Source organism: Paenilisteria riparia FSL S10-1204, assembly GCF_000525995.1.
GTDB classification, from domain to species: domain Bacteria; phylum Bacillota; class Bacilli; order Lactobacillales; family Listeriaceae; genus Listeria_A; species Listeria_A riparia.
In genome coordinates this window covers 115,344-173,014 of record NZ_AODL01000002.1, presented here as the reverse complement: position 1 = coordinate 173,014, position 57,671 = coordinate 115,344, and the positions used below count along the sequence as shown (strand labels likewise).

50 protein-coding genes and 4 pseudogenes (1 of these 54 only partly in view) are annotated in these 57,671 nt (G+C 42.0%); 15 read left to right on the top strand and 39 right to left on the bottom strand.

Annotation, left to right across the window (positions count from 1 at the left end; translation table 11 throughout):
* Window positions 1-115 precede the first annotated feature (115 nt).
* Together PRIP_RS01010 and PRIP_RS01005 are read right to left on the bottom strand one after the other, a co-directional pair.
* Window positions 116-1,894, bottom strand: coding sequence for a right-handed parallel beta-helix repeat-containing protein (locus PRIP_RS01010; RefSeq protein WP_036098982.1), 1,779 nt, complete (start codon window positions 1,892-1,894; stop codon window positions 116-118).
* 2 nt (window positions 1,895-1,896) lie between these two features.
* The gene (locus tag PRIP_RS01005) at window positions 1,897-2,670 is read right to left on the bottom strand and encodes an inositol monophosphatase family protein (RefSeq protein WP_036098981.1); all 774 of its coding nucleotides are present in this window, start codon (window positions 2,668-2,670) and stop codon (window positions 1,897-1,899) included.
* Window positions 2,671-2,804: 134 nt separating this feature from the next.
* Between PRIP_RS01005 and PRIP_RS01000 the strand changes: the two genes are divergently transcribed.
* The 3 genes from PRIP_RS01000 (at window position 2,805) to PRIP_RS00990 (ending at window position 5,475) form a co-directional block, all read left to right on the top strand.
* A complete protein-coding gene (locus PRIP_RS01000) occupies window positions 2,805-3,422 on the top strand; it encodes a YktB family protein (RefSeq protein ID WP_149023727.1) in 618 nt (205 codons plus the stop codon).
* Window positions 3,423-3,618: 196 nt separating this feature from the next.
* Window positions 3,619-4,563 (top strand): magnesium transporter CorA family protein, encoded by a 945-nt coding sequence (locus PRIP_RS00995; protein ID WP_036098979.1) that lies wholly within the window; start codon window positions 3,619-3,621, stop codon window positions 4,561-4,563.
* Between the two features lie 81 nt (window positions 4,564-4,644).
* Complete coding sequence (locus PRIP_RS00990) at window positions 4,645-5,475, top strand: hypothetical protein (protein ID WP_052008655.1); 831 nt, start codon at window positions 4,645-4,647, stop codon at window positions 5,473-5,475.
* 98 nt (window positions 5,476-5,573) lie between these two features.
* Here PRIP_RS00990 and PRIP_RS00985 read toward each other — a convergent pair whose 3' ends face one another.
* The 9 genes and pseudogenes from PRIP_RS00985 to pdhA all read right to left on the bottom strand — a co-directional run bounded on the left by PRIP_RS00985 (window position 5,574) and on the right by pdhA (window position 14,552).
* A complete protein-coding gene (locus PRIP_RS00985; protein WP_036098978.1) occupies window positions 5,574-7,133 on the bottom strand; it encodes a putative mucin/carbohydrate-binding domain-containing protein in 1,560 nt (519 codons plus the stop codon).
* A 279-nt stretch (window positions 7,134-7,412) separates the two neighbouring features.
* A complete protein-coding gene (locus PRIP_RS00980; protein WP_036098977.1) occupies window positions 7,413-7,946 on the bottom strand; it encodes a DsbA family protein in 534 nt (177 codons plus the stop codon).
* A 13-nt stretch (window positions 7,947-7,959) separates the two neighbouring features.
* A complete protein-coding gene (locus tag PRIP_RS00975) occupies window positions 7,960-8,232 on the bottom strand; it encodes a UPF0223 family protein (protein WP_036086617.1) in 273 nt (90 codons plus the stop codon).
* A gap of 119 nt (window positions 8,233-8,351) precedes the next feature.
* Window positions 8,352-8,669, bottom strand: a complete 318-nt coding sequence (locus PRIP_RS00970) for a hypothetical protein (protein WP_036098976.1) — start codon at window positions 8,667-8,669, stop codon at window positions 8,352-8,354.
* An 81-nt stretch (window positions 8,670-8,750) separates the two neighbouring features.
* The gene (locus tag PRIP_RS00965; protein ID WP_036098975.1) at window positions 8,751-9,071 is read right to left on the bottom strand and encodes a hypothetical protein; all 321 of its coding nucleotides are present in this window, start codon (window positions 9,069-9,071) and stop codon (window positions 8,751-8,753) included.
* Window positions 9,072-9,187: 116 nt separating this feature from the next.
* Window positions 9,188-10,591 (bottom strand): dihydrolipoyl dehydrogenase, encoded by a 1,404-nt coding sequence (gene lpdA / locus PRIP_RS00960; RefSeq protein WP_036086615.1) that lies wholly within the window; start codon window positions 10,589-10,591, stop codon window positions 9,188-9,190.
* Window positions 10,592-10,595: 4 nt separating this feature from the next.
* On the bottom strand, window positions 10,596-12,236 hold the full coding sequence (locus PRIP_RS00955) for a dihydrolipoyllysine-residue acetyltransferase (protein ID WP_036098974.1): 1,641 nt from the start codon (window positions 12,234-12,236) through the stop codon (window positions 10,596-10,598).
* Window positions 12,237-12,457: 221 nt separating this feature from the next.
* Window positions 12,458-13,434, bottom strand: a pseudogene (locus PRIP_RS00950) (alpha-ketoacid dehydrogenase subunit beta).
* A 2-nt stretch (window positions 13,435-13,436) separates the two neighbouring features.
* Window positions 13,437-14,552, bottom strand: a complete 1,116-nt coding sequence (gene pdhA / locus PRIP_RS00945) for a pyruvate dehydrogenase (acetyl-transferring) E1 component subunit alpha (protein ID WP_036098973.1) — start codon at window positions 14,550-14,552, stop codon at window positions 13,437-13,439.
* A gap of 726 nt (window positions 14,553-15,278) precedes the next feature.
* On the opposite strand from pdhA, the gene def reads away from it, so the two are divergent.
* A complete protein-coding gene (gene def, locus PRIP_RS00940) occupies window positions 15,279-15,830 on the top strand; it encodes a peptide deformylase (RefSeq protein WP_036098972.1) in 552 nt (183 codons plus the stop codon).
* Between the two features lie 96 nt (window positions 15,831-15,926).
* Here def and pgmB read toward each other — a convergent pair whose 3' ends face one another.
* The 4 genes from pgmB to PRIP_RS00920 all read right to left on the bottom strand — a co-directional run bounded on the left by pgmB (window position 15,927) and on the right by PRIP_RS00920 (window position 19,698).
* Window positions 15,927-16,586, bottom strand: coding sequence for a beta-phosphoglucomutase (pgmB, locus tag PRIP_RS00935; protein WP_036098971.1), 660 nt, complete (start codon window positions 16,584-16,586; stop codon window positions 15,927-15,929).
* 19 nt (window positions 16,587-16,605) lie between these two features.
* Window positions 16,606-17,430, bottom strand: a complete 825-nt coding sequence (locus PRIP_RS00930; RefSeq protein ID WP_036098970.1) for a carbohydrate ABC transporter permease — start codon at window positions 17,428-17,430, stop codon at window positions 16,606-16,608.
* On the bottom strand, window positions 17,427-18,350 hold the full coding sequence (locus PRIP_RS00925) for a carbohydrate ABC transporter permease (RefSeq protein WP_036099084.1): 924 nt from the start codon (window positions 18,348-18,350) through the stop codon (window positions 17,427-17,429). Before PRIP_RS00925 ends, PRIP_RS00930 begins: the two co-directional genes overlap by 4 nt.
* Window positions 18,351-18,420: 70 nt before the next feature.
* Window positions 18,421-19,698: an ABC transporter substrate-binding protein gene (locus PRIP_RS00920; protein ID WP_036098969.1), complete on the bottom strand. Its 1,278-nt coding sequence runs from the start codon at window positions 19,696-19,698 to the stop codon at window positions 18,421-18,423.
* A 183-nt stretch (window positions 19,699-19,881) separates the two neighbouring features.
* Between PRIP_RS00920 and PRIP_RS00915 the strand changes: the two genes are divergently transcribed.
* Window positions 19,882-20,901: a LacI family DNA-binding transcriptional regulator gene (locus tag PRIP_RS00915; protein ID WP_036098968.1), complete on the top strand. Its 1,020-nt coding sequence runs from the start codon at window positions 19,882-19,884 to the stop codon at window positions 20,899-20,901.
* A gap of 167 nt (window positions 20,902-21,068) precedes the next feature.
* Here the strand turns inward: PRIP_RS00915 and PRIP_RS00910 are convergent, their stop codons facing one another.
* Window positions 21,069-21,800: a DUF1189 family protein gene (locus tag PRIP_RS00910; RefSeq protein ID WP_159101504.1), complete on the bottom strand. Its 732-nt coding sequence runs from the start codon at window positions 21,798-21,800 to the stop codon at window positions 21,069-21,071.
* Window positions 21,801-22,021: 221 nt separating this feature from the next.
* On the opposite strand from PRIP_RS00910, the gene PRIP_RS00905 reads away from it, so the two are divergent.
* Both PRIP_RS00905 and PRIP_RS00900 read left to right on the top strand, forming a co-directional pair.
* Window positions 22,022-24,352: a glycoside hydrolase family 65 protein gene (locus PRIP_RS00905; protein ID WP_036098966.1), complete on the top strand. Its 2,331-nt coding sequence runs from the start codon at window positions 22,022-22,024 to the stop codon at window positions 24,350-24,352.
* A 52-nt stretch (window positions 24,353-24,404) separates the two neighbouring features.
* The gene (locus tag PRIP_RS00900) at window positions 24,405-26,642 is read left to right on the top strand and encodes a glycoside hydrolase family 65 protein (protein ID WP_036098965.1); all 2,238 of its coding nucleotides are present in this window, start codon (window positions 24,405-24,407) and stop codon (window positions 26,640-26,642) included.
* 339 nt (window positions 26,643-26,981) lie between these two features.
* Here the strand turns inward: PRIP_RS00900 and PRIP_RS00895 are convergent, their stop codons facing one another.
* From PRIP_RS00895 to PRIP_RS00885, 3 genes are all read right to left on the bottom strand, one after another.
* Window positions 26,982-28,151, bottom strand: coding sequence for a spr1629 family repressor/antitoxin (locus tag PRIP_RS00895; protein WP_036098964.1), 1,170 nt, complete (start codon window positions 28,149-28,151; stop codon window positions 26,982-26,984).
* A 27-nt stretch (window positions 28,152-28,178) separates the two neighbouring features.
* Window positions 28,179-28,898, bottom strand: a complete 720-nt coding sequence (locus PRIP_RS00890) for a spr1630 family ClpXP-sensitive toxin (RefSeq protein WP_036098963.1) — start codon at window positions 28,896-28,898, stop codon at window positions 28,179-28,181.
* 107 nt (window positions 28,899-29,005) lie between these two features.
* Window positions 29,006-29,401, bottom strand: a complete 396-nt coding sequence (locus PRIP_RS00885) for a DUF805 domain-containing protein (protein ID WP_036098962.1) — start codon at window positions 29,399-29,401, stop codon at window positions 29,006-29,008.
* A 144-nt stretch (window positions 29,402-29,545) separates the two neighbouring features.
* Here PRIP_RS00885 and PRIP_RS00880 point away from each other — a divergent pair, with 144 nt between their 5' ends.
* Both PRIP_RS00880 and PRIP_RS00875 read left to right on the top strand, forming a co-directional pair.
* Window positions 29,546-30,544: a ThiF family adenylyltransferase gene (locus PRIP_RS00880; protein ID WP_036099083.1), complete on the top strand. Its 999-nt coding sequence runs from the start codon at window positions 29,546-29,548 to the stop codon at window positions 30,542-30,544.
* Between the two features lie 14 nt (window positions 30,545-30,558).
* Entirely contained in the window at window positions 30,559-31,044 is a 486-nt protein-coding gene (locus tag PRIP_RS00875; RefSeq protein WP_036086598.1) for a MogA/MoaB family molybdenum cofactor biosynthesis protein, read from the top strand.
* 67 nt (window positions 31,045-31,111) lie between these two features.
* Here PRIP_RS00875 and moaA read toward each other — a convergent pair whose 3' ends face one another.
* The 13 genes and pseudogenes from moaA to PRIP_RS00815 all read right to left on the bottom strand — a co-directional run bounded on the left by moaA (window position 31,112) and on the right by PRIP_RS00815 (window position 43,885).
* Window positions 31,112-32,113, bottom strand: a complete 1,002-nt coding sequence (moaA, locus tag PRIP_RS00870) for a GTP 3',8-cyclase MoaA (protein ID WP_036098961.1) — start codon at window positions 32,111-32,113, stop codon at window positions 31,112-31,114.
* Window positions 32,114-32,131: 18 nt separating this feature from the next.
* Window positions 32,132-32,616: pseudogene (gene moaC, locus PRIP_RS00865) on the bottom strand (cyclic pyranopterin monophosphate synthase MoaC).
* A 15-nt stretch (window positions 32,617-32,631) separates the two neighbouring features.
* Window positions 32,632-32,874, bottom strand: a complete 243-nt coding sequence (moaD, locus tag PRIP_RS00860) for a molybdopterin converting factor subunit 1 (RefSeq protein ID WP_036086595.1) — start codon at window positions 32,872-32,874, stop codon at window positions 32,632-32,634.
* A complete protein-coding gene (locus tag PRIP_RS00855; RefSeq protein WP_036099082.1) occupies window positions 32,861-33,283 on the bottom strand; it encodes a molybdenum cofactor biosynthesis protein MoaE in 423 nt (140 codons plus the stop codon). The genes moaD and PRIP_RS00855 overlap by 14 nt, the downstream gene beginning before the upstream one ends.
* Window positions 33,280-33,765 (bottom strand): molybdopterin-guanine dinucleotide biosynthesis protein B, encoded by a 486-nt coding sequence (gene mobB, locus PRIP_RS00850; protein WP_036098960.1) that lies wholly within the window; start codon window positions 33,763-33,765, stop codon window positions 33,280-33,282. The genes PRIP_RS00855 and mobB overlap by 4 nt, the downstream gene beginning before the upstream one ends.
* The gene (locus tag PRIP_RS00845) at window positions 33,744-34,964 is read right to left on the bottom strand and encodes a molybdopterin molybdotransferase MoeA (protein WP_036098959.1); all 1,221 of its coding nucleotides are present in this window, start codon (window positions 34,962-34,964) and stop codon (window positions 33,744-33,746) included. Before PRIP_RS00845 ends, mobB begins: the two co-directional genes overlap by 22 nt.
* Before the next feature lie 87 nt (window positions 34,965-35,051).
* Window positions 35,052-35,810 carry a molybdate ABC transporter substrate-binding protein gene (gene modA / locus PRIP_RS00840; protein WP_036098958.1) on the bottom strand — a complete coding sequence of 253 codons (759 nt, stop codon included), beginning with the start codon at window positions 35,808-35,810 and terminating at the stop codon, window positions 35,052-35,054.
* A gap of 363 nt (window positions 35,811-36,173) precedes the next feature.
* Window positions 36,174-37,349 carry a nitrate/nitrite transporter gene (locus PRIP_RS00835; RefSeq protein ID WP_036098957.1) on the bottom strand — a complete coding sequence of 392 codons (1,176 nt, stop codon included), beginning with the start codon at window positions 37,347-37,349 and terminating at the stop codon, window positions 36,174-36,176.
* A gap of 54 nt (window positions 37,350-37,403) precedes the next feature.
* Entirely contained in the window at window positions 37,404-38,072 is a 669-nt protein-coding gene (narI, locus tag PRIP_RS00830; RefSeq protein WP_036098956.1) for a respiratory nitrate reductase subunit gamma, read from the bottom strand.
* Window positions 38,062-38,472, bottom strand: coding sequence for a nitrate reductase molybdenum cofactor assembly chaperone (gene narJ, locus PRIP_RS00825; protein ID WP_077912865.1), 411 nt, complete (start codon window positions 38,470-38,472; stop codon window positions 38,062-38,064). Before narJ ends, narI begins: the two co-directional genes overlap by 11 nt.
* Window positions 38,460-38,633 carry a hypothetical protein gene (locus PRIP_RS17075; RefSeq protein ID WP_159101503.1) on the bottom strand — a complete coding sequence of 58 codons (174 nt, stop codon included), beginning with the start codon at window positions 38,631-38,633 and terminating at the stop codon, window positions 38,460-38,462. The genes narJ and PRIP_RS17075 overlap by 13 nt, the downstream gene beginning before the upstream one ends.
* Window positions 38,626-40,221: a nitrate reductase subunit beta gene (gene narH, locus PRIP_RS00820; RefSeq protein WP_036098955.1), complete on the bottom strand. Its 1,596-nt coding sequence runs from the start codon at window positions 40,219-40,221 to the stop codon at window positions 38,626-38,628. Before narH ends, PRIP_RS17075 begins: the two co-directional genes overlap by 8 nt.
* Entirely contained in the window at window positions 40,211-43,885 is a 3,675-nt protein-coding gene (locus PRIP_RS00815; protein WP_036099080.1) for a nitrate reductase subunit alpha, read from the bottom strand. The genes narH and PRIP_RS00815 overlap by 11 nt, the downstream gene beginning before the upstream one ends.
* Window positions 43,886-44,082: 197 nt before the next feature.
* On the opposite strand from PRIP_RS00815, the gene PRIP_RS00810 reads away from it, so the two are divergent.
* From PRIP_RS00810 to PRIP_RS18340, 4 genes and pseudogenes are all read left to right on the top strand, one after another.
* Window positions 44,083-44,754, top strand: coding sequence for a molybdate ABC transporter permease subunit (locus PRIP_RS00810; RefSeq protein ID WP_036098954.1), 672 nt, complete (start codon window positions 44,083-44,085; stop codon window positions 44,752-44,754).
* Between the two features lie 3 nt (window positions 44,755-44,757).
* Entirely contained in the window at window positions 44,758-45,408 is a 651-nt protein-coding gene (locus PRIP_RS00805; protein ID WP_036098953.1) for an ATP-binding cassette domain-containing protein, read from the top strand.
* A pseudogene (locus PRIP_RS18345) lies at window positions 45,386-45,694 on the top strand (NTP transferase domain-containing protein); the annotation flags it as partial. The gene PRIP_RS00805 and the pseudogene PRIP_RS18345, both read left to right, overlap by 23 nt.
* Before the next feature lie 279 nt (window positions 45,695-45,973).
* Window positions 45,974-46,767: pseudogene (locus PRIP_RS18340) on the top strand (DUF817 domain-containing protein).
* A gap of 342 nt (window positions 46,768-47,109) precedes the next feature.
* Here PRIP_RS18340 and PRIP_RS00795 read toward each other — a convergent pair.
* From PRIP_RS00795 to PRIP_RS00785, 4 genes are all read right to left on the bottom strand, one after another.
* Window positions 47,110-47,454: a PqqD family protein gene (locus tag PRIP_RS00795; protein ID WP_036098952.1), complete on the bottom strand. Its 345-nt coding sequence runs from the start codon at window positions 47,452-47,454 to the stop codon at window positions 47,110-47,112.
* 17 nt (window positions 47,455-47,471) lie between these two features.
* Window positions 47,472-49,370, bottom strand: coding sequence for an OPT family oligopeptide transporter (locus PRIP_RS00790; protein ID WP_036098951.1), 1,899 nt, complete (start codon window positions 49,368-49,370; stop codon window positions 47,472-47,474).
* A 312-nt stretch (window positions 49,371-49,682) separates the two neighbouring features.
* A complete protein-coding gene (locus PRIP_RS16590; RefSeq protein WP_077912864.1) occupies window positions 49,683-49,790 on the bottom strand; it encodes a putative holin-like toxin in 108 nt (35 codons plus the stop codon).
* Between the two features lie 200 nt (window positions 49,791-49,990).
* Window positions 49,991-50,761 (bottom strand): Cof-type HAD-IIB family hydrolase, encoded by a 771-nt coding sequence (locus PRIP_RS00785; RefSeq protein ID WP_036098950.1) that lies wholly within the window; start codon window positions 50,759-50,761, stop codon window positions 49,991-49,993.
* 546 nt (window positions 50,762-51,307) lie between these two features.
* Between PRIP_RS00785 and PRIP_RS00780 the strand changes: the two genes are divergently transcribed.
* Together PRIP_RS00780 and rnjA are read left to right on the top strand one after the other, a co-directional pair.
* Window positions 51,308-51,517, top strand: a complete 210-nt coding sequence (locus PRIP_RS00780) for a DNA-dependent RNA polymerase subunit epsilon (RefSeq protein WP_036086579.1) — start codon at window positions 51,308-51,310, stop codon at window positions 51,515-51,517.
* A 6-nt stretch (window positions 51,518-51,523) separates the two neighbouring features.
* Window positions 51,524-53,191: a ribonuclease J1 gene (rnjA, locus tag PRIP_RS00775; protein ID WP_036098949.1), complete on the top strand. Its 1,668-nt coding sequence runs from the start codon at window positions 51,524-51,526 to the stop codon at window positions 53,189-53,191.
* Between the two features lie 66 nt (window positions 53,192-53,257).
* Here the strand turns inward: rnjA and PRIP_RS00770 are convergent, their stop codons facing one another.
* The 3 genes from PRIP_RS00770 to PRIP_RS00760 form a co-directional block, all read right to left on the bottom strand.
* Complete coding sequence (locus PRIP_RS00770) at window positions 53,258-54,334, bottom strand: GntR family transcriptional regulator (RefSeq protein ID WP_036098948.1); 1,077 nt, start codon at window positions 54,332-54,334, stop codon at window positions 53,258-53,260.
* 91 nt (window positions 54,335-54,425) lie between these two features.
* On the bottom strand, window positions 54,426-56,732 hold the full coding sequence (locus PRIP_RS00765) for a bifunctional metallophosphatase/5'-nucleotidase (RefSeq protein WP_036098947.1): 2,307 nt from the start codon (window positions 56,730-56,732) through the stop codon (window positions 54,426-54,428).
* Window positions 56,733-56,924: 192 nt separating this feature from the next.
* Window positions 56,925-57,671, bottom strand: the final stretch of a protein-coding gene (locus PRIP_RS00760) for an alpha-mannosidase (protein ID WP_036098946.1). Its footprint extends 2,361 nt past the window's final position; only the last 747 of its 3,108 coding nucleotides appear in the window; its start codon lies off the right edge, out of view; it ends in the stop codon at window positions 56,925-56,927.

The window sequence follows — 57,671 nt, the reverse complement described above, 5'->3', positions numbered from 1 at the left end:
TTTCAACTCTCCAATTATAGCACATTTACTTTGGTTTAGCACGATTTTTATTCTAGAAGGAGCATTTTTTTACATTAAGCGCCGAATTGCTAATCATTGTAAATGATTTTTGAAGTTATTTAGGTTCAACAACTGACATTTCGCCAAAGTTCAACATATTATTAGATGTGCTCACTGGATTTTGATAAATTTGAAAAATATTTTTGCTTGGATATGACCCATCTAATATATTATTTATAAAGCTCGTGCCCATATCCGTTAGAGGCTCCAATAAATAATCATTTGTGCTATTGCCATTATTGTGCGATCCTCGAATTCCAAGGCTGGCTGATACCTCGTTTGATGGTGCCTCTTTCATGTCAGTAACCGTATTGTTTTCTAATATCGTTTTTTTATTAGAGCTCATCAAGACTAATCCATTAAACAGCGTATGGTCGACTCGATTAAATAGCACTTGAGCTCCATAGGTAACATGAATACTTATACCACCATGTATATTTTTTATTGTCTGAATATCGCTTACTTCATTATTTTTAATCGTCAATGTTTTTAAAAAACCCATATTCTCTTTAGTTAGGTCATTAAATTGAGTTCCAGTCGCAACAATTCCACGCTCAGATGAAATTGCCTTTGGTTTATAGCATTGTACATCTGTGGCTTGATTAATCTTATTTTCTGAAATTAAGATGTTCTCTGGTGGGTACGCTGAAATAGTTGCCCCCTCATAATCCATGCCACCTACAACAATTGGAAAACGAACACCCATCACATGATTCCCAATGAATTTAATATTTTTACCTGAGTGAGTATCTAATGCTTCCCAGCTCGCAATATTCATGATGACATTATTCTTTATAGTCACATTTGTGCTCGGATAATAACCATTCGTGTACGAGGCTTGTTTCCAAAGTGCCTCTCCATCAGCAGTATCTTCAAAACGACTGCGATCGTCATCTGCCAGTTGATTAGCATCCGTTGTACCTTTGTACCAGCTAACAGCAATTCCGTATGCTTGCTTTCCATCTAATCCAACATCACTTATCAATGTATTATGGATTTTCACATAATCCACCGAGTAACCAATGATTCCTCCATAACCAATGCTCTCAATACTATTACTTTTTTCTTCTTGGTCACTATTTATTTCTCCTATAGTTACATCTTTCACAAAATCCATATAAATACCTGATCCACCAAAATTACGAATAGTCATATCTTCAACCGAGATATCGTGCTTTCGTTGCACATCTTTATAGTAGCCGTCTCCTGCTTTTTTGCTTTGTGGAAACGGGGATAGAAAAATAGCTTTTTGGCTTTCTACTAGTCGATTTGAACTTGCATGCCATCCGCCATCTAAAATTAGGCGTCTAATTGTTGTGTTTCTCACATCAGTACCGCTATCCGCTGTTATAAGCGCTTGTGTATTCAATACGTGAGCTTCGCCTGCAACATTTAGCTCCGGTACTGCTAAAGTCGTTAAGTTATTCCCATTATCATCTCGGCTTCCCTCTAGCGTAATGCCACTTGGTACATTTAGTGTTTGATTAAGCTGGTAAGTGCCCTCTGGTAATTGTACACGCGTATAATTATACCTCACCGCAATATTTAAGCTCCCAGTGATGGAGTTTGAAATACTAGCAGGATCAAAATTTGAAATTGCTGTAGTTTTTGCTTCCAGCTTATCACCTGTATAATATTTGATATAAGCGATTTCTGCTGCTTTTGTATCCAAAGATCCATACCATATTATTCCCATCATAATAACTAAAATAGTTATCAGTCCATACCCTTTTTTATACATTTTCATCATTCCATACTCCCCATAATTTTTAAATTTTATTGGCAAACAATAAGAATTGTAAAACATACCAATGAAAAATGCAATCGTTCTCATCTTCAAATCTCAAAACGTAGAATCTCCCTGTGGACGCTAGGACTCGCAACGAATGAATCACCTTTTTCGGTAATTACCATTTCTGATCCACTTACGCGTGTCACGATGGCGCCAACTTCCTCAGCAATTATTTTTCCAGCACCGATGTCCCAAGGTGCTAGATTAGCACTCACATAGGCATCCGCACGACCTGTTGCCACCGCCATGTACTCAAGTGTTGCCGCGCCATATAAACGCAGCCCGCGAGCTTTTTGAATTACTGAAAGCATTTGTGGAAACTTGCGTATCGCAGTAGTGTTAATAATCACAAGCGAATCTTCTAATTTATTATCCTCTGCCAGCTTAGGTATTTCAACATCATTCACAAAAGCACCTTCACCACGCTTGGCATAATAGAACTCACCTCCAACGATATCGTATATATAGGCCAACTCCCCGACACCCTCCTGATAAATACCGAGCGAAATTGCAAAATTCCGTTTCTGCTCAACGAAATTTACCGTGCCATCAATTGGGTCTAATATCCAAACTATGCCCTCTAAACTGGTTATTTCTTCGCCATACCCCTCCTCACCAAGCAAGCGATGGTCTGGGAAATAAGTGGCAATTTTTTCCGCAAAATATTGTTCTGTTGCTTTATCAACATTCGTCACTAAATCATTCCTATCTGATTTTGCCTCCACTTCAACTGTTGATTGTTCAAGCGCCATGAAAATTCGATTTCCGGCTTCCTCCAGCCATTCCCGCGCTAGTTGATCGATTTTCTCCAGTATCATCTTTGTACCACTCCTTCGTTTTGTTTCTCATTTTTCCTAGCTTATCATAATTTCAAGCTAAATACAGCCTCTAAGACTCTTTTTTACGTTATAATGAAATAAACGTCTATTTTTTATGAAAGCGAGGAATCACAATGAGTTTTACGAAAAAAGATTTTAAAGCCATGCAAACACCGGGGTTGGAGGAACGGATGGAGGCTATTCAAACCCAGATTCAACCGAAATTCAGCCAAATTGGTGAAGGGCTTGCGACTTATTTAAGCGCCAAAACAGACGACGAGATGTTTCTGCATATTGCTAGACACGCGCGCCGCTCTGTAAATCCGCCTGATAGCACCTGGCTTGCCGTTGCGAATAACAAACGCGGCTACAAAAAACACCCGCACTTCCAAGTTGGGATTTGGGATGAATATGTGTTTATCTGGCTTGCCTTCATATATGAAACCGAAAACCGCCAAATTGTTGTCCACAACTTCCTAGAAAATCTGGATACACTCAAAAATTTACCAGCCAACTTCTCCATCTCACTAGATCATACAGAAAAACCTACAAGCCTTGTACAAAACACCGATTTGACGAAAGCGTTAGAACGTTTCCGCGATGTTAAAAAAGGCGAGTTTTTAGTTGGTCGTATTTTCCAACCTGGTGACGCGGCATTGAAGAACAAAACGGCTTTTACCAAGACATTGGAAGAAACTGTTGATTTATTGTTACCTCTTTATCAGATGAGTTTTGAAATGCAAAAAATTTAAGCGAATGGCATATACAAAAAGGGGAAATCTCTGTATAATAGAGGGGTTGTGATTATTTGAAAAAAGGAGTTGAGCACCATGAAAACGAATATAGCACCGAACGAACCTGATCCGCATCAGATAATAAAGGATTCTATTCATGGCGTGCATCAGTATCCCATGCATACGTTAGAATCCTAGAAAGGGAGGAATAAATATGCATCAAATATTCAAATCAAATGACGTTGGCAAATTAGAAGAATTAGAACATCCAGAACGCAATTGCTGGATTAACATCGTGGCGCCGTCGTCCGAAGAGATTAACCAAATTGCCGAACAATATACTATTCCATTAGAATTTTTAGAAGATCCACTTGATAAAGATGAAAGTGCCCGGATTGAGCGCGACGACGATACCGAAGCTGTCTTGATTATTTGTGACTTTCCGATTGTCGATGAGGACGATATTCATTACGCTTCATTTGAAACCATTCCACTCGGGATGATTATGACGAAAGATTACTTTATCACGATTTGCACGATTGACTCATCGATTATCCAATCATTCATTAAAAATCGCATTAAAGGCTTCTTTACCCATATGAAAACGCGTTTCGCCTTGCAGATTTTATACATGATTTCCACGCAATTCCTCCGTCACTTGAAACGGATGAGTCGCCAAACCGATGACATTGAAAAAGAACTACATGAATCAATGAAAAATAAGCAGCTATATGATTTGATGGGGATTGAGAAAAGCTTGGTTTACTTCTTAACCGCCCTGAAATCAAATAAATTGGTGCTAGATAAGATGATGCGCCAACATATCGTGAAAATGTATGAAGAAGACCAAGATTTGCTAGAAGACGTTATTATCGAGAATCGCCAAGGTATCGAGATGGCGGAAGTTCATTCGAATATTCTGAGTGGGATGATGGATGCTTATGCGTCGATTATTTCGAACAACATGAATATCGTGATGAAATTCCTGACCTCATTTACAATCATTTTAACGATTCCAACGATGGTTTTCAGTTTTTATGGGATGAACGTGCGGTTGCCACTTTCGGATATACCGATTGCTTGGGTACTCGTCATCTGCATTTCCTTTGGTATCGCGGGACTACTCGGCTTTGTTTTTTGGAGACGCAAATTCTTTTAAATATGACAAAATCACCTTCTTGGCTGGAGGTGGTTTTTTTATACTAAAATCGGGAAAACCCTATCAAAGAGGTGAATTGTAATGAACAAGAAAGTGGTAATACTTCCAGTTCTTCTAGGCATGCTGACGCTTGCAGGTTGCGGCGGTTCATACTCCTCAGATAGTTCTAGTGGCCACGGAAACTCGTATGGAAGCAATAATAATAACTACGGTAAAACAATGGATGATACCACGAATAAAGACACGAAAAGCAGTGCCAACACAACGACACTGTCCCAAAAAGATGTTTTCGCTACAGTAAAATCAAAATTGACTACTGATGCCATCGTTATGCTCCCCAAAAACATCCCGTTGTCTTCTAAAAAAGATTACCTAAGCGCTAGAACAACATCTTCTCCCGATAACTATCAAGTGGTATTTTATGAAACAAAACAACCAATTTCGGTAAACAGCGAGGACTTGAAAAATGCAGAAAAAGCTACCCCACTTGTGACTGTTTCCGGAAAGAAATATGCGACCGAACAAGAAGCAGCGGATGCGACAGGTCACATGGATAACGTGAACACAGGTATTAACGGCGTTGACTTAGGCTCTGGTATTACAGGATATTCAGAGGCAGGGGCTGGCTCTACTTTTCTCAGTTGGGCGGAAGGTCGTTGGAGCTTGAGTGTACGCAATACGACGAGCGGTGACCAGCAAGATTCGATTGATTTAGCAAAAAAAGTAGTCGCCAAACTAGAAAAAGAGACGCTTCCTGCACCGCATCAAGTTGGTGGTGTGAAGCTAGAGGCCGTGCCAAATAGAGCAGATGGAAATAGGATTAGCTGGCAAGACGGAGCGACTACTTATATGGTAACGCAGTTTGCTGATCCATTGGATGGCATTTCTGTTGCGACGAGTTTTACGGATTGATAAATAAACATACGGAGATAAGTAGAGGCTGGAACACAAGGGATTTTGAATATGCCCAAATGTTCCAGCCTCGTTCTTTGAAATTATTTTGTGCCGTGTTATTTACTTGTGATTAAACGCAATCCTGTCGAAGTAACTTGATATGTGACCGTTTCTTTAACTAGTAGTTTTGACCCTACTGATACATCTTGAATAACTAAACGACTTGCTGCTTCTCGGTGCATAATTGTTATCAAGGAACCTGATTCTATTGGCAATGTCTCATTTAACTCAGTATTCGCAACATTACCAAGAAAGTCTTTCGCAAAGATAACATTCCCTGTCGCATCCTCAATCTTAATAGTTGCATAAGAATCTTGGAAATACACATGCGGTTCCTCATCACTCACCCAAAGTTTCACTTGTCCCTTTACCAAATCCAAATCCATGCTTGCGAATTTATTATCGCCTAAACCATACAAGGAGAAATCGTATTGATCGCCATAATATTTTAGTTGATTCTCTGTTGGTTTTGGAATATCTTCTTTTTTAACGTTTTGTAAGCCTGTAGCAGTGATTTTAAAATGATTCTCTATTTGCGATGGGATTGTTTCGTTGGATTCTGTGTTTTTCATTTTTAAGCGGGTATTTGCTTCTCTATGCATCACCGAAATGTAATAGCCTGGTTCCACAGCGAAAGTCTTATTGAGTTCTGCAGGATTACTGATGTTACCAATATAATCTTGTGCGTAAATAACATTCCCAAGTTCATCTTTTAATTGCATTGTCGCGTAGGCATCTGCAAAGTAATCATGCGGTTCCTCACCACTCACCCAAAGTTTCGCTTGTCCCTTTACCAAATCCAAATCCATGCTTGCGAATTTATTATCACCTAAACCATAGAAGGAGAAATCGTATTGGTCGCCGTAATATTTTAGTTGATTCTCTGTTGGTTTTGGAATATCTTCTTTTTTAATGCTTTGTAAGCCTGTAGCAGTGATTTTAAAATGATTCTCTATTTGCGATGGGATTGTTTCGTCGGATTCTGTGTTTTTCATTTTTAAGCGGGTATTTGCTTCTCTATGCATCACCGAAATGTAATAGCCTGATTCCACAGCGAAAGTCTTATTGAGTTCTGCAGGATTACTGATATTACCGATGTAATCTTGTGCGTAAATAACATTCCCAAACTCATCTTTTAATTGCATTGTCGCGTAGGCATCTGCAAAGTAAGCATGCGGGTCCTCATCACTCACCCAAAGTTTTGCTTTATTATTTGCTAAATCTAGGTCAATACTCGCAAATTTGTTATCACCAAGGCCTAACAATAAAAAACGGAAATAATTCCCAACAAAATCTGTTGTTTCAGCTGTTGTATCTAATAAAGGGGGTAAAATTTCTTGATATTGTTCCACTGAAGCTTGTTTTTGTGCTTCTGGTAATGAATAGTTCGGGTCCACCTGTCTAATTTCTAATTCTTCACCTGCCGGCATGATAATTCCTAAGTCTTGGCGATCATAATAAATGCCTCGACTCAAACCAGCCTTGTCTAACGCTACTGGTTTTACTAAAGTATAAAGTTCTTTCGTCACAACTTCTTCTGCTCGAACGTCCGATCTATAGCTGTATACACCAACTAAGACTAACATTAGGACGCACATTCCGATTATTTTACGCATAATATATACCTCCTTTTTTTGAATTATTAAGTTATTATAAAAAATATTTATTCAACAAAAATTAAGTAAAAAATGGATCCCTTTTCCTCCTAACCATCGTCATTTTAGCATATATACCCATATGGGCTCAATATTTTTTCGTAATATGGTCAAAATCCTGCATCGTTTGGGCCGAAACATGTTTTTCTTTGAGATTGAGTTGTCCTAAAAACGCAAAATATACTAAAATAAGTAGGCAAGACCACGGACATGGTTTTACCTACTTATTTTAGTATATTTTTATTCTTTCCCTACTTCTTCTAAAATCAATTGCTCTAATTCTTCTGGTGAAATATGCTCATCGAAAATATGCTCGCCGATGATAACAGTTGGCACTAAACGGATGTTGGCTGCATTAGCTTCTGCGATGATTTTTTCTGCTTGTGCTTGGTTATCTTGCTTTGTAAGGCCTAATTCGTCCTCTGCGAAGTTCGCTACTTCTTCTAGGGTTAGCGAACCCCAAAGGTCTTGTCGTGCATAAATATCATCTAAAATGGCCAATGTTTCTTCTGGTGCTGCGTAATCAAGATAGTGATGGAAAACATTGCCGCGTTGTAACGATTCTTTTTCCTTATCAAAAGGCTTCACGATTAGTTCGATACGGCCAGAATCGATGTAACGGCTGAGCACATCACGAGACTTTTCATGCCATTCACGGCAGAACGGGCAACGTACGTTAATAAATGATAATACTTTCACGGGTGCGTCGCTTTTCCCAATATGAATGCCTGCTTCTGTTCCTACATTTCCTGCAATAATTTCACTAATATCCATTTAAAAATTCCTCCTAGGGTTGCATTTTGATTTTGCTTGTCGTAGCGTCTTTTACGAGTTGCATGACACGATATGCAGAATAGCCGCTTGCTTTTTCGAACTCGCGACCAAGACTCTTTTCTTCGCCGATGGAGCGTACGACTTGCTTAAAATCACTATATTTTGCTTTTATTTCCGATGCGTCAATTCCTGTTTCGTAGGCTTTTTCAACGGCTTGATAAAAGTTAATAACAATCGCTATTTCTTCTGTGGACCAATCGAGATTGAGCGGGTAACTATATTCCATGTTTAACCTCCCCTTTACTTTTGCGGCGTTTTCTTCTGATGCTTCTCCTCTATTTTAGCATGAACGGTGTGCGGTTTAAAATATTGTGATTGCAAGAAAAAAGCACTGACTCCGTAGAATCAATGCTCATCGTCGTTCTCTAAAGCTAAACGTTTGTTTTTCCGTATGTAGTGTGTCGCGATACAGAAAAAGGTTGGCAATACATAGCTTACAATACATAGTAAAATGACTTCGATAACTGATTTTTGAATATAGCCTTTTGTTAGCTTGATGAAGCCTGTAATCGGCGTTTCTAAAATCTGAATGACCGAACGCCACCCGCCTGTATCGTGTAAATGATGCATAAATCCAACAATAAATGCTAAGATTGTCAGCACAAAACAAATGCCTGATATAACATACAAAATCCAAAACAACGCGCGCTTTAACGTCCCCATTACTTCACCTAATCCCTTTAGTTTATGTGGTCTGTCTTCATTCTACTCCTTTTGTTATGTAAAATCACATAAAAACTGTTTTCAATGAAGAAATCTGCTGTTTTCGTGGGTTTCTAGGTAATCTTGTTTTAAGAAATACGTGGAAACACAGAAAAAGGCTGGCAATACGTAGCTTATAATGATTGCTAGAAACATCGACCAAATGTCATTGCCTACATGCACTTGGAAAATCGCGGGGTCTGTGACTGGGCTTGCTAATATACGCAAGACTGCGCGCCAACTATCTGTTTCGTGCATATGCATAATGAAACCATGCACGATGTTGACAATAAAACCTAGAAAGAAGATCGCTGAGAAACTGTAAATAATACCGAAGACTATTTTTTCAACTTGTCTTTTCAATTTTACACCTGGATTCTTTTATTTTATATGTTTATCATACTACTTTGCGTGTCGCTTCACAATTTTTTTACATGGGTAAAACGCTATCCGAGTTGCCCCGAATAGCGTCATTATAATTACATATGGATTGGACGTCCTAGCGCAAGTTCTGCCGCTTCCATTGTCAACTCGCCTAATGATGGGTGAGCGTGAATCGTAAGCGCGATATCTTCTGCTGTTACGCCTGTTTCGATTGCTAATCCAATTTCAGAGATGATATCGGACGCGTTCATTCCTGCTACTTGTGCGCCAAGAACTAAGCCGTCTTCTTTGCGTGTTACAAGACGTACAAATCCGTCTGGAGCATCAAGTGATAGGGCACGACCGTTACCACCGAATGGGAATTTAGCAGCTTTCACGTCGAAGCCTTTTTCTTTGGCTTCTTTTTCCGTTAAACCAACTGTTGCTAATTCTGGATCACTGAAAACTACGGCTGGTAATGCTGTGTAGTCATTTTCAGATGCTTCGCCAGCGATTGCTTCAGCGGCAACTTTTGCTTCGTAGCTTGCTTTGTGTGCTAGTGGAACACCAGGAACGATGTCACCGATAGCGTAAACGTTAGAGATATTTGTGCGACCTTGTTTGTCAACTTCGATCAAACCACGTTCGCTTACTTTAACGCCTAGTTGTTCTAAACCGATATCATCCGTATTTGGACGACGACCTACAGTTACTAATACGTAGTCAGCTTCGATTGATTTTGTTTCGCCGCCAGCTTCGTATGTTACTTTTACGCCGTTTTCCGTTTCTTCGGCAGATTTAGCCAAAGCTTTTGTTACGATTTCTACGCCTTTACCTTTAAGGTTGCGTTTTACAAGCGAAATCATGTCTTTTTCGTATGTTGGTAAAATTTCTGGACCGCCTTCAAGGATTGTTAGCTCTGTACCAAGGTTAGCGAACGCGCCGCCAAGCTCTGTACCGATATAACCACCGCCGATAACAACCAATTTCTTAGGAACTTCTGTAAGGGCAAGTGCGCCTGTTGAGCTAAGCACACGTTTGCCGAATTTGAAGCCTGGGATTTCGATTGGACGCGAACCAGTTGCAATGATTACGTTATTGAACGTATAAGTTTGCGCAGAATCAGGGTGAATAACGCGTAGAGAATGCTCATCAACGAAGAAAGCTTCTCCTTCTAACATTTCCACTTTATTCTTTTTAAGCAAGCCTTTTACGCCTGTTGTTAACTTGCTGACTACGGAACCTTTCCATTCTTGTGCTTTTGTGAAGTCAAGGTTTACGTTGTCTGTTGTAATTCCCATGTTATCGGAATGTTTTGCTTCTGCAAAGCGGTGACCAACTGTGATCAATGCTTTAGAAGGGATACACCCAACGTTTAAACAAACGCCGCCGTAATGTTCTTTCTCAATAATGGTTACTTTTTGTCCTAATTGTGCTGCGCGAATTGCTGCAACATATCCGCCGGGTCCTGCACCAATGACGATGGTGTCTCTTTCTTCTGGAAAATCGCCTACTACCATTTTTTTACGCCTCCATTAGTAAAAGTTCTGGGTCATTTAATAACCGCTTGATATTATTCATAGCCTTTTGAGCTGTTGCGCCGTCGATAACACGGTGATCGAAGCTTAGTGATAATGCAAGTACTGGTGCTGCTACGATTTCGCCGTCTTTTACGATTGCTTTTTCAGCGATACGACCTACACCTAAAATTGCTACTTCAGGGTAGTTGATAACTGGTGTGAACCATTGTCCACCAGCAGATCCGATATTTGAGATAGTAGAAGAACCGTGACGCATTTCTTCACCAGTCAATTTACCGTCGCGTGCTTTTGTAGCTAGTTCGTTAATTTCATTTGAGATTGCAAAAATCGATTTCTTGTCAGCGTCTTTGATAACTGGCACATAAAGACCGTGATCTGTGTCTGCTGCAATACCGATATTGAAATAGTGTTTGTAAACTAGTTCGTCTGTTGCGTCGTCAAGTGTTGTATTTAACACTGGGAACTCACGCAATGTGTTTACTAGCGCTTTTACCATATAAGGTAGGAAAGTAAGTTTGATACCTTTTTCTGCTGCTACATCTTTGAAACGTTTACGGTGAACCATCAAAGCAGAAACTTCGATTTCGTCCATTAGCGTTACGTGTGGCGCAGTGTGTTTCGAGTTAACCATTGCTTTTGCGATGGCTTTACGTGTTGGTGTTAATTTCTCGCGTGATTCTGGGTATGTGCCGCCGCTAACAACTGGTGCTGCTTTTGCTGCTGGTTGTGCAGATTTTGTTTCTTCTTTCGCTGCTGGAGCCGCTTCGCTTGAAGTGCTTGCAACTGCGGATGCGTCGCCATTTAGGAAAGCATCGATATCTGCGCTAAGTACGCGGTTGTTTTTCCCGGAGCCAGCAACTTGACGGATGTCAACGCCTTTTTCACGTGCATATTTACGAACGGATGGCATGGCAATCACAAGACCGTTTGGATCTTTTTGTGATGATGGTGTGCCGTTTCCGCCTGATACTGGGGCTTTAGCAGCGTCATTGTTTGCTACTTTCGCTGAGTCTGCTGGAGATTCTGGAGTAGAAGAATGATTAGCTGTTGTTGCTTCGCCTTCAAAGTCGCCTTCGAATGTGATTAAAACTTGACCAACTGTTGCTACTACGCCTTCGCCTACTAGAATGTCTTTAACCGTTCCAGCGACAGGAGAAGTAATTTCTTCTACAGATTTGTCATTTTGAACTTCAAAAATTGTTGCGTCTTCTTCGATTTGGTCGCCTGGTTTTACGAACCATTTGACAATTTCGCCTTCGTGGATGCCTTCGCCGATGTCTGGTAATTTGAATTCATAAATGCCTTTACCGCCTGATGCGGCTGCTGGCGCTTCTTCTTGTTTTGCAGCAGGTGCTGGTGCTTCTTCGGCGTCGTCTTCGTGACCTTCTACACCGTCAAAAGTAATCAATACTTGACCAACTGTCGCTACTACGCCTTCGTCCACTAGAATTTCTTTGACAGTTCCGGTTACAGGAGAAGTGATTTCTTCTACAGATTTGTCATTTTGAACTTCAAAAAGGGACGCGTCTTCTTCAATTTTATCGCCTGGTTTTACGAACCATTTGACGATTTCTCCTTCATGTATACCTTCACCAATGTCAGGTAATTTAAATGAATATGCCATTTTTTTAAAAGCCTCCTGATTTATTTTATAAAAGGACGTTTTTGAGCCTGTTCTAAATGAAAGTAACAAACTCAAGAAACGTCTTGTTTTACGCCTTCGGATCTAGCTTCACCAGCCAGCTCCCCGAAAACTTCACGCCCGCAACAAAAACCAAGTACGGGTTTTTATTGCGACCGCTTCAGTGTTTTTCGGAGCTAAACGGGCTGGTTCAGCTTTTCTAATTAAAACGCCAATACTTCTTTCACGCGCTCAACGATATCGTTATGGTTTGGTAACCAAACTGTTTCTGCTTGGGCGAATGGGAAAACGCTGTCTGGTGCTGTAACACGCATTACTGGTGCTTCTAGTGAAAGGATGGCACGGTCATTAATTTCAGCGATAACGTTAGCTGCGATACCAGCTTGTTTTTGCGCCTCTTGTACTACCACAACACGGTTTGTTTTCTTAACGGAAGCAACGATTGTGTCAACATCCAACGGGCTGATTGTACGAAGGTCGATAATTTCTGCAGATACGCCTTCTTTTTCAAGTTCTTCCGCTGCTTTTACAGCTTCTTGAACCATTGCTCCGTAAGTGATGATAGAAACGTCAGTACCTTCACGACGAACAGCTGCTTTACCGATTTCAACTGTATATTCGCCTTCAGGAACTTCTTGACGGAATGAGCGATATAGTTTCATGTGCTCTAAAAATACAACTGGATCGTTATCGCGAATTGCTGCAATAAGTAAACCTTTTGCGTCATATGGTGTTGATGGGATAACTACTTTAAGACCTGGCGATTGAGCATTAAACCTTCTAAGTTATCTGCGTGAAGTTCAGGAGTATGAACACCACCACCAAATGGTGCGCGAATTGTAATTGGAGCAGTACGTGTGCCACCAGTACGGTATCGCATACGTGCCATTTGACCAGCAACGGAATCCATTACTTCAAATACGAAACCGAAGAATTGAATTTCAGGAACAGGACGGAAACCTTCTAGTGCAAGACCGATAGCAAGACCACCGATACCAGACTCAGCTAGAGGTGTATCGAATACACGATCTTCGCCAAATTCTGCTTGAAGACCTTCAGTAGCACGGAAAACCCCACCGTTATTACCTACATCTTCACCGAAAACTAAAACGTTCTCGTCATTTTTTAGTTCTACTGCAAGCGCATCTGTAATCGCTTGAATCATTGTTTTTTGCGCCATGATTATTTCGACTCCTTCGCTTCAAAAATTGCCAGTTGCTCTTTGACTGGAGCAGTTGGTGTTTCGTACATATTTTTAAGAAGATCAGATACTTTTTGTTTTGGTGTTGCGTCTGCTTCTTTAATTGCTGTTTTGATTTCTTCTTTCGCTTGTTCAATGACTTCGTTTTCTTTTTCTTCGCTCCAAAGTCCTTTTGCTTCTAAGAAAGTACGGAAACGAACGATCGGATCTTTCAATTCCCATTCGCCGTCCAATTCTTTTGTACGGTAACGCGTTGGATCATCACCTGAAAGTGTATGTGGTCCGTAACGATAAGTCATTGTTTCGATAAGTGTTGGGCCATCTCCTGCAACAGCACGATCACGCGCGAATTTTGTTACGGCGTAAACTGCTAATGGATCCATACCGTCCACTTGTACGCCTGGAATACCAGCTGCAACTGCTTTTTGCGCCAATGTTACGGCAGCAGATTGTTTTTCACGTGGTGTAGAGATAGCGAACATGTTATTTTGAACAACGAAAATTGCTGGCGCGTGATAAGCACCGGCGAAGTTCATACCTTCATAGAAATCACCTTGGGAAGAACCACCGTCACCAGTGTATGTGATAACTACTGCGTCTTTTTTACGTTTCTTAAGGCCTAATGCAACACCAGCTGCTTGCACGATTTGTGCGCCGATGATGATTTGTGGAGATAATACGTTTAGTTCGTCTGGGAATTGATTTCCTACGAAGTGTCCACGTGAGAATAAGAAAGCTTTAGTTAATGGTAGTCCGTGCCAAATCATTTGTGGAACGTCACGGTAGCCTGGTAGCACATAATCTTCTTTTGTTAGTGCATAGTGGCTAGCAAGTTGAGACGCTTCTTGTCCTGCTGTTGGCGCGTAGAAACCTAAGCGTCCTTGGCGATTTAATGAAATCGAACGTTGGTCAAGCACACGTGTCCAAACCATACGCGTCATTAATTCTACTAACTGCTCGTCTGTTAAGTCAGGCATTAAGTCAGGATTAACAACCTCTCCTTTTTCATTTAAAATTTGGACCAATTCAAATTGATCAGCAACAGCTTTAAACTGTTCTTTCACATCTACTACTGTCTTCTTTGTTTTAGAAGCCATCGTGTAATCTCTTCCCTTCTGGATTGAAATATTTTAAGAATTGAATGCGCAAACATTTGATATTTTTTCCACTTCTAATGTAGCAAAAAGATAGCTCATCAGGCAAGCAATACAATGTTCGGTTTCATTCTCAAGTTTCCTAGCTTGACTCGTGTATTAGTTGCAAAAAACAATAATGTAGCGCAAACTTCTAGGGTGAGTTTGTGAAAAATAAACATTCTCACAAATTCATCTTGCTTCGTGATAATTCATGAACAAGTTCATCGCTGTTATATTTTTAAAGCACCTTACTATTAATACACCAATCTTCCCTTTTAATTTACACCATCCTTTCACTTTCGTCAATAACTTAAACTCACTTTGTTCTATTGCTGTTTCAGTGTTTTTTTAGTAATCATTCGCTTTTGAAAAACTGTATTACGATTCACATTTATCTAAGCAAACTGTTATATAATAAAGCAAAGATGGCTTAGGCTTCATATTTCCAATTTTATTTGTAAATAGCTTCTTTTGTTTGTGAATTCACAAACTTGTATGACTGTATAGGAAATTATTTAAACGAACATTATTGGAGAATAACATTAAAATGTTCGTGTTTATTATGTTTTTATTTTTACCAAAAAACTTTATTACAGTTCCATACCCTATTTAAGTAAAATTCATTCACAATATCCATTTTTTTTTGTTAAAATGAATAGTAGTTTATGAAGAACAGGAGAGAAAAGAATGCTTACAATGGATGATATTGTTCGCGAGGGAGACCCTGTTTTGCGCGCTGTCGCGGAACCTGTTAATTTTCCTCTGTCGGATGAAGATAAAGAAACTGGTCAAAGAATGTTGGAATTTCTAATTAATAGTCAAGATCCTGAAATCGCCGAAGAGCACGAACTTCGTGGTGGTGTTGGTATTGCTGCACCGCAAATTGGCATTTCGAAGCGTTTTATTGCGATTCATTTGCACGATGATAACGATCGCCTGTATAGCCATATTTTATACAACCCAAAAATTCGTAGCCATTCGGTGGAAAATGCATGCCTTGGCGGCGGCGAAGGATGTTTGTCGGTTGACCGTGAGGTGCCAGGTTATGTAGTGCGCAGTGCACGTGTAACAGTAGAAGCTTTTGATATAGACGGCAAACCATTAAAATTACGCTTAAAAGGTTATCCTGCGATTGTTTTGCAACATGAGATTGACCATTTAAATGGGATTATGTTTTATGACCATATTAACAAAAAAAATCCGTCATATTTACCTCCTGACGTAGTTGTATACGAATAATTGAGATGATGCGCCTTTTCCATAAGTAATGTGAAGGCGCATTTTTTTGTCTGAGTCATAGTAAAGACCTCTGCAGTGCACAGAGGTCTTTGGCTATTAGTCGATATTTTGAAGTTGTTTTAATTGCAAACTCGCAGTGCTTGCTAGTACTAAATCTGCTCGTCCAAGAATCTCAGCGTCGCCAATACCAACCGCCCGCATCTTCGCATCTTTAATCGCGTCTACGCCTGATGCCGCATCCTCCACACCGATACACACGTCCGCAGAAAGCTCTAGTAATTCCAGCGCCTTCAAAAAGACTTCTGGATCTGGTTTGGATTTCGTAATTTTCGCAGCATCTACGACGTAATCAAATTGGTCTCGAATTCCAAGTGAACGTAAAATCACTTCCGCGTTTTTCGAAGCAGAGGCAATAGCTGTCCGAATCCCTGCTTCTTTCAATTCTTTCAAAAACGATTCGATCCCCGGCAAAATATTGTTTGGTGTAATTGCTTCAATCATCTCTTTATATACTTCATTTTTCCATTCTGCCATTTCTACTTTTTCTTGGGCATCGAAATCGTCAGAGCGCCCACCATATGCTAAAATTCGTTCTAGCGAGTCTGTACGGCTAACTCCTTTTAGCGTTTCATTGAAATCCCGATCAATCTCAATATCCAATTTATCTGCGAGTTTCTTCCAAGCCAAGTAATGAAACTCCGCCGTATCTGTAATGACGCCATCTAAATCAAAAATAATACCTTTTATTTTTTCCATCTTAAACTCCTTTTCAAGCTTACTTATCGCCACCGATACGTACGCCCTTCATGAAATATTTATTCAAAACAATATATAATATCAAAATCGGAATAATTGAAACGACGGATGCCGCCATAATGTAATTCCATTGTGTCGCATTTTGCGTCTGAAACGACTGTAAACCGAGTGTTAAGGTGTATTTTTCGGGAGATGTAATGTATAGCAACGGCTTCATGAACTCATTCCACAGCCCAAGGAATACGAATACACCTTGTGTTGCAATGGAAGCTTGCGCCATGGGGAATACAATCCGGAAGAATGTTTGCGTCCGACTTAAGCCATCCATTTGTGCAGCTTCCTCTACTTCCTTAGGGAAATTCACGAAAAACTGCCGCATCATAAAGATATAACCAAAATTAATAGCACCAGGCAAAATCAAAGCATTATACGTATCCAAAATTCCGATAGACTTCATGATTAAGTAATTTGGAATCAACAAAATCTGCGCTGGTACCATAATAACTGCCAAAATCAATAAGAAAAGTTGTTTCCGTCCTGGAAAGCTTAGCCGTGCCAATGCATATCCAGCCATACTATTGAAAATAATATTTAAAATCGTACCTGAAATGGCAATAATAAACGAGTTCAAAATCCATCTTGGAAATAGCGGGTCACGCGTGAAAATATAGCTGAAATTTTCAATGGTTGGGTTTTTCGGTAATAAAGATAGTCCACCACCTATGATTTCACTGTATGGTTTGAACGCAGCCATAACTGCCCATAAAAATGGATAAAGTGTTACTAAACCATAAGCAATGAGCAATGTATACGTAATAATTTTCCAAAAACGCTTGATTTTCATGATGCCGCGCCTCCCTCTTCATTCACATCTTCTTTATTTAATTTCCGTGCAAGCATCGATACTAAGAAAATAATGATAGTGAGTAGAATCGCTATTGCCGAAGCGTATCCCATCGTATCGAACGACTTGAAGGCGTATTGATAAATGATGAGTGATAGCGTAAGCGTAGCATTATTGGGACCACCACTACCTCCTGAAATAATATACGCCTGATCAAACAACTGAAAACAACCGATAATGCCCATCAGTAAAACATAGTTCGTAATCGGCGCAATTTGAGGAACTGTGATTCTCGTCAAGCGTTTCCAAGCATTCGCCCCATCCACTTGTGCTGCCTCGTACATCGTTTTCGGAATATCTTGCAACCCTGCCAAATAAATTGTCATGAAAAATGGCACGGTCGACCAAATATTCATTACCATAATTGTTCCGAGCGCAAATTTCGTTTCATTTATAAAATTAATTGGCTCGGAAAGCACCCCAAGGTCAACTAAGACATTATTAATAGGTCCAGTCAAACTAAATAAAAACATAAAAATCATTGTTAAGGCTGAACTTGATGTCAGAGTAGGTAGGAAAAAGATTGTTCGGAATGTATTTTGAAATTTAATTCCCGAATTAAGTAATGAGGCCATCAATAAGGCCAAAACCGTTTGGCACGGAACAACGATTATAACGTAGCGAACCGTGTTTTTTAGTGCAATCCAAACGCGTTCATCCTGAAAAGCATTTGTATAGTTTTTCAAGCCAACGAATTGGTAGCTTGATTCTCCAACTAGGCTTACTTTATTTAATGACAGAAACAAGGCATAAATAATCGGTATCAATGTGAATACTGTCATAATAATGATTGTCGGTAGCATGAAGGTGATACCCTGTGTGGCCTCCTTCGCTTTGCGTTTCGATTTTTTCGTATCCATTTTTTCCACCCTTTCCGCATCCCCTTGTAAAAAGGAAGAGCGACTTCGCAAGTAGCCGCTCCCAGCTTAGTTAATTTTTGAGTTGCGTTTTAATGTCGTTATTCGCTGTTTCCGTTGCTTTTTTCATTGCTTCTTTCAGTGTCATTTCACCTTTCAATGCGGATGGTAGCATGTTTTTGTATTGATCGGAAACGATAGATAGTGTTGTACCATCTTGCCAAGGCGTTGCATACTCAGCACCAGCTACAAAGGGTTTTAAAATCGGATCTGATTCAATATTCATTTCTTTTGCTACAGATTGGCGTGATGGGAGAACGGAAGCTCCTTCTGCCCAAGTTTTCATTCCAGTCTTCCCTGTGAAGTATTCAATAAGTTTCCAAGCTGCATCTTTGTCTTTTGCTGCTGCATTCATGGCGTAACTTACTGTAAATACCATTGTCCCTTTTTTCCCATCAATTGTCGGAACTTCTTTCGTTCCAAACTTCACATCTGGGAAGTTTTGTTTTAAATGTGCGATAGCCCAGTTGCCTTCTACCATCATCGCCGCTTTACCTGCACCAAATGAGTCACCAGACCAGTCTTGACCCAAGTCAGCGGGACGTTTTATCAAACCTTTTTGATACCAGTCAACTAGTGGTTGTAGTGCTGTAATAATTTTTGGATTGTCAAGATTAGAATAACCATCTTTTGTAAGAATTGGTTCACCAGATGCTTGTGCGATATACATTTGACGAGCTAAGTCAGCTGTGAAAGCGCTCGGAACAACATCTTTTGGTAATTTTGCTTTTAAACTTTCTAAAAAAGGACCCATTTTGTCAGCCGTTGTAGGGATTGTGTTGGGATCAATTCCAGCGTCGGCAAACATCTTCTCGTTATAAAAAATGCCTAGTGTCGAATAATCTTTTGGCAAGCCGTATTGCGCCTTATCTTCCCCTGTAAAAGCTTTGTATACTGGTTTATAAAAATCTTCTGTATCAAAATCCTTAGTTTTACTAATATAATCATCAAGTGGAGCTAGCACTTTCTTCTCGATGAGGCTTGGCGCAAGATACGCATCTACATAAAACACATCAGGTGCTGTTCCGCCAACTAAATCTGTTTGAAGTTGCGTTTCGTAATCGTTGTACACTTTCTCTTTTACTGTAATACCAGACTCTTTTTCAAAATCAGCAATTAATTTCTTCCGTGTTTTATTCTCAGCTTCCGTCCCTTTCCAAACACCAAGCGTCAATGTTTTACCGCTACCGCTGGCGGATGAATTATCTTTATCTCCATTTCCGCAGGCCACCGTAAACATCAATGCACATATCGCTGTTAAAACTCCCATTAATTTTATTGCTTTTCTCATACCTTACCTCTCCTTTTCGTTATCATTATAAAGAAAGCGTCTTCATTTAAGATTATTCTAATCCAAAACGTTTCGGATGTCAAGCGCTTATTTTAACAAAAGAAAAAAGTTTAGAGTTGTAAGTTTCGCCAATATACCCTAAAATAGGGATAAATAGTAATTTAAAAATGGGGGTATAACGTTTTGGCAACAATCAAAGATATCGCGAAAGACACTGGTTTTTCAATAACTACTGTTTCACGCGCATTAAATGGTTATAGCGACGTAAACGAAGAGACGCGATCCATTATTCGCGCCTCTGCAAAGAAATTACAATATAGCCCGAACATGCTTGCTCAGAGCCTCGTCACAAAGAAATCCAAAACAATCGGCCTGCTAGTTACGGATCTAAAAAGAGAAAGCGTCAAAGACAATTTTGTATTTGAAGTCTTGTGTGGCGTAGGTGAATACGTTGCAACTATAGATTATGAAATGATTCTGATTAGTACGACGACATCAAGACAGCGTAACAAAACATTTAGTCAAGTTGTTGGCGAGCGCAATTTAGACGGCGTTGTCATTCAAGGTTTAAAAAAAGATGACCCTTATTTGACAGAAGCCGTGACGAGCAATTTACCCACTGTACTCATTGATATCCCAATCGAAAATAGTACGACTGGATTTGTTACGTCCGATCAGGAAGACAGCGTAAAAACAGCTATCAAGTATTTATCACGGCTTGGCCATCAAAGGATCGCCTTTATGAATGGTCATAAACATGCTTATGTAAGTGAAATACGTTTCAAGGCTTATCAAGAAGCTCTGGCTGAAATCGGCATTGATTTTGATGAAAAATTGCTATGTTACGGCGATTTCGAAGAAGAAAAAGCGTATCAAATCGCGCTTAACTTCCTACTTGCGACACAAGATGTTTCTGCAATTTTTTGCGCCAGCGACATCATGGCCTTAGGGGTTTTGCAAGCGGCACGAGAGCTTCAAATCCGCATTCCTCAAGAACTCTCCATTATTGGATTTGATAATATTTTGCTAACACGTTATGTCAGTCCCTCGCTTAGCACCGTTGCCCAAAACCCGTTCGAGCTTGGCAAGGCCGCGGCTCAACTTGTATTAGAAATTATAAACAAAACTTCCAGCGCACACCATCTTATTTTGCAAAATGAACTAATTGTACGCGAATCAAGCGGTCCCTATCTTTCAAAATAGTTTAGAGCACTACACAGATAAATCAGCGACAAGCGCCTGTATTCTAAAGACTATCCGAAATAAGCAATTACAATCTCAATAGAAGTAACTTGGAGTGTTTAGAATACAAACGCTGTCGCTCGACTTTTTATAGCAGAATCCATGTCTTACCTGAGAATGGTTTCTGCTTATTTTTTATGGAAATTAGCTTTTATTTCGTTCCTTTTTAGCGTGTTAATTGTTAGAAAAACAAATATAATCACTGAAAACCAATAAATCATCGTGAAATATGGGATAAAAAATCCAGTCAGTTTCAAGATTGTTTTAATCGCAAGTGGCAACGTTAAACCGTAGGACGCGAACATCCAAAGCTGCTGATAACGAACCCCAGCTCCCCTACCAAACGGTATCGAAACGAGCGCGATAACAAAAACAAGCACCGCGCTAATTAATACTTGCAAAAAGGCCTTCACATATTGGTAAAAAAACGCCAGCTGTCTTAGCTGTGACTCATTGTCCTGCAATAGATGCAATACATCCTCATTCTTGTAACTCTTTTGCTGCCCCCAAATCGGCAAGCTACTATACGGCGTAGCGTTCGGTGACATCAATCCACTTTTGCCAAACTTAAATCCATCGGCTTGCAACATAATTACATAATCCGTCTTCGCCCGCTGCTTCACATCCCCGATCATAATTGTCGTATCAAAAACCGGAATTGGCACAATAAGCGGCTCTCCGTCATAAGCTAAGCCTTGTTGCGTCAAAGTAAACGGCTCCATTTCCGTTAAAAGCGCCTCATAGTCTAATTTCGACGTCTTCTGGAAGCTAGAAAAACTAAGAATAAGCGATGAAATCAACACGATACACAACAAGTAAAAAAAAAGATTTCCAAATACTCTGTGGCTCCCATTTTCCAACCGCTTTCCACTGATAAAACAAACTTTGCTGAAACTGTTCAATAATCCCCATTTCGCATCACATCCAAAACGTTATTTGTCTTTAAAAATCATATTAAACCATTACTCTATTTAAATCAATCCTAAAAATAAATTTGACTTTCCGAAACGTTTCGTATAAAATTTGAATCACAAAGAAAGCGTTAACTATTCATTTATTAAAATTGCGAAAGGATGCTATTATGTTATTAAAAAATGATAATCAAGCTTTAAATTACGATAAAGGGACCGGAGAGGAGAAGAATTGGCTCGTAACCGAAACCCGCTTTAACCCAGAATCACTTGGAAAAGTGGAAGCTGTTTTTAGCCTTGGTAATGGGTATATGGGATTGCGCTCTGCTACCGAAGAACGCTACTCCAATGAAGTTCGCGGTAACTTTATTGCAGGTACTTTCAATAAATTTTTAGGCGACAAAGAGGTTACAGAACTTCCTAACGCTGCGGATGTACTAGAAATGTCATTCACTTTAAATGGCGAGACCTTCCAACTAACACAAGGCGACATCCTCTTTTATGAACGCACATTGAACCTTAAAAAGGCAGAGCTAAAGCGCGATATTCATTGGCGTTCGCCAGCTGGTGATGAATACAAAATCATCTTTTCTCGTTTTGTGTCACTCGATAACCTCCATGTAATTGCTCAAAAAATAGCAATTACACCGCTCACAAACGATGTAACATTAAAATTAAATTCGGGAATCAATGGTCAAATCACAAACACTGGAACACAGCATTTCGAAGAAGGAGTGCTCAGACTATATGACCAAAAAATTATGAAATTAGAAGCACGCACAACCGAATCAGCTATTGATTTTGTTCATTTTTCTCGCCATGCTTTCACTTTAGAAAACGAGGAATTTACACCTAAAAACACTATTTTTATGGACCGCCGTAAGATTTTTACAACATTTGAACCAGAAACAATCGCCAAAAACCAAACAATTACGATTGAAAAAATATCTGGTGTATATACAAGTCGTGATAAGGACTGGGCAAACGTCGAGACTGCGCTGGAAACCTTCTCCCAAGTTGGAGATTATAGCACCCTTTTTACTGCCCATCAAAGCGCTTGGCAACAAAAAGTTTGGGAGCAATACCCGATTTATATTGAAGGCGTTGATTTTGATCAACTTGCAATTCGATTTGCGGTTTATCATCTTACAGGTATGACACCAGCTCACGATAATCGTATGAATATTGGTGCTAAAGGATTTTCAGGTGAGGGCTACAAAGGCCATGCTTTTTGGGATACTGAAATTTTTGTTTTACCGTTTTTCACAACGTCTAATCCTACGATTGCACGCCAATTGTTAGAATATCGTTCACTTTCTTTACCAGGAGCTGTACGTAAAGCCGCTGAAAATAATTACGAAGGCGCTATGTTCCCATGGGAGTCGGCTTGGTTGGAAGATGGCGAAGTAACACCTGTTTGGGGAGCCGCTGACATTATTACTGGCGAACCGACAAAAATCTGGTCGGGCTTTATTGAACAGCATATTACTGCAGATATTGCTTTTGCGGTATGGCAATATTATCAGTTTACTGGTGATCAAGACTTCATGGAGAAACATGGTTATGAGCTTATTTTTGCGACGGCTGTTTTCTGGCAATCTCGTCTTGAGAAAAAGGGCGATCGGTATGAAATTACTGGTGTGGTTGGTCCAGATGAATATAAAGAACATGTGGATAATAATGCTTTTACGAACTATATGGCGCACTGGAATTTGGAGAAAGCGATTCATTATTACGAGTTGCTACAGCAGGAAAATCCAGCGGTACTGGCTTCTCTTTCTGCTAAATGGGACTTGGAGCGCAACTATCCGAAGTGGCAAGAAAAATCGGCCAAGCTTTATTTGCCACAACCAAACGACGAGCTCGTTATTCCGCAAGACGATACCTATTTATCGAAAAAAATTATTGATTTAACGCCTTACAAAGCTTCTGCACAAGTTGGTGCTCTCTTCTTAGATTATAATTTAGAACAAGTAAATGATATGCAAATTACCAAGCAAGCAGACGTGATGATTTTGCTTTATTTATTAGAAAATGAATTTTCTCCAGAAGTAAAACAAGCCAACTGGGATTATTACGAACCGAAAACATTGCATGATTCCTCATTAAGTCGGGCGACACATAGTATTTTAGCCTCTGATTTAGGTGACAAAGCATTGGCTTATAGTATGTTCGAAAAAGCAAGTCGCATTGACCTTGGCCAAAATATGAAATCAAGCGATGCTGGTATTCACTCCGCATCAATTGGCGGCATTTGGCAAGTGGTTGTGAATGGTTTTGGTGGCGTACGTATGTTGGATGGTAAACTATTCCTTCATCCGCATCTTCCAGAAAAATGGACCGAGCTTTCCTTCCCAATTTACTGGAAAGGTTCTAGGCTAATCATTCATGTCACACAAACATCCACGAAAATTTTGAATACATCGAATCAAGATGTTGTGCTTACACTTAATGGTAAGGAAATATCAGTTGTAGCAAATACCACATTTACAACAAATTAAAATAGGAGGGGCATGCCAGTCACGGTCTGCTCCTCCTTTACGAGGTGTGTTTATGAAAAAAATTAACCCAAGCATTATTTATCCCATCGAAAACTGGCAAGTATCTGAAACTGCTTTTGATATTACTACTAATCAGCGTAGCGAAACTATTTTCACTGTTGGAAATGGATATATTGGTATTCGTGGCTGTCTCGAAGAAGCTGGAATTGAACTTGAAAATCACACGTTACCGGGAACATACATCAATGGCTTTTACGAAACGGCGCCAATTGTGTATGGTGAAGCGGCTTACGGCTATGCGGAAAATCACCAAACTATACTAAATGTGCCCAATGCATTGCCAGTAACAATCACAATGGATGGCGAGAAAATCTCATTATTTGCAGGTAAAATAACAAATCACACACGAAAAATCGCTTTTAAAAACGGATTATACGAACGACATATCACATGGACTTCTGCAAGAACTGGTAAACAAATCGCTATCTCCTTTTCTAGGCTTGTCTCCTTTACACGAAAACACATCGCAGCACTGAAAGTCCAAGTAACACCCATCAATTTCACGCAAGCAGACATTACGATTGAATCGGCTCTGCAAGGCGCGGTAACCAATCAAGAGCATGACGGAGATCCACGTGCAGGCGCGGCATTCTCTGGACAAGTTTTGCACACGAAACAAACGATACAGGAAAACGGCATTCTTGGGCTGGTGCAGGAAACACGTACTTCCAAACTAGAAATTGCGAGCGGAATCAAACATAGTATGCCAGGCGAAATCACTCAAAAAACCGATTTTTGGTCTGAAAAATGGCATTTTGATGGTTCAGAGCCAATAGAAATCACGAAATTTATTAGCTATGTGACAAAAACAGAAAATAATAGCGAAACTTTATGCACTGAGCTTACCAACGCTTCTTCGCTCGGTTTCGATACCCTTTTACAAGAGCAAACGGCTTTTCTCACTGATTTTTGGGAATCGTCTGATATTCAAGTTGCTGGGGATGATGCTTTGCAACAAGCACTGCGTTTCAATGCTTTTCATCTTTTGCAGTCAGTAGGTCGTGATGGTAAGACAAATATTGCAGCTAAAGGCGTCACTGGTGAGGGTTATGAAGGACATTATTTTTGGGATACGGAAATTTTCATTTTTCCATTTTTTGTATTCACAAATCCTGAGATAGCGAAGAAATTGCTTGAACATCGATACAGCCTTCTTCCTAATGCTAAAAAACGTGCTCGCGATTTGGCCTGTTCGGGCGCCCTCTTCCCGTGGCGAACAATTAACGGCGAAGAGGCCTCTGCCTATTACCCTGCTGGGACTGCGCAAATTCATATTAATGCCGATATTATGCACGCCTTAAAACTGTATGTTGAGGTTACCGGTGACACGCAATTTCTACAAGAAAAAGGACTAGAAATGCTTATCGAAACTAGTCGTTTTTATATGGATTATGGCGATTTTGTCGAAGGTCGCGGATTTACAATCAATGGTGTCACAGGGCCCGACGAATATACAGCGCTTATTAATAATAATACGTATACTAACTTGATGGTAAAAGATCAGTTAGAGTTTCTAATCGCCTCATTAACAGAAGAAATAGGCACACGATTTGACATTACGGATACTGAAATAAAGCAATGGGAACAGGCGGCTAAAAACATGTACATTCACCGAACTGATTCAGCGCTCATTGGACAAGATGATTCCTTTCTAGCAAAGGGAAAATGGCCTTTTGAAGAGACAAGCGAAGCACAGTATCCATTATTACTTCATTTCCACCCTATGAAAATTTATCAAAAACAAGTATTAAAACAAGCCGATCTTATTCTTGCTATGGTTTTACAAAGTGAGCGTTTCACAGCGGAGGAAAAATTGGTAAACTACGATTATTATGAACCGTTAACAACGCATGATTCCTCTCTTTCACCAGCAACCCATGCCATAATCGCAGCCGAGCTGAATCGTATGGAACAAGCTGTATCATTCTTCTACTATACCGCAAGAACTGATTTAGATGACTACCATCACAATGTCAAAGATGGTGTACACACTGCCGCAATGGCTGGAAGCTGGCTTGCGATTGTTTACGGGTTTGCTGGTTTACGTATCAAAAATGGCAGCCTGCACTTCCAACCAAAGCTACCTAAAGAATGGGCAAGTTATCAATTCCGTATTACCTTCCAAGGACGGCTGATTGAAGTGACAACAAACTTCAAAGGAACAACATATCGCTTAATTCACGGAGAAACTATTTCTATTTTTTCAGATAATAATAGCGTACAACTGTAGCAGAAGTCTTGCTAGGAATAGTTACCCACAATAAAATGAGTCTGGGACATAACCCAAATAAATCGGCGACAAGCGCTCGCATTCAGGGAGTTTGGCGGACTTCCGGTTCTACTTCGCATACGCTACGCTTAACTTCTCGCATGGTCGGGGATACGACTCCCTCCCTGCTTTCAGTCATCACATACACCAGTATGCTCCGCTTCCGGCTTCCACCAAACTCCCTGAATACAAATGCTTTCGCTCGATTTGTGTAAAGCAAAATTTTTCGTCTTACCCAAAGTAAATGGCTCGGCGGTTTTGCTTTATCTTGAGTTTCGTCCTAACATCTTAGTATGTTTTTTACTTAACATTAAATTTTGGACGTAGTATTTCGCCGTAATTTGAAAAAGTTTCGTTGGCTCGATATCTTTCGAAAAAAGTGCTCTCGATGGAGAATAGCTTTTCTAAGAGCGCTGTTTTTATGTTTAATATGTCTTCCATATCAGGTAATGTCGTAAGTTGATTGGACAAGATAACATGGAATAGGCTTCTTATTTTACCTGGTCGCTTTAAAGGCATGTCAGAATCAAGTGGTTCTTCTGTTTTATAGCCTTTATACGTAATTTGTCTGTAGAAATAGCTGTTTTGTTGTGGGGTTAGAAAGCCTAATTTGTAAGCTCGCATTTCTAAAGCTTGAATGGATACATTGTATTTTGCCTTTAGTTCGATGTACGCATCTGGATTGGATACTTTTTTTAGCTTCTGGAATTCTGGTGATATCATTTCTTCAGGAAGCAGAAAGTTAGCGGCAAACTGGTTAGCCTCGCTTTCTAACTGATTATATGTTGTTTTATCCAAAGAAAGAATGTCGATGTCGTGGTGCATTAGTAAATGTCCTAATTCGTGCGCCAAATCGAACTGGCGGCGTACTGCTGATTTCTTGATGCCTAGCACGATAAACGCAACATTGTTCGCTGACCAAGCACTGTAAGCATCCGCCTTGTCTCCTATGTCCTTTTCTACAACATAAATCCCTGACTTCTCCAGTTTCAGAAGTAAGTCTCCATTATCAGGAGCTATTGCCAAAACTTTTCTTGCTAATGTGGCAATTGCTTGGATACGCTTTTCTGGGCTCGTTTCTTGATAGTATAGTTGTAACGTTTTATTTCGGAGGTCATGGATCTCCCCCATTGGTACATTTACGTAGCTTTCTAATTGCGTAATCACTTCATAAATAAATTGAAGATACGTAACTTCCGTATATGTTTTCTTCCGAGAATGAATGTCCGCTAGACGATAAGCTACCGATCCTTCTTGGAAAACGGCCTCTGATTTGACATCTTGAAGGAAAAATTGCGTCTTTACATCGAATAATTCCTTGAGTTTCACCATGACTTCAAATTTAGGATTCGTTAACTGGTTTTCGAATTGCCAAATCGCTTGCTCGGATAATTGTAATTGTTCACCTAATTCTTTTCTGGATAAACCATAGAGGGTTCGGATTTTTTGAAGGTTCTCACCTTGGAACATGAAAAATCCCCTCCTTGAAATAACTCATTAGTTTCCTGTCTCCTCTTCTGCTGGTGCTGTATAGCCATAATCATCTGTGCCAACAAACTCTCCTTCATTTGAAATCACAGAATACTCCTCATCTTCAATCACAATTCTACTTGTCGCTAAATAAGGCGTTAGATTTTGAATAAGGTGTAGCTCACGCGTTTGTGCATCTGGGGCAACTAGTTCGATTTTTGTTACCTTTTTTGTCACCTGATCGGTTTCATATGTAACAATATAAAATTTGGAAATTGCCCCTTCACTAATACGTTTCTCCAAATTTTCTTTCTCCTCAAAATCGAAAAACTGTAGTTGAATTGTAATATCATCCATTTTTACTTGTTTTGTTCGAAGCTCTTCAATCCAAGAATTATTAATCATTGCGAGATCCACTAAATATCGACTTTGCTTATGAGAGCTTTGAAAAGTACGATTTAATCTGTGCACATTTTTTACAATGAATAGACATGTATCGTCATTCTCAGAAAACGTAAATTGCAAGTACTCCCATGACTCGCCTGCTTTTGCAAGCGTATCCTCTTCTATCAGGCCCTGTAATTTCTTAGCAATTGTGTCATCAATATGGTTGCCTTTCGTGAACGCATAGCCAGCCGATACTCTAAGCTCTTCTTTTTTCTGTCTGCGCTCATCTAAATAATTTTTGTAGCCCTCAAGAATGCCATCAACAACAGCCTGTGCTTGAAACTCATTTAAAGTTCCCATATACAGCCTCCAAGTCTAGTAATATCAGACCAATTATAACATAAATAGATACTTTACTAAACTAAAAACGACAAAATGAGAGGGAAAATTAAAGTGCTATGTCTGCGCTACTCTTCGTCATACTGGTTCAATCCTGGACTCGATTTCGCGCACATCATCAGTAAAATCATCAACTGGCCCACTGCTGGAATCAAGCCGACAAGTGCAATCCAGCCGCTAACATTGATGTCATGAAGACGGCGGACAATCAGTGTGATGCACGGTAAAATAATGGCGATCTGGTACAGCGCTAGTAAGACACTCGAAACTGCGACAACGATAATCCCTACGTGGCTGTCAAAACCTAATAAATCAAAAATATCGCGCGTTCTTGTCATGCCTGCAAGAATACTTTCGATTGCAATGTGCCATAACAGGACATACCAGAATTCCCATCTCACGGAACGTCCTTTAAAATTCGTATAGTTTAACCAAAATAAGCGATATGCAAAAAATAAATTCATTGTAACCTCCTGATGTTTTCGTTAGGTTCTCATTATACAATAATTTGTTGTTCCTGCCTACTTTATTATTTTTTCGGGGTTTTTACGGTATTATCGGTTCTTGTTTTTCTGGTAAAATGGAGGAGCAGAGAGAAGGTGTTTCAGATTGAGCGATATGATAGGCAAATGAGAGTAGCGCAGATTGGTGCAGCTGGACAGGAGCGTTTAAACAAAAGTACGGTGCTGATTGTTGGTGTCGGTGCCATTGGAACGTATGCGGCTGAGATTGCGACTCGTATGGGGATTGGACGATTGATTTTAGTGGATCGGGATTTTGTGGAACTTTCGAATTTACAACGGCAGACGTTGTTTACGGAGCAAGATGCGGCGCACAAAGAAGCGAAGGCTTGGGCTGCGGCGAAGGCTCTGCGCGCGATTAATCAGGATATTCGAATTGATTTTCTCGTGGATGATGCGAACGCGACGTCCTTATTGCCATTTGTAGGTGAAGTAGACGCGGTGCTTGATTGTACGGATAATTTTGCGACGCGGCGGTTTTTGAATCGGTGGTGTTTGGAGCAGAATGTGCCATGGATTTTTGCGTCGTGTGCGGGGACTTTTGCGAATGTGATGCCGATTATTCCGGGTGAGACGGCTTGTTTGCACTGTTTGATGGAGAAAATGCCGCTTTTCAATGAGACAAGCTGTGATATTATCGGAGTTCATGGGGCGCTCATTCCGATGCTGGCTGGGCTTCAGGTGTCACTTTTGACGAAGTTATTGATTGGTGAACAGCATTTAGCGCGTTATTATCAGTTGGACAATTGGGACATGACGTTTCAGGCGTTTCATGTGAAGCGGAATCCGGATTGTGCGGTTTGTGTGCATCATGATTACGGAGATACTACTTTTTCGCGGCAGCCAGTTTTGCTTTGCGGGCGTGATACGGTGCAGTTTCAGATTGGAGCGGCACTTGATTTCGACGCATTGCAACAAGTGCTTGTGAAGCAACAAATATCCTGTAACACCAATCGTTTCGTGCTTACATTTTCATTTGACGGCTTTGACTTTACGGTTTTCCAAAATGGGCGCGTACTCGTGCACGGGACAGATGATCTGGTTTTGGCAAAGAAGCAATATCAGCATTTTTTTAACGAGGTTTAAAAGGAGGCAAAATGATGGAGCAAAAGGAATTTATTCAGGCGCGTGTCGGGATCTTGACGATCAGTGATACGCGAAATTTGGACACGGACAAAAGTGGACAGTTGCTCGTTGCGGCATTGGAAGCAGCGGGACATGTTGTCACAGAACGGCTTGTCGTAAAAGACGATGATTTTCTAATCAACACCGGCATCGCAAAATTAAAATCACAATCTGATTGCGTCATTTCAAATGGCGGGACTGGAATTGCCGTTCGAGACGTCACGTTTGAAGCGCTTTGGGATCAGGTAGAGCAAGAGATTCCTGGCTTTGGCGAGCTATTTCGGATGTTGAGTTACGAGGAAATTGGAACCCGAGCGATGTTATCACGGGCCTTCGCAGGTTTTACGCACGATAATGTCTTGTTGTTTGTCGTTCCTGGCTCGACGAATGCATGTAACTTGGCAATTAATAAATTGATTATTCCTGAGCTGCCTCATTTCTTGGCGGAACGTAGGAAATAAGCGAAAAAGCGTTTAGAAACTCTAAAATCGGGTTTCTAAACGCTTCTTTTATTTAGCTTTTCTTCTATTACCCGCCGATTTGACTCATGCGTCTTGTCGTTGGTTTATGTGATTGCATTTCATCTTGCAAAGCAATCGCCATCTCATGACTTTCTGGCTTATTATCAATTGATTGCTGCACAAGTTCCATCAGTTTTTCCGGATTTTTAATCAGTGGACGAATGTTCATTTCTTCATCCCAATACAAACACGCCTTAATATAGCCGTCCGCCGTCAACCTCAAGCGATTACAACTCGCACAAAAATGAGAGCTGACTGGGTGAATCAAGCCAAATGTTCCTTTAGCCCCTTCCAAGCGAAAATTCTCAGAAGGTCCGTTACCGCGAATCGAATCCACAGGCTGATACGCAAATCCAGCTTCATCACAGGCGTCAAAAATCGTTTGCAGCGACAAATATTGTTTTTTCCAGCTATCTCCGGCATGACCAATCGGCATGTATTCAATAAAACGGATATTAATATCTTTATCTCGCGTAAACTCCAAGAAGTCCAGAATTTCATCGTCATTCTGCCCCTTGATCAAAACCACATTCAGCTTGATTGGGAAAAAGCCAACTTCCTCTGCTTTAGCAATGCCATCCAAGACTTTCTGTAGGCGACCGCCTCGCGTTATCGTTTTAAAACGGTCCTCCTGCAACGAATCCAAACTAATATTAACACGTGTTAGCCCCGCCTCTTTCAAGGCCTCCGCTTTTTTAACAAGATACATCGCATTGGTTGTTACCGCGATATCTTCAATTTCCGGAATTGCGCTAAGACCTGCAATAATATCCACAATATCCGTACGCAAAAGCGGCTCTCCGCCTGTAATCCGTACTTTCTTAATGCCGTATCCAACCATAATTTTCATGAAGTCAATAATCTCATCTTTCGAGAGAACTTCCTCATGCGGCAGGAAAGTCATACCTTCTTCAGGCATACAGTAGACACAACGCAAATTGCAACGATCGGTGACGGAAATACGAATATAGTCATGGACGCGTCCAAAACGATCGGTTAATAATGGCATGATATCAAACTCCTATCGTTATTTATCAAAGCGAAACTTACCGCTTTTGCCTCCTGTTTTTTCAACAAGATGGGTTTTTTCGATGACTATTTTTTTTATTCAATTGCTTTACACATATCATATACAGTTAAGGCGGTGACGGTGACTGCTGTCAGTGCTTCCATCTCGACGCCAGTTTTTCCAATTGTTACGACTTCGGCTAAAATGGTTAAATGATCTTTGCCGTCGTCAGTGAACATAATATTAACTTTCGTTGTCATAATCGGGTGACACATCGGGATTAGTTCACTTGTTTTTTTTGCGGCCATAATACCTGCTACTTGCGCAACGGCTAGGACATCGCCTTTGTCAATAAGACCGTCTTTTATGCGTCTTAATGTCGCTTCTTCCATCTGTAACGTGGCTGTGGCGATAGCGCGTCGCTGGGTCTCGCTTTTCTTTGTTACATCCACCATGTGGGCTCGCTGTTCTTCATTGAAATGGGATAATTCATCAGTCATCATATCGGCTCCTTCATCTCATCCTCCGCTTACTGGAGGGATTATCGCGATTTCTGAAACGTCTGTAAGCGCTGTGCTGTCCGTTTGAAACTCCATATTCACGGCAATCATACATTTATCCATATCTTGCGCGATTGCAGGAATTTCCTTACTTACTAACTGTCTCACATCTGCGACAGTCTTGCAATTAGAAAGGTCGAGTTTCACTTCCGAAGTGCCCGCTTTTTGAATGAGAAACGCGAAAAATTTAATGGGCGTCATCTCGCTCACCTCCCCAACGAATGCGATCCGTGTCGACTTCTTCTTTCCATATCGGCACGCGTTTTTTTAGCTCTTCGATAATGAAACGCGAACCTTCATAAGAAGCTGCGCGGTGCGGCGTGGCAACACCGATAAATACGGCAATATCCGTGAGCTGTAACTCTCCTAAACGGTGAATCACGATAACATCGGCATCCCATTTTTCTTCTACTTCGTTTGCTAGTTTGGAGAGTTCTTTTAGCGCCATTTCTTTGTAGGCCGTGTAGCGAATCGTCTTGGTTTGGATATCTCCCGTCCATTCTCGAATCGTCCCGGCAAACATGTTAACGGCACCAAATCTCGCATTTACAAGCTGCTGGTATGTCGAGCCAACATCAATCGGCTCATGTTGTAATCTAACATCTATCATGGCAAAAATTCCTTTATTATAGTTTGGCATAGTCGCTCTTGCTCTTCTTGCGTACTTAATTTCAAAATGGTATGCGGTAACCCGTCGCGAAAAGTACCTATCGTATGGATATTCGGAAGACTTTCGAGCGTTTTCACATCCTCTTCATCACGCACCATCACCAATTTTGGAAACGGACCTTCTTTATAGCCTTCAATCAAAACAACATCCGTACGTGGCAGTTTGGCAATCATGTCTTTTAACGTGATTCCTTCGTTTGCCATAATGGCATATTGTGACGAGGAAGAAATGGCAACCACATCGGCGCCGCTTTCTCGAAACGAGAACGTATCCGTATTAGGATGGTCCATTGAAAACACATGGGCATCATGTTTTATAACCGCAACCGTATAGTCTTGCGCTTTTAGCTGGTGTACAAAGCAGTTTGTCATCGTTGTTTTCCCGCTCTTTTTAAAGCCGGTTATTTGGAAGATAAACGCCATATCGAGACTTCCTCTCCTTTTAATTTACCCGTCTTGCCATGCGGAATCTCGATAAGGCATTCCGTTAAGTGCAGATTCCCGAGCGCACTGGACATATCACTGCCAACTGGTATTGCCGTCAGCTCGCCATCCTCATACAGCAATTGCCCGCGCAAAAAGCGATCATAAGCATTGTTTTTCGAATAATCCGCGCCTAATTTTGCTTTTTGGAACACGAACTGCGTTTCTATATCACCTTGCATCTTGGCAATCACTGGCGCAATCAGCAAGTGAAAAGCCGTGAAGCACGCACCAGGATTTCCAGAAAGCGCAGCAACGAGCGTATCCTCATAAACCATCGCCGTTGTCACACTACCCGGCCGCATCTGAATTTTATTATATAGCAGTTCTGCATCCTGTTTTGCAATAATGGCCATAAAGTCAAAATCGCCAACCGACACGCCTCCCGTTGTCAAAATCAAATCCGCCCGTTGCGCCAGACTTTGCAATCGTTCTTTCGTCAGCGCCAAGTCATCCTCGATTTGCTCCACCGCAATAACCTGCGCACCAGCATCCGCCGCCAGTGCCGCCAACATTAAATGATTACTATTGAAAATTTTACCATCAGAAAGTGGCGTCCCTGGTTGTACAAGCTCAGAGCCCGTCGACAAAATCGCCACACGCGGCTTGCGGAACACCGCCACATCAGGCACCCCAAAAGCAGCTAGCAGACTAATCGAACCCGGATTCAGATGATGATGAGGTGTCAACAACGGCGCACCGTCTTGAAACTCCTCACCGCGCTCCGTAATGTTCGTATTTTTGTGCGTATTTATCAGCTCAATCGTGTCCGCGTCATTCGTCTCGCGTGACTGTTCCAACATAATCACCTTGCCAGCGTTCTCCGGCACCTTGGCTCCCGTCATAATTCGCACCGTCTCGTTCTCCTGCAAATCATGATTATACGTCGCACCACACGGCACGTCCGCTACAACCCGAAATGTCCTCGGATAATTCGCATCATCCTCCGCCCGAATCGCGAAACCGTCATATCCCGAGCGTCTGAAATAAGGCATCGCCATCGTCGCATGCACCGTTTCCGCCAAAATCCGCCCGTTCACATCCGCAATCCCAAGCCGCTCAGCGCCCAGCATCACCGCCTTATCCAGTAACCTCCGCTGTGCTTCTTCCACACGAATCGCTACCCGTCTATCCAACATTCCAGCCACTTCCTTTTTCGCAAATTTCAGCTAGTTCTACTATACATCAAGCACCTCAAAAATAATAGTGTAAGCGCTCACTTCGAATCACTTTCCTGTGCCAAATCCGTATTTTTGCAAAACTTTCTGCGCTTTCTTCCCCTTCATATAATCCAAGAATTCAGAAGCCTCATCTTTCACGTCAGAATCTTTAATGACTCCTGCATAATACCCAATTGGGCTATGTAATGCATCATCAATCTTATATACCGTTTGCACCTTTTTTGAAATCATCGCATCCGTCGCGTATACAAATCCGATATCCGCATTCCCAGCTTCCACATATGCCAACACTTGACGCACATCGCTAGCCTTCACCAATCGTGATTTCACACTATCCATCAACTTCTCATTCGTCAAAAACTCCTCCGCATATTTCCCAGCAGGAACAGAAGCCGGGTCACCAATCGCAACCACGCGGGCTTTCGCAAGTTCTTCTTTAATGTCTCCCACCAGCATACTTGCTTTTGGCATAACCGCCACCAATGTGTTTGAAGCCACTTTTTGACTATCTGCAATCAATTTCTTGTCTAACAATTTATCCATATCGCTCTGACTCGCAAGCACAACACCATCCACTGGCGCACCATTCTCCACACGCTCACGAAGCTGTCCAGACCCACCGAAATCAAATTCCAACTTAATAGTATCATGTTCTTTCTCAAATGCCGGGCCAACCTCATCCATCACATCTTTCAAACTTGCCGCCACTGAAATATGTACCGTCTCCGGCTCCTGCGTCCCACACCCAACGAGCACAAACGCCATCATCACCATAACGAAACTGCCTGCTATCCATTTCTTCATCCGAAGTCCCCCTCCTATACATCCTATTGTACGAAACTTCCTAAAAAAAGACGAATATTAAACCAACAAAAGTAAGAAGCAAACCTAAAATAAAGCCGGAAATTGCCTCACCTTATAAGTATGGGTAAGACGTACATCCGGCTTTACACAAATCGAGCGAAAGCGTTTGTATTCAGGGGATTTGGTGGAAGCCGGAAGCGGAGCATACTTGTGTATGTGATGACTGAAAGCAGGGAGGGAGTCGTATCCCCGACCATGCGAGAAGTTAAGCGTAGCGTATGCGAAGTAGAACCGGAAGTCCGCCAAATCCCCTGAATGCGAGCGCTTGCCGCCGATTTATTTGGGTTATACCTCTGTCTTTTATTATGCTGTTGCAGCTGGTTTTCTAACATACACTGCCCATACCGTAACAAGACAGATAACCGCAAATACACCCAGTAAAATAAAGCCTAGTGTGTATGTTCCTGTTGTTTGTTTAATAATTCCTAATATCAACGGTGGGAAAAATCCACCAAGTCCGCCAGCTGCGCCGACAAAACCTGTAACCGCACCTGTATTTCCTTTTGAAACCATCGGTACCATTTTGAAAATAATCCCGTTTCCCAGCCCAACCGTCAGCGCCGTTAGGAAAATCATCGTTGTAAATAAACCATATTGTGTTAGTGAAAAGGCAATAATACAAGCCATCACAGCTACAAGCGCAAAACCTGCTGTCAAAAGCTTTGTCGGGTTCAGTTTATCCGCTAAAATACCGCCGACTGGGCGCATAAACGTTGCCGTAGCTGCAAAGCCTGCCGAGAACAAGCCCGCATTGACCGCACTAATGGAGAACTGGTCCCCCATAAATGCTGGCAAATAATTACTAAGTGCCACAAAAGAACCAAACGTTAGAAAATAAAACAAAGATAAGTACCATGTATTTTTGTCTTTTGCAACAGAAAGGGATTGTTTTAGCGTCTTCTTCTGTGCCGATAATGTCATTTCTTTCGCAAAAATCGCAAAAATGATGACGATGACCGTAATCGCAATGATAAGCGAGTAGTAAACCCAGTCAAAGCCCCAATTTGCATTAATACGCGGAATAATGAGTCCTGCAAGTGCATTCCCGATATTCCCCATTCCCGCAATTCCAAGAATAAGTCCTTGCTTTTCAGCTGGGAAAAAGGTTGAAACGTAAGAAATCGCGATAGCAAATGTTGTTCCTGCCATACCGATGAAAAACGCACAAAGCATTAAGAACAAATAAGTGCTCGCAAATGGAATCAATGCTAGTGGAATCAGCGTGAATAACATGGTGATAATGTAGATTTTCTTCCCACCAAATCGGTCACTTAAGATTCCCATTGGTATGCGCATGATTGAGCCTAGCAAAACAGGCGTTGCAATAAGTAAGCTTTTTTGTGAAGCTGATAAGCCGAATTCTGTTGCAATCTGGTTAGATACTGGAGATAAAGATGCCCAGACCATGAATGAAACGGCCATTGCAATTGTCGCAATGGTGAGTGCGATATACGCGTCTTTTTTTGATGTTTGTTGCATTTTATTTTCCTCCCTGTACTTGCTCCTCGTTATAACAAACTTCGGAACAAGCGTTTATCTTCTGTATATAATGTAACTTCTCTTCAGATACGTTAACGGTACACTCCATGCGTGAACCAGCCTTGTATAAGGAAATAGTGCAAAAATCAGAAAAGCACTAATAATATGGAGCTGGAAAAGCACAGGAACATTCGCCATCAGACTTGCATCCGGCTGAAATACGAACAACTGGCGGAACCAAATCGAAATCGACTCACGATAATCAAAACCCGGATTAGCAGGGTTCGCAATCATCGTACTCGCCATACCGAGAAACAACGTAAACAATAGCGTCAAATTAACAATAATATCCATAATTGAACTCGTCATTCGCACCCGAACATGCGACAAGCGCCGGAACGTTAACAAAAACATCCCAACAAATGCCATAATTCCAAAAACACTACCAATCCCAACAGCTACGATATGATAAGCATGTTCACTAATACCAACCGCCTCTGTCCAAGTTTTTGGAATAACCAAGCCGATAAAATGGCCCCCGACAACGAAAATAATCCCAATATGAAATAAAATACTGCCAATCATCAATTGTTTTTTCTCAATCATTTCGGACGATTTTGCCGTCACTGTGAAATGGTCATAACGATAGCGGAAAATATGACCGAACACAAAGCTCGCTAACACAAGATAAGGCAACACCACCCACAAAAAATTATTCCACATGTTGTTGTCCTCCTTGTTTTACGCAAACGCGCATTTCTTGTCGCAACGCTTCGATAATATAACGATACGGATTTCCAGCTTTCTCTAACTCTTGAAGTAAATGATAAGAACCGTCTTCGATAACACCAATGAGCAACTCGATACTGTCGCTAGCACGCTCATCCATGTACCAATCTCCGGCATCAATGAACTCAAGCATGAGCGGCAAATAGTCCGTTAATTCCGCATCATCCGGCAGTAAGCCAAACATTTCATACAACACTTTCAACTTCGCCAACATCTGGCCTCGCTCACGCGCATCTTCAAACTTGTAGAAAGTCATATAAAGCGTTGTTTTCTTATTGAAATCAAATGTATCCACATACGTTTCTGTAATTTCACCGAACGTTAACGCGGACATCTCTTTCCAAAAAGCGTGCAGGAGTTCCCCTGAATCCGCTTTTCGGAATACTTCTGAGAATAAAACTTGTCGTTAATGAACCGTTTTTCTGGATAGGAAAGTATTGCTGATAAAGCGCCAAATACAGCTCTTTTTTCGTTTAAAAGGGCATAATCAATCACGCCAAATCCCCCCATAGAAGCTTTCTTCATACATTTCTTGCGTTGATTTCGATGGTTGCTGTGTGCTATTTCCGATTGGTGCAGGTGCTGGTTTTGCGTCTGGTTGATTCATTTGATCTGCTAAGCTACAACCGCTACACACATCCGCAGAATAACCTGAGGAACCTTGTGCTTTGTACGTGTCAATGTAGTCTTCTTTATGACTTACCGGAATAACAAAACGGTCTTCATATTTAGCAATCGCAAGCAAACGATACATTTTCTTTACTTCTTTTTCTGTCATGCCAATACGTTCTAGTTTTGTTATATCAAAGTCTTTACCTGAACTTACTGCACGCATGTAGGTCCGCATCATCGCCATTTTTTGCAAGGAAGTTTTGATGACATCGGTATTTCCTGCGGTTAAAATGCTCGCCAAGTAATCGACCGGAATTCGCATTTCGTCAATCGCTGGGAAAATCATGTCTGGATTGTTAATCGAATCTTTCCCTTCAAAATAGTTCATGATTGGTGAAAGCGGCGGAACATACCAAACCATCGGCATCGTGCGGTATTCTGGATGCAATGGGAAAGCAATCTTGTATTCTTTTGCCATTTTGTAAATTGGTGAATTCTGTGCCGCTTTAATCCAGTCTTCTTTAATGCCGTCTTTGCGCGCCTGTTCGATAATCGCCGGATCATTCGGATCGAGAAACAAATCGAGCTGTTTTTGGTACAGTTCTTTCTCGTCTTCTACAGATGCGGCTTCTTTCACGCCGTCTGCATCATAAAGCATGACGCCAAGGTAGCGAATACGTCCAGTACACGTTTCGGAACAAACCGTTGGCAAGCCTGCTTCAATACGCGGGAAACAGAAGGTACATTTCTCAGCTTTGTTTGTTTTCCAGTTGAAGTAGACTTTTTTGTATGGGCAACCTGTCATGCAATAACGCCAGCCACGACATGCTTCTTGGTCAACAAGGACGATACCGTCTTCATCGCGTTTGTACATTGCGCCACTTGGGCAAGATGCCACGCATGATGGGTTTAAACAATGCTCGCACAAACGAGGCAAATACATCATAAACGCTGTTTCAAAATTGGTTTTGATTTCTGTTTCGATATTTTTCATGTTTGGATCAAGCGGCATTGTGTTTGGTGCGCCTGCTAAGTCATCTTCCCAGTTTGGACCCCATTCGATTTCCATATCTTTGCCTGTAATCACCGATTTAGGACGGGCAACTGGTTGATTTTTGCGTTCTTCGGTTGTGAAAAGATTGTCGTAATTGTACGTCCATGGCTCGTAATAATCTTTTAACTCCGGCATATCCGGATTGTAGAAAATTTTGCCGAGCATTACTTTATTTAATTTCGAGCCTGCGGCAAGTTCTAATTTGCCTTTTTTAAGTTTCCAGCCGCCTTTGTAGCGTTCTTGGTCTTCCCATTGTTTTGGATAGCCGATGCCGGGTTTTGTTTCGACGTTATTAAACCAAATGTATTCTGCTCCGGGCCTGTTTGTCCATGTATTTTTGCACGTCACACTACATGTATGGCAGCCGATGCATTTGTCTAAATTCATTACCATTCCAATTTGCGCTTTAATCTTCAAGCCAATTCACCTCGTTCAATTTCCGGACTGCAACATAGAGATCGCGCTGATTTCCAATTGGTCCATAGTAGTTGAAACCGTAGCTTAGCTGTGCGTAACCGCCAACCATTTGTGTAGGTTTCATGTGGATTTTCGTTGGCGCATTGTGACTGCCACCGCGTGTTCCTGTAATTGACGTTCCTGGAACATTGATATGACGGTCTTGCGCATGGTACATATACATCGTCCCCTTCGGCATTCTGTGACTCACGACTGCACGCGCCGTCACGACACCATTACGATTGTATACTTCTAGCCAATCATTATCCTTAATATTTCCAGCCGCCGCATCTTCGTGGTTAATCCATACGTTCGGGCCACCACGGAAAAGCGTCAACATATGCTGATTATCTTGGTACATACTATGGATATTCCATTTACCATGCGGTGTCAAATAACGCAATACAATCGTATCTGGCGTCTCCTCAATCTGCTTATCCCTAGGTGCAAAAACTTGAGGTGGCAACGTTGGCTTATAAACCGGCAATGCCTCACCATATTGTAAAAACATCTCATGATCAATATAAAAATGTTGGCGTCCCGTTAACGTCCGGAAAGGTACAAGCCGTTCAATGTTCGTTGTAAACGGTGAATAACGCTTGCCGTCAGTATTTGAACCCGTAAACACTGGCGTTGGAATAACCTCACGCGGTTGCGCCGTAATACTCTCAAACGTAATCCGTTCCGCTTCCCGTGATTGTGCCAAGTCGCGAAGTTCCACACCCGTCGCATCCTCTGCCACTTTCCAAGCTCGAACCGCTACTTTTCCGTTCGTCGCACTTGAAATATGCAAAATTGCATTCGCTGCTTGCCGTTCCGTCTCCATCACTGGCTTCTCATTTTTAATCGTGTCATCCTCATAAATCCCATTAATGCGTTTCATTTCTTCATATTCTTCAGCAACCGAGAACTGCGTCCCGTGCGCGCCGACCTTGCCAGTCCCTACATTTGGGCCAAGCGTAATGAACTTATCATAAATCTGCGTATAATCCCGCTCGACAAATTGGAAATGTGGCATTGTTTTACCAGGAATAGCTTCCACTTCGCCTTTCTTCCAGTCTTTAATCTCACCGTAGGATTGCGAAATCTCCATTTGCGAATCATGATTTAGCGGCAACATCACAACATCGCGCTGCACTTCATGCAAGTGAATTTTGGCCATATCAGAAAACGTTTGGCTTAAATCTTTAAAAATGTTCCAATCCGATTTCGACTCCCAAAGTGGGCTAATCGCAGGGTTAAACGGGTGAACAAAAGGATGCATATCCGTACTAGAAATATCCGTCTTCTCATACCACGTCGCAGCAGGTAACACTACATCCGAATAAATTGGCGTCGCCGTCATCCGGAAGTCAAGCGTCACCATCATGTCCAATTTCCCTTCCACTTCATCATCACGCCATACAATTTCCTCTGGCTTGAACTCATCATTTGGCGTCGACAACAAATTATTCGTCGTTCCAAACAAATGCTTCATGAAGTATTCCTGGCCCTTCCCACTAGAAGAAACAAGATTGGACCGCCATACAAAAAGGCCACGCGGGAAGTTCACTGGATTATCCGGATCTTCCACTGCAAATTGCAACTTCTCATTTTTCAAATCATCGACAATACCCGATACAATTTCCGCATCCGATTTGCCTTCATTTTCAGCCGCGAATAACAAGCTGTTTTTGTTAAACTGCGGATACGATGGCAACCAGCCAAGTCGCGCAGCTAAAACATTGTAGTCCGCTGGATGTTTGTAGCTCGTTTTTTGCGCTAGAGGAGACTTCAACGCATCCGTGTCCATTTCCTCATAACGCCACTGATCCGTCGCAAAATACCAGAAGCTCGTCGCGTTTTGTTGTCTCACAGCGCCTTGCCAATCTTTTGCAAAAGCCACTGTTTGCCAGCCTTCAATCGGGCGACATTTTTCCTGACCAACATAATGTGCCCAGCCTCCGCCGTTCACACCCTGAGATGCCGTCAAAATAACCAAATTCAAAATCGAGCGGTAAATCGTGTCACTATTAAACCAGTGATTAATGCCAGCACCCATAATAATCATCGAACGACCGCCAGTATCAATCGCATTTTGCGCAAACTCACGAGCAATTTGCGTCACAATATCCGCTTTCACACCAGTAATCGGCTCTTGCCAAGCTGGCGTATACAAGCTATCCGAGTCATCCAAACCTCGCGCCGCCATCTTATCTTCCGCATGACGCGACACACCATATTGACTTAACATCACATCATACACCGTCGCCACTAAGCGCTTTGAACCATCCGCAAGCGTAATTTCCCGAACCGGCAACTCCCGTTCAAAAATCCCGTTACCATGATTATCAAAATAAGGAAACGCAACCGTATCAAAGCTATCTAGTCCAACCGTCATCGCTGGCTGAATCATCGTGCCATCTTCCCGTTCAAGCGACAAGTTCCATTTCACGCCATCTTCCCAGCGCTGCCCCATCGTCCCATTTGGCACGACAATCTCACCCGTCACCTCATCGATTAAGCACGTCTTCCAATCCGCATGCGACTCACTAGCAAGCCCACCGTACAAATCTTCCTGACGCAAAAAACGTCCTGGCGTCAAGCCTTTTTCCGTCTCATCCAGCAACAACAAGAACGGCAAATCCGTAAACTGTTTCGCATAATCTATAAACAAAGGCTCCGCGCGCTCTACATAAAATTCCTTCAAAATAACATGCGTCATCGCTTGCGCTAAAGCAGCATCCGTCCCGGGATTCGGCGCCAACCAGTTATCAGCAAATTTCACATTCTCCGCATAATCCGGCGCCACCGCAACCACTTTTGTCCCCTTATAACGAACTTCCGTCATGAAATGCGCATCCGGCGTCCGCGTCAGCGGCACATTCGAGCCCCACATCATAATGTAGCCCGCATTATACCAGTCACTCGACTCCGGCACATCCGTTTGTTCTCCCCAAATTTGAGGCGAAGCAGGCGGTAAATCCGCATACCAATCATAGAAACTCAACATTTCCCCACCAAGCAACGTCAAAAAGCGCGAACCAGCCGCATAACTAATCATCGACATCGCAGGAATTGGCGTAAAACCAGCCAAGCGGTCAGGACCATATTTTTTAATCGTGTAAATCAGCATCGCCGCAATCATGTAGTACGCTTCTTGCCACGTCACCCGAATTTGTCCACCCTTACCACGCGCACTCTTATAACTTTGCGCCTTCTCAGGGTCTTCCACAATGCTCGCCCACGCATCCACAGGATTGTTATACTGGCGCAACGCATTTTGCCATAAACGCCACAATTTCCCGCGCACGTATGGATATTTCACACGTAAAGGACTATACTCATACCACGAAAAACTCGCCCCACGAGGGCAGCCACGCGGTTCAAATTCCGGCATGTCCGGACCACAACTCGGGTAATCCGTCGCTTGGTTTTCCCACGTAATAATCCCGTTTTTCACAAAAACTTGCCAACTACACGAACCCGTACAGTTCACACCGTGCGTTGTTCGAACGACTTTATCATGACTCCAACGATCACGATACATTTTCTCCCAAGCTCGACTTTTTTCCTCCATCACGGTCCAATTTCCGTTAAATTTCTCCGTTCTCTTAAAAAAACGCAAACCTTTTTTCCTCACTATGTACCACCTCATTCTTGTTATCATATTCACAAACAAAGTTATTGTTTCCTTACTTGATTTGATAATAACAACTTCGAGTACTTTTTGACATCGGGAAAATCCCTATATTTTTTCACTTATATTCTTTGACATTGCACGCTCGGAACAACATAATAGAAAAGAATACATAGTAAAACCGTTCTTGGAGGTCCTAAACAATGCTCACACCCGTTTTGCATTCACTTATCGTCGCGATTGTATCCACATTTCTCGCGTTTTTATCAATGCTACCGCTCAGTTATTATTTTGCTAACCATAAATCAAAATTCCAATTAGGTATCGAAATCATCATTTTACTACCACTCGTATTACCACCAACCGTCGTCGGTCTCATCCTGCTAGGTCTCTTCGGCAAGAACGATTTGCTCGGTGCCTTTTTGTGGAATAGCTTCAACTACAGCTTCATCTTCACACTAGCCGGCGCCATCATTGCCACAACTATCATCATTTTGCCAATTATGTACCAAGGCCTAAAAAGCGCCTTCTTATCCATTGACCACGACTTAGTTTGGGCCGCGCAAACGCTCTCCGCCACCACAAGAACCATCTTTTTCAAAGTCATTTTACCGAATTGCTGGCAGCCAATCCTAGCTGGGATTTTACTTAGTTTTTGCAGAGCGATGGGTGAATTCGGAGCCAGCCTCATGGTCGCAGGATATATCGAAGGCAAAACCAATACAATCGCATCTAGCATTTATTTCATGGTGCAACAAGGTGACATGCGCACCGCGATTTACCTTGGCATCATCAATGTCATCATCGGCGTTTTCGCACTACTAGTCATCCATATCCTAACCGTCCGCCAAACCAACCTAATGAGAGGAATGTAACCCATGGGAATCCGTTTAAAATTCAAAAAGAAACTCCCCTTTCACGATCTTGACATCGATTATGACCTTGTCGCACCAATCACAGCTATCATGGGCGCAAGCGGCTCGGGAAAATCTACCTTATTTCAATGTATCAGCGGCTTAAAACGCATCGACGAAGGCATCATCGAATTCAACAACACATCGTGGGACAACACCTACAGCGACATCTTTGTCCCAACATCCGCCCGCAAAGTCGGCTATCTCTTCCAAAACCTAGCACTGTTTCCAAATATGAACGTCTTTAACAACATCGCATTCGGCCTTGTAGCAGCAAAAAAACAACGCCCAGAAATCGAACAACAAGTCCGCAAAATAAGCGACTACTTAAAAATATCCCATCTACTATTCTCCTCCGTACAAAAACTATCTGGCGGAGAGAAACAACGCGTAGCAATGGCACGCGCCATGATTACGAATCCTAATTTACTACTCCTTGATGAACCGTTCAACGGCCTTGACGAAGACACACGCAACATCTGTATCGAACTCGTCGGGCAAATGGCACGCGATTTCGACATTCCCGTTATCTTTGTCACCCATTACCACCAAGAAGCAGCCTCCCTAACCGGAGAAATTTTAAAAATAAAGGATGGTCGTCTTGTCAAAAACTAAACTAATCGCTGGCATCGTTTTAGCTGGTGGAAATTCGACACGATTTGGTGAAGATAAAGCATTGTATCAAGAATCTTCCAACGCACCAACTTGGGTCGAACAAACCGTCTCCAAAATGCTCCCACTCGTACATACCGTATTCGTCGTAACAAACGAACGACTTTTTCCAGCCATTCATCAACTGTTCAAACACACAGCGGTCATAGTTCTTTCCGACCAAGCACCATTCATCGATAAAGGCCCACTCGGCGGGGTTTACGCAGCGATGTCACAAAAACAGGCGTTCAGTCATTACCTGCTATCCCCACCGATACGCCAAACGTCACCTCAGAAGTTTTCGTCACACTCATTGAACAAAACAACGCCTACGCAGTCACAAACACCGCAGAACATTACCTCACCGCCTGCATCCCTTACTGCAAAGACGAAATCGAGACATTATTATGCGACAACAACCTACGAATACGTTCCTTACTCCAAGCATTACATACAAAAAAACAGCCCTTCCAAGACGAAGCACCGTTCTTTAACCAAAACTATCGTTAGATTTTTCAGGAGGTTTCCCATGCGTTTTCTAAATCTACTATGGCAGTTCACATGGCAACAAATGCTCTGCTGTATTTTCCCAGCTATCATTTTCCTGTCCCTAGCCTTTTCCAAATACTTGCCCATTCCGTTCCTTCCGAGGTACGATTTACTGCTCATCATCTGCATTATTGCACAACTTCTGCTCATCAAATTCGGCCTCGAGACGTGGGATGAACTCAAAGTCATCATGCTTTTTCATATCATCGGGCTTGTCCTTGAAATTTACAAAACCCATATGGCTCGTGGACCTACCCCGAAGCCGGCTACGCAAAAATTCTTGGCGTCCCATTGTACAGTGGTTTCATGTACTCAAGCGTCGCCAGCTACATTTGCCAAGCCTGGAAACGATTCGATCTAACCGTCACAAACTGGCCAAAAAGCGGACTGGTCATCACACTCTGCACCGCCATTTACCTAAACTTTTTCACTCACCATTACATCTGGGATTTGCGCTACATTCTCATCATCGCCGTCCTGCTCCTATTCCTGCGCACCATTGTCTTTTTCACAGTCGGCGACAAACGACTTCACATGCCGCTATCCCTCTCCTTCCTGCTCATCGCTTTCTTCATTTGGGTTGCAGAAAACATCGCCAGCTTCTTCGGCGCGTGGTATTATCCCAACCAAGAAGTCACTTGGCAACTCGTCGGCTTCGGCAAAATCACAAGTTGGTATTTGCTTATCATCATCAGCATCATGATTATCGCCGAGCTTAAGTTTCTTAAGAAAGATCTACAAGAAGACGAGAAAAAACCACTGATTCGCGATTAAATCAGTGGTTTAAACGTTTTCGTACATATTTACTAATCTCAAAAATACAGAGGAACATCACAACACTAATCCCAAACCTGGCTAACAAAGGCAAGTCATCAATCAAATTAAAAACAATTATCGCTACGCCTACAGTGACGATAAAAATTATCATCTCCCAAAGAAATGGCTTATTCATGCACTGCTCCTCCCTTTTCATGCATTCTTCGTACGGTGTCAAACCAAAAATTCTTAGCAACTAAAAAAATCATTTCGCGATTCCCCATGTCGATATTCCTATAAATCATACCATATTTTACACCAAAAAATAGTGGAGACCAAATCCTGATCTCCACTACCCTCTTATTCTCTTTCCCATTTCAACCAACTATACGAATCCATCACTTGCAAAAAACGTACAAGTCTTGCCAAGCTCATGCCATCTTCATTTCCAAACGTCCGCGAAAACCGTTCTTCCATCTCAGGAATCGTTGTTTTCCCGTCCATTTGCGTTAAAATAAAATAGCCATGTTCATCAAGTTTAATCCGCCGTATCGCTGGTTGTTTCAAAACCCTGATGGCCACGCGCTCAAGCCAAGCCGAACGCGGGACAATCAAGAACTTCTCTTTTTCTACGACTTCCAGTTTTAAGTTATCCTTCAAGTTCGGAATCTCTTCCAACATATTTCGTCGTTCTTTTCTCTTCATTTTTCAAAGCTCCTCAATTACGCTTTTTGCTTACGCGGCACTGTGGAGAAGTAAAGTAGCGCGCACACAATCAAGAACACCAAGAATGGCAGCCACTGATTCGAAAGCAAGTATTCTGTCGGAATAATATTCGGGTTAATCGAAATGATGAACGCGATAATAACGCCTAGCAACGACTCCCCTGCAATAAGTCCTGAAGCAAACAATGTTCCACGCTCAATACGCACCGCTTTTTCCTTGTCTTTTTTGCGCTTAATCACTTGGTTCACGATCAATCGAACGAAACCACCGAACATAACTGTCGCACTAATATTTAGCGGCAAGTAAAGCCCAACCGCAAAAACAAGCGAGTTCAAACCTAAGAATTCAATCACAACCGCAATCGCTACCCCAATGAAAATTAATGTCCACGGCAAGTTACCATTTAAAATACCTTCCGCCAAAATTTTCATCAAAGCTGCTTTCGGTGCTGGCAAAGCTTCAGAGCCCATACCGTACGCATTATCTAGCAATGTCAAAATGTACCCCATCACAAGACCACTCGCCATGACACCAATCATCATCGCCACTTGTTGTTTCCAAGGCGTTCCACCAACTAGATACCCCGTTTTTAAATCTTGGGAAATGTCTCCAGCTACAGCAAGCGCCGTACAAACAATCGCAGCAACCGTCAATGTTAAAATAATTCCCTCTGTCCCCGTGTAACCAAACGATTTATACGCAATCGCCACAATGAGAAGTGTCGCAATCGTCATCCCAGAAACAGGCGACGAAGAACTACCAACAATCCCAACAATCCTTGACGCAACCGTTACAAATAAGAAGCCAAAAATCGCAATTGCAAGCGCTCCGATAACCCCGACATTCGTAAATGGATCAAAAGCAATCACCACAATCAAAACAGCAATCCCAATCAGAACCCATTTCATCGGAATATCTTTATCCGTACGCTCCAATTCCATGACTTTATAACCTTTACTCTTATTCAAGCCTATCATCGTACTACGAAGCGTCTGCCAAATCGCTGGTAACGTTTTCGCAAGTGTAATCAAACCACCCGCAGCAACCGCTCCCGCACCGATGTAACGAATATAATTATCCCAAATCATACTGGCATCTAATGTTTTCAAAGCTTCCGTCGCTGGGAAAATAACGTCTGAACTTCCCGCTCCGAAAAATGCAATCGAAGGAATCAATACAAGCGAAGCCATCAAACCACCGGCAACCATCTGCCCAGCAATCTTTGGTCCGATAATGAAACCAACACCTAGTAATGCGGGATAAATTTGCGTCCCGATAAACGCATTTTGGAAATTATAAATACCAGTCTGCACATCGCTTCTAAACAATTTAAACCCATCTGTAAGAACCTTGACAACACCACCAATCGCAAAACCAAAAACAACAAGTTTTGCCTGTGTGCCGCCACCTTTTTCACCGGTTTTTAGCACTTCGGCACATGCGGTTCCTTCTGGATATGGTAAAGTTTCATGCTCATTAACAATCAGCATTCTTCTTAGCGGCACCATCATGAATACCCCTAGGAATCCACCAGTTAGAACAATAAACACGAGCATGATTTGTTTGATTTCCACCCCCATCATGAACAACGCTGGAATCGTGAACACCGCACCAGCACCAAGCGCTTCCCCTGCAGTTGTCATTGTCTGTACAATATTGTTCTCTAAAATAGAATCACGCCTAAATATCCCCCGCAAAATCCCCATCGAGATGACCGCTGCCGGAATCGACGCCGATACAGTCAAGCCCACTTTAAGACCTAAGTAAGCATTAGCTGCACCAAACAAAATCGAAAGAATAATACCAAGAACAATAGCTGTCACGGTCAATTCTGGTAATGATTTAGAGGCAGGTATGTAAGGCTGAAACTTCTTGCCACTACTATTATTACTCATTTTGCAACTACTCCTTTTGTTTTTTGTCTATGTCATCTTTGCCCCTTTAAAGCAAAAATTCATTATCTATTTTACGCCTTTTCTTTCCATTTCGCAATGGATATCTGGAATAAAGAGCGCCATTCATAATTCGAATTTTATATTATAGCATTCTCTCTTCGCATGCTATAATATAATCATTAAAAGAGAGCCATGTTGTCGCATGACTCACTCTTTGTGGAGTTACATAGATCGTTGCAAAGACGGCGACTTTCCAATTTAAATGGTTAAAACCCATCTAAATCTCTGGTCAGAGAATGGTTTAGATGGGTTTTATTTGTCGTGTCTTGATGTGTCCACGATAACAATAACTAACTTGACTAATGATACAACAAACATACCAAAGCCAATAGCCACTGTTAACGCTTCTGCGACTGACATCAGGCATTCCCTCTCTCCAGATTTGTTTGAATTGAGAGCATACCCCAGATAAATCGGCGACAAGCGCTCGATTTGTGTACGGCAGGAAACACATCTTACCCGAAGAGAAAAATTATTCTATCACCATGTATTTCCTTGCGATTCATGAAACTCTAGTGGCACTACAAAAATGGCGAATCAGAGTTGACTCGCCGTTTCTTTTATAATAATCCTAAATGTTGTAATCCCTTTAACAGACCGTCGTCATCCACCGAATCCGTCACATAATCCGCCACTGCTTTTACTTCATCGCGACCATTTCCCATCGCGACTCCCGTGCCGACTTCTTGTAACATTTCAATATCATTTAAACCGTCGCCAAACGCATAGGCATCTTCAATTTTGAAGTCGAGACGTTTTAGCATTTCGCGAATTCCTACTGCTTTAGACCCATTGGCTGGTGCTACATCCATCGACACATCATGCCAACGCAAAAAGCCGTATTCCGGGAAATTTTCTTTGTAAAACGCATCATAACTCTCGTCCGCAAAAAGCAAACATTGATATAGTGTCCGGTCTTTATAAAACTCGGCATCAAGCTCAGGATATCCTTCTTTCAGTGAATTCATCCCTTCATGTACTTTATGATGATCCGGAATATTCGTGCGAAGCGTCTCCTCATTCATGAACACAAGCGGGTGATCCAACTCCTCACTAAGCACAATCAAGCGCTCCATCGATTGCTGTGGTAGCGGATTATCAAAAACCATCTCCCCTTCAAAAACCACGTATTGCCCATTAAAGCTCACATACGAATTAATATTTAGTTCTTTACATATTTCTTTTAATAAAAATGGTGCGCGACCAGATGCAATAGCTACGTAAACATCCTTGTCTTGCAAAGCTTTCACAGCTTTTCTTGCCGAATCTGGAATTTCTTTCTGTTCGTTCACCAATGTACCGTCCACGTCAAAAAACACAATTTTTTTCATGACCAATCTCCTCAAAACCAAATTTGCGGGGAAACAACACCCAAAAAAAGTTCTCCACATCAGTATACCAAAAAAAACACAAAAACGGGCAATTTCGAACGAAAAAGACGACTGTTTGCGACTAAAAAAATAAATTTCGTAAGTACTTCTTGTATTTTCTACCCTTTTTTAAGATATTGTAGTAGCATTTATTGATTTTTATGGTATATTAGAACTCAAGGATAAAAGTTCGGATTCTTTTTCAAAATGAAGTGACTCGTTATACCTGCCATGAATTGAAATCATTTTCTTCCCATTTTGTTTAAAATGCGCAGAATAATGGTATTCAATTGTAGTAGGGAGAAGATGCGCAGAATGTCATGTTATAAGCTAAACTCGTAGCTCACCTTAGCAATATCGATACGTATGGCTACCATTGTTTCTTTTTGCCTTTTTATTAGCGTCGTCACCCTTTTTATCCATGAAACTGTATGTAAATAGACTGCAAATGAGGAGCAGTGCTGTTTTTACAATGAATATTAACTTAAACATAAAGGAGAGAAAAAAATGATTTTTAAAGTGTATTTTCAAGAAACAAAAACGGAAACACCAGTAAGAGAGAAGACAAAATCGATTTATGTGGAAGCAAGTGGCGCGCCAGAAGTTCGCGTTATTCTTAAAGACCAACCCTTCCATATCGAACTAATAGAGGAACTTAGCGAAGCACACCTACAATATGAAAAACAAAATGAAGATTTTCAACTGTGGGGGCAGTAATCTGCTATGAAATTTGTAAAAAATAATGAAACAGCCGTTTTCGCACTCGGTGGTCTAGGCGAAATCGGAAAAAACACATACGGCGTGCAATTTCAGGATGAAATAATCCTCATCGATGCTGGTATTAAGTTCCCAGAAGATGAACTGCTAGGCATTGATTACGTTATTCCTGATTACACCTATCTAATAAAAAACAAAGAAAAAATTAAAGGCCTTTTCATCACCCATGGTCACGAGGATCATATCGGTGGCGTTCCTTACTTGCTTCGCGAACTAAATATCCCCGTTTATGCTGGAAAATTAGCTGCAGCATTAATTCGCAATAAATTAGAAGAACATGGCTTGTTACGCCAAACAAAAATCTATGAATTTGAAGAAGACGATGTTTTCAAATTCCGCAAAACTAGTATTTCATTCTTCGCAACAACACATAGTATCCCTGATTCCTACGGGATTGTTGTCAAAACACCATCTGGTAACATCGTCCACACAGGCGATTTCAAGTTTGACTTTACACCTGTTGGCGAACCAGCAAACTTAACAAAAATGGCGGAAATCGGAAAAGAAGGCGTGCTTTGCTTGCTATCTGACTCCACAAACGCCGAAGTTCCAAACTTTACAATGAGCGAACGCGTTGTTGGCGAAAGCATCAAAAATATTTTCCGTGATGTGGACGGCCGAATTATTTTTGCAACATTCGCATCCAACATTTATCGTTTACAACAAGTTGTTGAATCTGCAGTTGAAACTGGCCGTAAAATCGCTGTTTTCGGTCGTAGTATGGATTCAGCAATTGCTATCGGAATTGAACTTGGCTATATTCAGGCACCAAAAGACACGTTTATCGAATGGGGTCAACTGAACAAACTGGCAGCCAACGAAGTAACGATTCTTTGTACAGGTAGCCAAGGAGAGCCAATGGCAGCACTTTCACGTATCGCTAACGGGACGCACCGCCAAATTCAAATTCAACCAGGCGACACTGTTGTTTTCTCATCTTCACCGATTCCAGGAAACACAATCAGCGTAAACCGCACAATCAACTTACTATATCAAGCAGGCGCTGAAGTTATCCACGGTAAAGTAAACAACATTCACACATCTGGTCACGGTGGCCAACAAGAACAGAAACTAATGCTTCGCCTAATGAAGCCTAAATATTTCATGCCAATTCACGGCGAATTCCGCATGCAAAAATTACACGCCCAATCCGCGTTTAATTGCGGTGTTCCATTAGAAAATAGCTTCATCATGGAAAACGGTGATGTCCTTGCTTTAACCGCTGATTCTGCACATGTTGCAGGTAAAATCCAAGCAGCAAGCGTGTATATCGACGGAAGTGGCATTGGCGACATCGGAAACATCGTATTGCGCGATCGCCGCGTCTTGTCCGAAGAAGGACTCGTTATCGTTGTTGTTTCCATTAGCATGAACAAAAACAAAGTAATGGCAGGCCCTGATATCATTTCCCGCGGTTTCATCTACATGCGCGAATCAGGCAACCTCATCAACGAAGCACAAGGCTTACTGCGCCGTCACCTAAACAAAGTGATGGATGGCAAAGCCACACAATGGTCTGAAATCAAAAACGAAATTACCGACACACTTCAACCATTCCTTTACGAAAAAACAAAGCGTCGGCCAATGATTTTACCAATCATTATGGAAGTCTAGGCGTCAAAAAAGCATCAAATCCTGAGGCAAAGCATTCGCGCTCTTGTCCTTTCGATTTGATGCTTTTTATTGTTTTCTAACAGCTACCGTATCCCCTAAAACAAGTTCGCCATCTAACAACACGCGTTCCGGTTTAGCGTCCCCTGCAATGGCCCGTTTTAAAAGCGCCACAGCCTCTTTAGCAATCGCAACCTCATCTTGCTTCACATGCGTAAAACAAACCCCACCAGCAAGCTCCTCTGGCGAATCAAAGCATATGAGCGAAATATCTGTAGGCACTCGATACCCCAAGCTTTGTAAACTCTCCCAAACACGAACCGCCAATTCATATTCAGCCACAAACAATGCCGTCAACGTCGGATTTCGCTGTAATAAATCAACCAATTGCCCATGCAACAAATCCACTTGGGCATCAACCAGCCAAGCCTCACGCTGAATCGCAATGCCCTGATCCGCATGACTCTCAATAAACCCTTCCAGACGCTCCTCCACCGAAGAATTAAAACTTGGCTCCATCGACACAAAGCCAATATCCCGGTGCCCCTGCGAAAATAAATACGCAAGCGCCTCCTTCGTCATTTTCACATTATTCGTGCCAACCGACTTCGTCTTCATACCTTTCACTTGGCGATCAATCAAAACAAACGGATACCGATCCACAATCAACTGCAAAATCTCGGCCCCGAGGTACTCCCCAGAAGAAGGCCAAATCAGCAATCCATCCACATCCAACTGCTTCAACTTCAAAATTGCATCCGCCTCCAAATCAGGCTTCCCATGCGATTGCAACAATAATAACGAGCCTTCCCGTTCCCAAACTTCCTCGCTCAATGTCTCAATCAAACACTGCCCAAATGGTGCAGCAATCCCAGCAACAACAGCTCCAAACATCGCAGTCTGCTTCCGTTCATGCTTCTGTGGCTCACCCAAAACAAACGAACCCCGTCCCGGCCTGCGAATAATCAACCCATCCTCCGCCAAAATTTCCACCGCGCGCTTCGTCGTAATTCGGCTTACCTGATAGGCCTTCGTCAGCTCCATCTCCGTCGGCAACTTAGCACCCACAGCAAGTTCCCCCGTCGCAATTTGCCGCTTCAAATCATCACTTATTTGCTGATACATTGGTTTCGTTCCATTTTTCATGCCATCATACCTTCCAGAAATCTCATCATGTCTTCATTATATACTAAAAACGGTCAGGCGTACCAGTTAGGCACGCCCGACCATTCCGAAATTATGCAGCTTTGCGTCTTAAATAATAGACAGCCGCACCAATCAATACAAGTCCACCAAAAATGGCACCCGTTTGCGTTTCATCACCAGTCTGCGGCAATGCCCCGTCTTGCTTCACAGGAACAATAGCAGAAGGCGTCTTGCTTCCATTATCCGTCGCCGCTGGAGGTGTCACAGCAGGCGTAGTCGTACCACCATTATTACCATTCGGGTCTGGCGTCGTTGCTCCACCACTATTGTCTCCAGGTACCTCTTCTCCACCACCGTTATCAACCGGATCAGCCGCCATCACAGCTACCGTAAACACCTTACTATAGCCATTCGCGTCCGTCACCGTCACATCAAACGTATCGCCCTCTTTCAAGTTCTCACTGCCCATATCCACTTCAAAGTTACCATCCGCATCTGCCACAATCGGTGCAGCCTTCGCCGTCTTCACAGCTAGCGTATCAATAGCTACCGTCGCACCAGGAACCGTTTTCCCTTTAAAGATAGCATCTTTTTCTTTGTACGATTGGAATGTCGTGCTGTCCGTAATTGCTTGAATAGCCGCATCTTCTTTTTCCTTCGCAATCTCAGCTTCTGTTTTGAATACCTTGCGGCCTAATTCAGGCGTTACAAGCTTCGTTTGGGATTGAATATAGTTAATAAATGTATCCGTATCTGGATCAATAACATCGACTTGCTTACCTTTCGTGAATGCCGAGAACGAATCTCCGCCACCGAACAAAAAGTCATTAATTACCACACGATAAGTCGCAGATTCATCCAGCTTCGTGCCATCCTCTTTCTTCACATCCACCACACGCTTCTCACCCGCATCATTCTTCGTGTACGTATACGTCAAACCCGATACTTGTAAAAAGTACTTCTCAGACTCATCATATTGCTGATTCAGCGCTTCCACAATATCCGCGCCAGTCAATTCTACCACTTGCAAAATGTTCCCAAAAGGCTGTACCGCTTGCGCCGCGCCCCACGTCACTGCGTAAGACCCATTCGCCGCTGTACCAACCAAGTCCGCACGAATACCACCGTTATTCGTCATCGCAAAATCCACAGAAATCCCTGCTTTTTTCGCCATCTCGCGTTGACCATCCGTAATTAAATTGCCAAGTGGCGACTCATTATCCGCATTCGTATCACGCGTCATAACCGCACTATCCATTTGACCAATCGGTTTACTAATCACTGGATTCACAAGCGCATACGCCTCATCAATTACCGAACGAACTCCAGCATCTGGTGTCACATCTTGCAAATTATATTTAACCTCCGCATTCGGCGTTGCTTCAAAATCTTTCGTTGTTTTATTGAGCACACCCGTCACATTCGAATACGCCTTCCCATTATTATAACTTTGCACAATACGTGTATTACCAACTTTGCCATTCGTATATTGATGATTATGTCCCGCTAGAACAAGATCCACACTATTATCCGGAGCGATTTGGTTCACTTTATTCATCATGTCAACCGCAGCACCAGACACACTACCTTCCCCATTCGTCGGATTTCCAGGAGTCAAAGCAGGCACGTGAGAAAGCACCACAATCGCCTTCACCCCTTTTGCTTGCAGTTCCGCAGAATATTTCGCAATCGTTTCCGCCTCATCCAAGAAATTATAATCTTGAATATGATTCGCCAAAACTAAAGAAGGAATCTCCGTCGTCACGACGCCGATAAAGCCAACATCAACGCCACCCATATTCTTAATCTCGTATGGTTTAAAGCCATAAGGAATCGTGCCATCCGACTTCTTCACCACATTCGCCACCACAATCGACATATCAGATGCCTCATGATCATAGTTCTGCGTGATTTCATTAAAATCAGTCGTATCGCCACCATCTAAAATACGCTTAAACTCCGCCAAACCTTCATCAAACTCGTGATTCCCAAGCGTCCCAATCTCGAATTTCATTCGATTTAGCACCTTAATAGTTGGTTCATCTTGTAGCAAACCAGATACCGCAGGGCTAGCCCCCACCATATCTCCAGCTTGTACACGAACCGAATTCCCCGCCGCATTGTCTGCTAGTCCATTCGCCGTTAAAAAATCTGCTTCCGTATTATTCAGATTCGTCGCTAAATAATCCGCGCCACCAATCTTACCAAGCGGTGAACTAGAAGGAGTATCCAGCGCCCCGTGGAAATCATTAATACCCAAGATCTGTACAGGCACCAAATTTGAATCTAACGCAGCATCCGCCGTATAACCATTACTCCCAATCGCCGTCGTGCCAATCCCAAGTGTTAAACCTGCTGCTAAAACTACCTTTAACCCTTTTTTGTAGATATCTTTCACGTTTTAAAAGCCTCCCTTTAGTTTTTGCAAAGCAGTCCACGCCTTTTGTTATGTATATTATTTCATTGTCCCGCCTCACTTGTAAGCGTTTTTCAAGCTTACCCCATCATTGTAACAAAAGCGCTCCTAATTTTCAATGCGACAAAATTTACAAACGCCTACCTAAGAAAGTAAGCGTCTGCATCTAAAATCTTATTTCATCATCACTTTAAATGTTTTTACCTCGTACGGTGTTACCGAAAATACAAAATCACCTGTTTTTAATTCGCCTATCGGTCGCTCCATCAAATCGCATTCCTGCCATGACACAAGCTCAAAATCACTCGTAAGCGTAATATTGCCACGTCCACCAGTAAACTCATGCAAGCGAATAATAACCGTGTCGTCATCTTCCGCCTTTTTCACCGCGTCAATCTGCACTTGCTCCTTATTCGTCCGTAACAACGAACGATTATCATGTGCTCCCAACGCTACGCGAAGTGGATTATTAAGCATCCAAGCCTCCTGCACAACGTCACCCGCTACAAAATCACCAACATGCGGCAATAACGCGTATGTGAACTGATGCTCGCCCTGGTCTTGCGTAACATCCGGGTAGGTCGCTGATTTCAACAACGTCAAGCGTATCACATGATCCTTAATATCATGCCCATATTTACAATTATTTAAAATACTCACACCATATCCCGTTTCACTCAAATCCGCCCATTGATGTCCAACCGTTTCAAAACGCGCATAATCCCAGCTCGTGTTCCAATGTGTTGGACGCTTCACATTGCCATATTGAATATCATATGTCGCTTCCGTCGCCATCACATCCACAGGGAATGCCACTTTCAATAACTGCTGCTGTTCATGCCAATCTACTTCCGTTTCAAAATCAATCCGCGCACTATCCCGATACAAATGCATCCGCTGACGAATTTTTGAATCACCATA

What these genes read in the sequence shown, in the direction of transcription:
- PRIP_RS01010 (WP_036098982.1), bottom strand. Translation starts at nt 1,894, where the DNA reads ATGAGAACGATTGCATTTTTCATTGGTATGTTTTACAATTCTTATTGT.
- PRIP_RS01005 (WP_036098981.1), bottom strand. Translation starts at nt 2,670, where the DNA reads ATGATACTGGAGAAAATCGATCAACTAGCGCGGGAATGGCTGGAGGAA.
- PRIP_RS01000 (WP_149023727.1), top strand. Translation starts at nt 2,805, where the DNA reads ATGAGTTTTACGAAAAAAGATTTTAAAGCCATGCAAACACCGGGGTTG.
- PRIP_RS00995 (WP_036098979.1), top strand. Translation starts at nt 3,619, where the DNA reads ATGCATCAAATATTCAAATCAAATGACGTTGGCAAATTAGAAGAATTA.
- PRIP_RS00990 (WP_052008655.1), top strand. Translation starts at nt 4,645, where the DNA reads ATGAACAAGAAAGTGGTAATACTTCCAGTTCTTCTAGGCATGCTGACG.
- PRIP_RS00985 (WP_036098978.1), bottom strand. Translation starts at nt 7,133, where the DNA reads ATGCGTAAAATAATCGGAATGTGCGTCCTAATGTTAGTCTTAGTTGGT.
- PRIP_RS00980 (WP_036098977.1), bottom strand. Translation starts at nt 7,946, where the DNA reads ATGGATATTAGTGAAATTATTGCAGGAAATGTAGGAACAGAAGCAGGC.
- PRIP_RS00975 (WP_036086617.1), bottom strand. Translation starts at nt 8,232, where the DNA reads ATGGAATATAGTTACCCGCTCAATCTCGATTGGTCCACAGAAGAAATA.
- PRIP_RS00970 (WP_036098976.1), bottom strand. Translation starts at nt 8,669, where the DNA reads ATGGGGACGTTAAAGCGCGCGTTGTTTTGGATTTTGTATGTTATATCA.
- lpdA (WP_036086615.1), bottom strand. Translation starts at nt 10,591, where the DNA reads ATGGTAGTAGGCGATTTTCCAGAAGAAAGAGACACCATCGTCATTGGT.
- PRIP_RS00955 (WP_036098974.1), bottom strand. Translation starts at nt 12,236, where the DNA reads ATGGCATATTCATTTAAATTACCTGACATTGGTGAAGGTATACATGAA.
- pdhA (WP_036098973.1), bottom strand. Translation starts at nt 14,552, where the DNA reads ATGGCTTCTAAAACAAAGAAGACAGTAGTAGATGTGAAAGAACAGTTT.
- def (WP_036098972.1), top strand. Translation starts at nt 15,279, where the DNA reads ATGCTTACAATGGATGATATTGTTCGCGAGGGAGACCCTGTTTTGCGC.
- pgmB (WP_036098971.1), bottom strand. Translation starts at nt 16,586, where the DNA reads ATGGAAAAAATAAAAGGTATTATTTTTGATTTAGATGGCGTCATTACA.
- PRIP_RS00930 (WP_036098970.1), bottom strand. Translation starts at nt 17,430, where the DNA reads ATGAAAATCAAGCGTTTTTGGAAAATTATTACGTATACATTGCTCATT.
- PRIP_RS00925 (WP_036099084.1), bottom strand. Translation starts at nt 18,350, where the DNA reads ATGGATACGAAAAAATCGAAACGCAAAGCGAAGGAGGCCACACAGGGT.
- PRIP_RS00920 (WP_036098969.1), bottom strand. Translation starts at nt 19,698, where the DNA reads ATGAGAAAAGCAATAAAATTAATGGGAGTTTTAACAGCGATATGTGCA.
- PRIP_RS00905 (WP_036098966.1), top strand. Translation starts at nt 22,022, where the DNA reads ATGTTATTAAAAAATGATAATCAAGCTTTAAATTACGATAAAGGGACC.
- PRIP_RS00900 (WP_036098965.1), top strand. Translation starts at nt 24,405, where the DNA reads ATGAAAAAAATTAACCCAAGCATTATTTATCCCATCGAAAACTGGCAA.
- PRIP_RS00895 (WP_036098964.1), bottom strand. Translation starts at nt 28,151, where the DNA reads ATGTTCCAAGGTGAGAACCTTCAAAAAATCCGAACCCTCTATGGTTTA.
- PRIP_RS00890 (WP_036098963.1), bottom strand. Translation starts at nt 28,898, where the DNA reads ATGGGAACTTTAAATGAGTTTCAAGCACAGGCTGTTGTTGATGGCATT.
- PRIP_RS00885 (WP_036098962.1), bottom strand. Translation starts at nt 29,401, where the DNA reads ATGAATTTATTTTTTGCATATCGCTTATTTTGGTTAAACTATACGAAT.
- PRIP_RS00875 (WP_036086598.1), top strand. Translation starts at nt 30,559, where the DNA reads ATGGAGCAAAAGGAATTTATTCAGGCGCGTGTCGGGATCTTGACGATC.
- moaA (WP_036098961.1), bottom strand. Translation starts at nt 32,113, where the DNA reads ATGCCATTATTAACCGATCGTTTTGGACGCGTCCATGACTATATTCGT.
- moaD (WP_036086595.1), bottom strand. Translation starts at nt 32,874, where the DNA reads ATGACGCCCATTAAATTTTTCGCGTTTCTCATTCAAAAAGCGGGCACT.
- PRIP_RS00855 (WP_036099082.1), bottom strand. Translation starts at nt 33,283, where the DNA reads ATGATAGATGTTAGATTACAACATGAGCCGATTGATGTTGGCTCGACA.
- mobB (WP_036098960.1), bottom strand. Translation starts at nt 33,765, where the DNA reads ATGGCGTTTATCTTCCAAATAACCGGCTTTAAAAAGAGCGGGAAAACA.
- PRIP_RS00845 (WP_036098959.1), bottom strand. Translation starts at nt 34,964, where the DNA reads ATGTTGGATAGACGGGTAGCGATTCGTGTGGAAGAAGCACAGCGGAGG.
- modA (WP_036098958.1), bottom strand. Translation starts at nt 35,810, where the DNA reads ATGAAGAAATGGATAGCAGGCAGTTTCGTTATGGTGATGATGGCGTTT.
- PRIP_RS00835 (WP_036098957.1), bottom strand. Translation starts at nt 37,349, where the DNA reads ATGCAACAAACATCAAAAAAAGACGCGTATATCGCACTCACCATTGCG.
- narI (WP_036098956.1), bottom strand. Translation starts at nt 38,072, where the DNA reads ATGTGGAATAATTTTTTGTGGGTGGTGTTGCCTTATCTTGTGTTAGCG.
- narJ (WP_077912865.1), bottom strand. Translation starts at nt 38,472, where the DNA reads ATGTCCGCGTTAACGTTCGGTGAAATTACAGAAACGTATGTGGATACA.
- PRIP_RS00810 (WP_036098954.1), top strand. Translation starts at nt 44,083, where the DNA reads ATGCTCACACCCGTTTTGCATTCACTTATCGTCGCGATTGTATCCACA.
- PRIP_RS00805 (WP_036098953.1), top strand. Translation starts at nt 44,758, where the DNA reads ATGGGAATCCGTTTAAAATTCAAAAAGAAACTCCCCTTTCACGATCTT.
- PRIP_RS00795 (WP_036098952.1), bottom strand. Translation starts at nt 47,454, where the DNA reads ATGAAGAGAAAAGAACGACGAAATATGTTGGAAGAGATTCCGAACTTG.
- PRIP_RS00790 (WP_036098951.1), bottom strand. Translation starts at nt 49,370, where the DNA reads ATGAGTAATAATAGTAGTGGCAAGAAGTTTCAGCCTTACATACCTGCC.
- PRIP_RS16590 (WP_077912864.1), bottom strand. Translation starts at nt 49,790, where the DNA reads ATGTCAGTCGCAGAAGCGTTAACAGTGGCTATTGGCTTTGGTATGTTT.
- PRIP_RS00785 (WP_036098950.1), bottom strand. Translation starts at nt 50,761, where the DNA reads ATGAAAAAAATTGTGTTTTTTGACGTGGACGGTACATTGGTGAACGAA.
- PRIP_RS00780 (WP_036086579.1), top strand. Translation starts at nt 51,308, where the DNA reads ATGATTTTTAAAGTGTATTTTCAAGAAACAAAAACGGAAACACCAGTA.
- rnjA (WP_036098949.1), top strand. Translation starts at nt 51,524, where the DNA reads ATGAAATTTGTAAAAAATAATGAAACAGCCGTTTTCGCACTCGGTGGT.
- PRIP_RS00770 (WP_036098948.1), bottom strand. Translation starts at nt 54,334, where the DNA reads ATGAAAAATGGAACGAAACCAATGTATCAGCAAATAAGTGATGATTTG.